Source organism: Ruegeria sp. CH8, from assembly GCF_056536985.1.
On record NZ_JBQFQR010000022.1, the window covers coordinates 1 to 57,516 of the forward strand.

General features: G+C 58.0%; 52 protein-coding genes (1 of these 52 only partly in view). 28 read left to right on the forward strand and 24 right to left on the reverse strand.

The features are described 5' to 3' along the window. Positions 1-385: 385 nt before the first annotated feature. The 16 genes from ACR0ER_RS20235 to ACR0ER_RS20310 form a co-directional block, all read right to left on the reverse strand. Positions 386-3,031: a calcium-binding protein gene (locus tag ACR0ER_RS20235; RefSeq protein ID WP_480770531.1), complete on the reverse strand. Its 2,646-nt coding sequence runs from the start codon at positions 3,029-3,031 to the stop codon at positions 386-388. 350 nt (positions 3,032-3,381) lie between these two features. Beyond that, positions 3,382-4,530 (reverse strand): hypothetical protein, encoded by a 1,149-nt coding sequence (locus ACR0ER_RS20240; protein ID WP_480770482.1) that lies wholly within the window; start codon positions 4,528-4,530, stop codon positions 3,382-3,384. 187 nt (positions 4,531-4,717) lie between these two features. After that, positions 4,718-4,936: a hypothetical protein gene (locus ACR0ER_RS20245; RefSeq protein WP_170601468.1), complete on the reverse strand. Its 219-nt coding sequence runs from the start codon at positions 4,934-4,936 to the stop codon at positions 4,718-4,720. A 232-nt stretch (positions 4,937-5,168) separates the two neighbouring features. After that, a complete protein-coding gene (locus ACR0ER_RS20250; RefSeq protein ID WP_480770483.1) occupies positions 5,169-5,300 on the reverse strand; it encodes a hypothetical protein in 132 nt (43 codons plus the stop codon). An 84-nt stretch (positions 5,301-5,384) separates the two neighbouring features. Next, positions 5,385-5,837, reverse strand: coding sequence for a hypothetical protein (locus ACR0ER_RS20255; RefSeq protein ID WP_480770484.1), 453 nt, complete (start codon positions 5,835-5,837; stop codon positions 5,385-5,387). An 82-nt stretch (positions 5,838-5,919) separates the two neighbouring features. After that, positions 5,920-6,321, reverse strand: coding sequence for a hypothetical protein (locus ACR0ER_RS20260; protein WP_480770485.1), 402 nt, complete (start codon positions 6,319-6,321; stop codon positions 5,920-5,922). 40 nt (positions 6,322-6,361) lie between these two features. Continuing rightward, the gene (locus tag ACR0ER_RS20265; protein ID WP_480770486.1) at positions 6,362-7,927 is read right to left on the reverse strand and encodes a YcbK family protein; all 1,566 of its coding nucleotides are present in this window, start codon (positions 7,925-7,927) and stop codon (positions 6,362-6,364) included. A 19-nt stretch (positions 7,928-7,946) separates the two neighbouring features. Beyond that, complete coding sequence (locus ACR0ER_RS20270; RefSeq protein WP_480770487.1) at positions 7,947-9,152, reverse strand: phage tail tip lysozyme; 1,206 nt, start codon at positions 9,150-9,152, stop codon at positions 7,947-7,949. A 1,432-nt stretch (positions 9,153-10,584) separates the two neighbouring features. Next, complete coding sequence (locus ACR0ER_RS20275) at positions 10,585-11,961, reverse strand: hypothetical protein (RefSeq protein WP_480770488.1); 1,377 nt, start codon at positions 11,959-11,961, stop codon at positions 10,585-10,587. 3 nt (positions 11,962-11,964) lie between these two features. Continuing rightward, a complete protein-coding gene (locus ACR0ER_RS20280) occupies positions 11,965-14,799 on the reverse strand; it encodes a peroxidase family protein (RefSeq protein ID WP_480770489.1) in 2,835 nt (944 codons plus the stop codon). Positions 14,800-14,812: 13 nt separating this feature from the next. Next, positions 14,813-16,543, reverse strand: coding sequence for a thiamine pyrophosphate-binding protein (locus ACR0ER_RS20285; protein ID WP_480770490.1), 1,731 nt, complete (start codon positions 16,541-16,543; stop codon positions 14,813-14,815). A 241-nt stretch (positions 16,544-16,784) separates the two neighbouring features. Then, complete coding sequence (locus ACR0ER_RS20290; RefSeq protein WP_480770491.1) at positions 16,785-17,168, reverse strand: carboxymuconolactone decarboxylase family protein; 384 nt, start codon at positions 17,166-17,168, stop codon at positions 16,785-16,787. Positions 17,169-17,185: 17 nt separating this feature from the next. Further along, positions 17,186-17,926, reverse strand: a complete 741-nt coding sequence (locus ACR0ER_RS20295) for a sulfotransferase-like domain-containing protein (protein ID WP_480770492.1) — start codon at positions 17,924-17,926, stop codon at positions 17,186-17,188. 18 nt (positions 17,927-17,944) lie between these two features. After that, positions 17,945-18,763, reverse strand: coding sequence for an aspartate racemase/maleate isomerase family protein (locus ACR0ER_RS20300; protein WP_480770493.1), 819 nt, complete (start codon positions 18,761-18,763; stop codon positions 17,945-17,947). 19 nt (positions 18,764-18,782) lie between these two features. Continuing rightward, positions 18,783-19,871, reverse strand: a complete 1,089-nt coding sequence (locus tag ACR0ER_RS20305) for an aromatic ring-hydroxylating oxygenase subunit alpha (RefSeq protein ID WP_480770494.1) — start codon at positions 19,869-19,871, stop codon at positions 18,783-18,785. After that, on the reverse strand, positions 19,868-20,755 hold the full coding sequence (locus tag ACR0ER_RS20310) for a MurR/RpiR family transcriptional regulator (protein WP_170333098.1): 888 nt from the start codon (positions 20,753-20,755) through the stop codon (positions 19,868-19,870). The genes ACR0ER_RS20305 and ACR0ER_RS20310 overlap by 4 nt, the downstream gene beginning before the upstream one ends. Before the next feature lie 68 nt (positions 20,756-20,823). On the opposite strand from ACR0ER_RS20310, the gene ACR0ER_RS20315 reads away from it, so the two are divergent. The 8 genes from ACR0ER_RS20315 (at position 20,824) to ACR0ER_RS20350 (ending at position 29,922) form a co-directional block, all read left to right on the forward strand. Continuing rightward, entirely contained in the window at positions 20,824-23,277 is a 2,454-nt protein-coding gene (locus ACR0ER_RS20315; protein WP_480770495.1) for an FAD-dependent oxidoreductase, read from the forward strand. Beyond that, positions 23,277-24,359, forward strand: coding sequence for an alcohol dehydrogenase family protein (locus ACR0ER_RS20320; protein ID WP_480770496.1), 1,083 nt, complete (start codon positions 23,277-23,279; stop codon positions 24,357-24,359). The genes ACR0ER_RS20315 and ACR0ER_RS20320 overlap by 1 nt, the downstream gene beginning before the upstream one ends. Next, positions 24,356-24,934 (forward strand): dimethylsulfonioproprionate lyase family protein, encoded by a 579-nt coding sequence (locus tag ACR0ER_RS20325; protein WP_480770497.1) that lies wholly within the window; start codon positions 24,356-24,358, stop codon positions 24,932-24,934. Before ACR0ER_RS20320 ends, ACR0ER_RS20325 begins: the two co-directional genes overlap by 4 nt. Further along, positions 24,931-26,037 (forward strand): mandelate racemase/muconate lactonizing enzyme family protein, encoded by a 1,107-nt coding sequence (locus ACR0ER_RS20330; RefSeq protein ID WP_480770498.1) that lies wholly within the window; start codon positions 24,931-24,933, stop codon positions 26,035-26,037. Before ACR0ER_RS20325 ends, ACR0ER_RS20330 begins: the two co-directional genes overlap by 4 nt. Further along, positions 26,034-26,318 (forward strand): cupin domain-containing protein, encoded by a 285-nt coding sequence (locus ACR0ER_RS20335; RefSeq protein WP_480770499.1) that lies wholly within the window; start codon positions 26,034-26,036, stop codon positions 26,316-26,318. Before ACR0ER_RS20330 ends, ACR0ER_RS20335 begins: the two co-directional genes overlap by 4 nt. Then, positions 26,315-27,427 carry a mandelate racemase/muconate lactonizing enzyme family protein gene (locus ACR0ER_RS20340; RefSeq protein WP_480770500.1) on the forward strand — a complete coding sequence of 371 codons (1,113 nt, stop codon included), beginning with the start codon at positions 26,315-26,317 and terminating at the stop codon, positions 27,425-27,427. Before ACR0ER_RS20335 ends, ACR0ER_RS20340 begins: the two co-directional genes overlap by 4 nt. A gap of 112 nt (positions 27,428-27,539) precedes the next feature. Then, the gene (locus tag ACR0ER_RS20345; RefSeq protein WP_480770501.1) at positions 27,540-28,643 is read left to right on the forward strand and encodes a mandelate racemase/muconate lactonizing enzyme family protein; all 1,104 of its coding nucleotides are present in this window, start codon (positions 27,540-27,542) and stop codon (positions 28,641-28,643) included. A gap of 1 nt (position 28,644) precedes the next feature. Further along, entirely contained in the window at positions 28,645-29,922 is a 1,278-nt protein-coding gene (locus ACR0ER_RS20350; protein WP_480770502.1) for an aspartate aminotransferase family protein, read from the forward strand. 222 nt (positions 29,923-30,144) lie between these two features. Here ACR0ER_RS20350 and hemC read toward each other — a convergent pair whose 3' ends face one another. Further along, positions 30,145-31,104 (reverse strand): hydroxymethylbilane synthase, encoded by a 960-nt coding sequence (hemC, locus tag ACR0ER_RS20355; RefSeq protein WP_480770503.1) that lies wholly within the window; start codon positions 31,102-31,104, stop codon positions 30,145-30,147. Between the two features lie 107 nt (positions 31,105-31,211). Between hemC and hemE the strand changes: the two genes are divergently transcribed. Then, the gene (gene hemE / locus ACR0ER_RS20360) at positions 31,212-32,246 is read left to right on the forward strand and encodes a uroporphyrinogen decarboxylase (protein ID WP_480770504.1); all 1,035 of its coding nucleotides are present in this window, start codon (positions 31,212-31,214) and stop codon (positions 32,244-32,246) included. A 42-nt stretch (positions 32,247-32,288) separates the two neighbouring features. On the opposite strand, the gene ACR0ER_RS20365 is transcribed toward hemE, so the two are convergent. Next, complete coding sequence (locus ACR0ER_RS20365) at positions 32,289-33,416, reverse strand: CaiB/BaiF CoA transferase family protein (RefSeq protein ID WP_480770505.1); 1,128 nt, start codon at positions 33,414-33,416, stop codon at positions 32,289-32,291. Between the two features lie 154 nt (positions 33,417-33,570). Here ACR0ER_RS20365 and ACR0ER_RS20370 point away from each other — a divergent pair, with 154 nt between their 5' ends. From ACR0ER_RS20370 to uvrC, 6 genes are all read left to right on the forward strand, one after another. Further along, positions 33,571-34,500 carry an ABC transporter ATP-binding protein gene (locus tag ACR0ER_RS20370; protein WP_480770506.1) on the forward strand — a complete coding sequence of 310 codons (930 nt, stop codon included), beginning with the start codon at positions 33,571-33,573 and terminating at the stop codon, positions 34,498-34,500. Further along, the gene (locus ACR0ER_RS20375) at positions 34,497-35,258 is read left to right on the forward strand and encodes an ABC transporter permease (protein ID WP_480770507.1); all 762 of its coding nucleotides are present in this window, start codon (positions 34,497-34,499) and stop codon (positions 35,256-35,258) included. Before ACR0ER_RS20370 ends, ACR0ER_RS20375 begins: the two co-directional genes overlap by 4 nt. 113 nt (positions 35,259-35,371) lie before the next feature. Then, positions 35,372-36,169 (forward strand): S49 family peptidase, encoded by a 798-nt coding sequence (locus ACR0ER_RS20380; RefSeq protein WP_480770508.1) that lies wholly within the window; start codon positions 35,372-35,374, stop codon positions 36,167-36,169. 168 nt (positions 36,170-36,337) lie between these two features. Next, positions 36,338-37,300, forward strand: a complete 963-nt coding sequence (locus ACR0ER_RS20385; RefSeq protein WP_480770509.1) for a calcium/sodium antiporter — start codon at positions 36,338-36,340, stop codon at positions 37,298-37,300. Positions 37,301-37,321: 21 nt separating this feature from the next. Next, positions 37,322-38,101, forward strand: coding sequence for an SDR family oxidoreductase (locus ACR0ER_RS20390; protein ID WP_480770510.1), 780 nt, complete (start codon positions 37,322-37,324; stop codon positions 38,099-38,101). A gap of 290 nt (positions 38,102-38,391) precedes the next feature. Then, positions 38,392-40,266 (forward strand): excinuclease ABC subunit UvrC, encoded by a 1,875-nt coding sequence (gene uvrC, locus ACR0ER_RS20395; protein ID WP_480770511.1) that lies wholly within the window; start codon positions 38,392-38,394, stop codon positions 40,264-40,266. On the opposite strand, the gene ACR0ER_RS20400 is transcribed toward uvrC, so the two are convergent. Then, complete coding sequence (locus tag ACR0ER_RS20400; protein ID WP_480770512.1) at positions 40,263-41,147, reverse strand: DMT family transporter; 885 nt, start codon at positions 41,145-41,147, stop codon at positions 40,263-40,265. The genes uvrC and ACR0ER_RS20400 overlap by 4 nt on opposite strands. A 183-nt stretch (positions 41,148-41,330) precedes the next feature. On the opposite strand from ACR0ER_RS20400, the gene pgsA reads away from it, so the two are divergent. From pgsA to ACR0ER_RS20415, 3 genes are read left to right on the forward strand one after another with little or no spacing between them, the layout of a single operon-like run. Beyond that, positions 41,331-41,999, forward strand: coding sequence for a CDP-diacylglycerol--glycerol-3-phosphate 3-phosphatidyltransferase (gene pgsA, locus ACR0ER_RS20405; RefSeq protein WP_480770513.1), 669 nt, complete (start codon positions 41,331-41,333; stop codon positions 41,997-41,999). A gap of 3 nt (positions 42,000-42,002) precedes the next feature. Continuing rightward, a complete protein-coding gene (moaD, locus tag ACR0ER_RS20410) occupies positions 42,003-42,248 on the forward strand; it encodes a molybdopterin converting factor subunit 1 (RefSeq protein ID WP_480770514.1) in 246 nt (81 codons plus the stop codon). Between the two features lies 1 nt (position 42,249). After that, entirely contained in the window at positions 42,250-42,693 is a 444-nt protein-coding gene (locus ACR0ER_RS20415) for a molybdenum cofactor biosynthesis protein MoaE (RefSeq protein ID WP_170333141.1), read from the forward strand. Between the two features lie 49 nt (positions 42,694-42,742). Here ACR0ER_RS20415 and ACR0ER_RS20420 read toward each other — a convergent pair whose 3' ends face one another. The 4 genes from ACR0ER_RS20420 to ubiA all read right to left on the reverse strand — a co-directional run bounded on the left by ACR0ER_RS20420 (position 42,743) and on the right by ubiA (position 46,711). Then, the gene (locus tag ACR0ER_RS20420) at positions 42,743-43,273 is read right to left on the reverse strand and encodes a hypothetical protein (RefSeq protein ID WP_170333143.1); all 531 of its coding nucleotides are present in this window, start codon (positions 43,271-43,273) and stop codon (positions 42,743-42,745) included. 172 nt (positions 43,274-43,445) lie between these two features. Further along, positions 43,446-43,766, reverse strand: a complete 321-nt coding sequence (locus ACR0ER_RS20425; RefSeq protein ID WP_170333146.1) for a hypothetical protein — start codon at positions 43,764-43,766, stop codon at positions 43,446-43,448. A 1-nt stretch (position 43,767) separates the two neighbouring features. Then, positions 43,768-45,684, reverse strand: a complete 1,917-nt coding sequence (locus ACR0ER_RS20430; RefSeq protein ID WP_480770515.1) for an OmpA family protein — start codon at positions 45,682-45,684, stop codon at positions 43,768-43,770. A gap of 64 nt (positions 45,685-45,748) precedes the next feature. Continuing rightward, the gene (gene ubiA / locus ACR0ER_RS20435; protein WP_480770516.1) at positions 45,749-46,711 is read right to left on the reverse strand and encodes a 4-hydroxybenzoate octaprenyltransferase; all 963 of its coding nucleotides are present in this window, start codon (positions 46,709-46,711) and stop codon (positions 45,749-45,751) included. Positions 46,712-46,723: 12 nt separating this feature from the next. On the opposite strand from ubiA, the gene ACR0ER_RS20440 reads away from it, so the two are divergent. The 9 genes from ACR0ER_RS20440 (at position 46,724) to ACR0ER_RS20480 (ending at position 55,872) form a co-directional block, all read left to right on the forward strand. After that, positions 46,724-47,449, forward strand: a complete 726-nt coding sequence (locus tag ACR0ER_RS20440) for a 16S rRNA (uracil(1498)-N(3))-methyltransferase (RefSeq protein WP_480770517.1) — start codon at positions 46,724-46,726, stop codon at positions 47,447-47,449. Beyond that, entirely contained in the window at positions 47,446-48,294 is an 849-nt protein-coding gene (locus ACR0ER_RS20445) for a GNAT family N-acetyltransferase (protein ID WP_480770518.1), read from the forward strand. The genes ACR0ER_RS20440 and ACR0ER_RS20445 overlap by 4 nt, the downstream gene beginning before the upstream one ends. Then, a complete protein-coding gene (locus tag ACR0ER_RS20450; RefSeq protein WP_480770519.1) occupies positions 48,291-48,818 on the forward strand; it encodes a hypothetical protein in 528 nt (175 codons plus the stop codon). Before ACR0ER_RS20445 ends, ACR0ER_RS20450 begins: the two co-directional genes overlap by 4 nt. A gap of 65 nt (positions 48,819-48,883) precedes the next feature. After that, positions 48,884-50,254, forward strand: coding sequence for a glutamate--cysteine ligase (locus ACR0ER_RS20455; RefSeq protein WP_480770520.1), 1,371 nt, complete (start codon positions 48,884-48,886; stop codon positions 50,252-50,254). 70 nt (positions 50,255-50,324) lie between these two features. Then, positions 50,325-51,398 carry a phenylalanine--tRNA ligase subunit alpha gene (gene pheS / locus ACR0ER_RS20460; RefSeq protein ID WP_480770521.1) on the forward strand — a complete coding sequence of 358 codons (1,074 nt, stop codon included), beginning with the start codon at positions 50,325-50,327 and terminating at the stop codon, positions 51,396-51,398. Next, the gene (locus tag ACR0ER_RS20465) at positions 51,395-51,964 is read left to right on the forward strand and encodes a hypothetical protein (protein WP_480770522.1); all 570 of its coding nucleotides are present in this window, start codon (positions 51,395-51,397) and stop codon (positions 51,962-51,964) included. Before pheS ends, ACR0ER_RS20465 begins: the two co-directional genes overlap by 4 nt. Positions 51,965-52,048: 84 nt before the next feature. Further along, complete coding sequence (locus ACR0ER_RS20470; RefSeq protein WP_480770523.1) at positions 52,049-52,843, forward strand: CE1 family esterase; 795 nt, start codon at positions 52,049-52,051, stop codon at positions 52,841-52,843. A gap of 78 nt (positions 52,844-52,921) precedes the next feature. Beyond that, positions 52,922-55,318 (forward strand): phenylalanine--tRNA ligase subunit beta, encoded by a 2,397-nt coding sequence (pheT, locus tag ACR0ER_RS20475; protein ID WP_480770524.1) that lies wholly within the window; start codon positions 52,922-52,924, stop codon positions 55,316-55,318. A 104-nt stretch (positions 55,319-55,422) separates the two neighbouring features. Next, a complete protein-coding gene (locus ACR0ER_RS20480; protein WP_480770525.1) occupies positions 55,423-55,872 on the forward strand; it encodes a YtoQ family protein in 450 nt (149 codons plus the stop codon). A gap of 63 nt (positions 55,873-55,935) precedes the next feature. Here the strand turns inward: ACR0ER_RS20480 and ACR0ER_RS20485 are convergent, their stop codons facing one another. Next, the gene (locus ACR0ER_RS20485) at positions 55,936-56,634 is read right to left on the reverse strand and encodes a glutathione S-transferase family protein (protein ID WP_480770526.1); all 699 of its coding nucleotides are present in this window, start codon (positions 56,632-56,634) and stop codon (positions 55,936-55,938) included. A 215-nt stretch (positions 56,635-56,849) separates the two neighbouring features. Here ACR0ER_RS20485 and ACR0ER_RS20490 point away from each other — a divergent pair, with 215 nt between their 5' ends. Next, positions 56,850-57,516, forward strand: partial view of a mechanosensitive ion channel family protein gene (locus ACR0ER_RS20490; RefSeq protein WP_480770527.1) — the 5' portion only. It continues 140 nt past the right edge of the window; only the first 667 of its 807 coding nucleotides appear in the window; its start codon is at positions 56,850-56,852; its stop codon lies beyond the right edge, outside the window.

Consider the following 57,516-nt stretch of genomic DNA (forward strand, 5'->3'; position numbering starts at 1 on the left):
TGAAGGTCGTAGGTTCAAATCCTACTCCCGCAACCAACCTAAAGCGTCAGATATCAAACACTTAGCGCCCCAAGGGGCGCTTTCTGCGTTTAGGGCCAATGCACAACTGGAAGCACTGTGGAAGCATCAGGGGTGAATTGGCCCTGTTGTGAAAGCGCAACAGCGGCTATTCGCACAAATCACCGAATAGTCGTGATGAGCCCTGAGCCGTCATTGCCGATCCAACAGGGCGCTATGTACGCATTCGACAGGTCGCAGCCCAAACCGGACATTCAAAACAAGACTTTGCAGTTTAAGCTTTGCAGACTCCGAAATGCGCAACCAGCTGGACACACCCAAACATTTACGTGTTTCCAGAAAATCACCACCATTTTGGCTGATTATTCTATGCAATCAATTCTGAGCCGTCTGTCAATCCTGTGACGAAGAAGAGTTGTATTTCATCACCCGAGGATAGTGTTACCAAAGTATCGTCCGCACCATCGCCATTTAGGTCAGTTTGTTGGAGCGAAGAAATCAACAACCCAGATTCCAGTGTTATGAAATCAGTCCCGACTTGGAAGTCGAAGATGGAGTCCGTTCCGTCACCCGAGAAAAACTGGAACTCATCGGCGCCAAAACCACCCCACAACTGATCGTCGCCGGTGCCGCCTGCTATCACATCATTGTCGTCATTGCCGAATAGCTGGTCGGAACCTTCACCTCCAATAAGTACATCGTTGCCCAGACCACCGGTAAGCGTATCGTCGCCGCCGCGGCCTTCTAGTTCATCTTCGCCTGCGCCACCACGGAAGTCATTATTGGCGTCGTCGCCTCGGACAATGTCGTCGCCACCACGCAGTAAGTCAACGCGTTCAATGCTGCGTGCATAGTCAGTGTTTCCATATCCGTCTGTATAAGCAAAAAAGTTATCTGCGTTACCATCCAGTCGATCTGTTGTCGTTGCGTTTAAGGTCACTGAAAACTGAGTTTCAAAATTGCCTAGGTATGCAGCTATTACAAACGGATCGACTGTGTTCTGCATGTCGATGATAACGTTTCCAGTGCCAGCAAGGTCGAGGCGGTCAAAGCCTTCGCCTCCATCAATTAAATCCGAACCACTATTGCCCCCGGTGTCACCGTCGAAGAAATTCTGGTCGTCAATTCCACCTAGTAGAATGTCATCCAAGCCGCTTCCGGTCAATTCTTCGATGCTGGCAAACTCGTCAACTGATCCGCCCACATCCACGACGAAACCCGAACGAGCAATTGTATTTGAAAATACGGCTTCGATACCACGATTCGTGTCTGCCACAAAGTCGTAGGAGATCGTATCGAACCCAACTTCGCTACCAGTAATGCTATCCGCACCGAGCCCGGGAGAAAAACGTGAGCCGCCTTCTGCGGAAATGAGCGTGTCATCAAATTCAGTGGCAATCAGGCTCTCAACGTTGAAGACAGTGTCTTGATCACCGTATTCATCAAAAACCGTATTGTTGCTGAGATCAGCGTTTATTGCCTGCCTGCCAGTGATAAAAATCCCATTCTCGAACTGCCGGGAGTAGTTCGCTGAATCAAACCCGTCCCCACCGTCGATTGTGTCTTCTCCACGTCCACCGTCCAGGTTGTCGCCACCTCCAAAACCATTGAGAATGTCGTCACCATCGAAGCCGAAGATTTGATCGTTACCTTCACTACCATTAAGCGTGTCCGCATCGGGTGTGCCGTTAATGACGCCCGCGCTAGGCAATTGAAAATCGAACAACACTTGATCATCGAACACCAGCACACTGATACTTGAAAACTCGTCAACGCCATCGCGATTGGGGACTGTATCGGTGATTTGGTAACGGCCACCACCAAGGCTCACAATGACATATTCGTTGCGGTTTCCGCTGAAGACCATTGTGTCTCGACCCGCGCCACCGTTCACGGTGTCATTTCCGGCACCACCTATTATACGGTCGGCACCTCCGTCGCCATTCAACTCGTCGTCGCCTTCTCCACCCTCAAGTCTGTCGTCACCGTCTCCGCCGGATGCTACGTCATTTCCGGCACCGCTTTGCAGAAGGTTGTCTTGTTCATTGCCAATGATTGTGTCGTTGCCACTACCAGTCTCGGCAAACACTACATCGTCGATACCGATTAGAATGTCTGTGTCGATTTCCGCACCTGATGCAAGACCGACAGGCAAGTTTGGGCTAAACGGAGCACCATTTCTGTCAGTGTTCTCCGAAAGAAATTCACCAATAGTTGTATCGCCAGAACCGTCTGCGCGTGTGAAAGAAGTAGTCGAACGATCCAGCTCTCTGAGGTCAACGGAGACGCCCATCGTTGCAGAGGTATATGCTACGGTATTCCTGCCTTCGCCCAAATCATAAATGTCATCGCCGGCACCGGACCCGCCAATAACCGTGTCGTCCCCTGAGCTTCCGAAAACGACATCGTCGCCGGCCCCAGGGAAGATCAGATTGTTGCCATCTCCAGCATCGATCCGGTCATCCCCGTCACCGGTTTGTACCTCGTCATCACCCGATCCAGTTGTGACCTCATAGCTAGCTCCGTTATTAACAGAAATGACCTCATCCTCTGATGAATCGCCAAGATCGATAACTACCGGTTCCCCCTCAGGAGCAAGCGGATCGACTACTTCACCATCGACTACAAGAGTAAGAGCCTCGATGTTGCGTATTTTAATCCCGAGAGAGGCCATTTTGAATGATCTGCCGCCTCCGTCGCTAAGAAAGCTCGCGAAAGCGATAACTTCAGAGCGAATTTTTTCGTCGTTCCATTCAGCACTGGTCAACTCTAGACGAAGCGTATCTGTGCCACGCCCTCCCTTGTAGACGTCCCAGGTATTTACATTTTCACTAGCAATGTGAGTGATTGTGTCATTGCCCGAACCCGCAAACACCACGTCAAATCCAGCACCTGCATTTATCGTGTCGTCGCCCCGCAAACCGAAAATGAGATCGTTTGACGAGCCAGTAAAAATCGTATCACTTCGCTTCGTACCGAGTCGGATTGCTATAACATTTCCCCAAACAAAAATTTTTAGAAAAGTAGTTAACTTGTAAAAATGTCACACATTCATATCGAGTGTCAAATTAAGAGTTTAGATTTGGCGGTGGCGGTTGAACCATAAAGTCCATTTTGTTTGCTTGTCAGAGTAAGGGCAACAAATATTGAAGAGTCATACACCCACCGCTATCCACGCTTAGTTGACAAGGGGTTGTTGCGCGTAAAACAACGGCACTATTTGCTCAAGGCATCGGCACAATAGTTTCATTCGCACGGGCACTATAGCCGCCAGCGAGGCTTTGCAAAGTCAGCTTTCTGCGCAATGCGGCTCTTAGTCAGACCGAGCATCGCAACCGCAGCGAAGGTCTGCTTGGTGGCCTCTCAAGACAACCGATACTTTCCGCGCGCCTTGGCAAGTCGTTCTTCAAGTGGTGTGGTATTCTCTGCAACGAGCCGAGCCAGTACTTCGGAGTGACCATCCAGAAATTCACTGAAACTGTCCGCAGAAACGTCTGAAATCGCCGCACGAGTGACAAACAGTCCAGCGAGCTGCGCATCCAGCTCCCGCATCTTCGCAGCCCGATCGGCTTCCATCACGTCGCAGGACAGAACGCCCGCACAGTTCTGCAACAGGTCGTTGCCAACCACAGCTTCAATTTGTCGCCAAAGCTCGTGAGTGGGCCAACGGGCGCGGTTTCCTTCTGCGGTGGGCATGCAGTAGCGAATGCGTCCTAGTGCGTCTGAAAATGCGTCTCCAATGACATCATGCACGTCTGACCAGTTGCGCATCTCAAACCGGTTGCGGAGTTGCGTAGAACCAAGCCGCATCTCAAAGCGCCAGACCTGACTCGCAGCCCGGTCGGCCAGATCAAGAGGCGGTTTATCAATCGCTTCAAGCGCCGAATTCCAGATAGTCAGCCAGCCCATCTTGTTCTGCTGGATCACTTCGGCCCGCTTGTCATAGATCGCCAATTGTCGATTGGCGACGGCACCGGCACGCAAGCCAACCACACGCGCGCCGCTGGATACAGTCGCGGTTTCATCAACACCAGTGTATTCCGTGACCTTGGTGCCGGGTGGAACAACCAAGGCTTCGCGGTCTGGTTCAAACCAAGGGGCCAGCAAGTCCACGGCGAAGTCAGCCCGCGCTACCCGCAATTGCGTTTCTACGTACCTGACCCCAAACGCCTCCATGCAATCGCGAAAATGACTCTCAGCTCCTTCAAGACCGCCTGTAGCTAGGCCGAAGGAACGAAAGTCGACGGTGATCCCGGGATTGTAGGGAATGCGGTCCTGCGGGTCTTGAAACAGCCACACGGCCCCATGGTCGCCGGTATGGGCTGAGAAGCCGCGTGCGCCCTTGCTAGTCACGTTGAGCGACAAAGAACCAAATTCGAGAACACAATCGCTATATGTCTCCTTTGCATGTTGCTTGGCGGACACCAGTTCTTCACGAAAACTATCTGGGATATCAGCTTGAATCGTGAATTTCAGCCCATCGAAGCCTGAATGCAGGATTGTTGCCTCCATTTACGCTGACCTTCGCTTTCGTATTCGTGGAGGGGGGTGTTACAAGACCCCCCCTTTATCGCGGCATGCCCTACCGCTGGGATATTTGGAGATGTGGTGAAAAGAGTGCGGGGGCTTACGCCCCTTCTGTGCCTCCGGCGGGGCAGCATTTGTTTGGGGCCGGAGCGAAGCCGCTCCGGCGATGCCATCACCGGGCATTGGTTTGACGGCCAATCCAGATTTCGGCGCGCTCTGCGCATTTGGCAATATTGAGCAGGTCGGAATGGTGAAAGCTGTTTGAGTTGCGCCATTCGCCGGTATCGGTCTTGTAGGCGCGGGACATATCGACCGAATAGAAGCCGTCATTGTCCCAGATGGTTGCAGTGATCAGGCCTATCTTGAATTTCTGTGCGGGCTGGTTTGCCATTGTTCAGTATCTTTCTGTTGATGTTTAGGAAAAGGGGCGCAGGACCGTTTCGCCCGCGCCCCTAGAGAGCCATTCCGGCCCCAAAATCCCGTACGGCGCTGCCAACCCCGCGCGGGCAAAACTCAGACTTTCGAGGTGTTACGGCGGCGGCGACCTTCAGCCCAAATGCGCAGATCGCGGCGGCGGTAGCGCACCGACCGGCCCGGTTTGTAAAAGGAAGGACCAAAGCCACTCACACGCGCCATTTCTGCATGGTGCGCACGCTTTGGCAGAGATAGTCTGCCGCTTCTGTCTCGGTAATAAAACCATCCCAATAATCTGATGTGGGGATGATCTGTTCGGTGGCGATTGCCTGCTGTTGCATGTTGTTCGTCCTTTCAGCGGAAGTTGCTATGGGGCGAACATAGGAGCGATCACCTTCGCTTTTCGAGCGAAACCACTGGCAAAGCTAGGGGGTGATTTCTTCCCCAGCTTTGCCAGTAGGCTTTCGTTTTTCTTTCTTTAGGTTTTTCATCCCGTTCATAATGCGAGAGACGGAATAATTTGGCTCAATCAACTTGAACGCGGCAACGCAGAAACGACCAGCATAAGTAATAGGTTTTCCGGTACTGTCGACGTCACGGGAAAACGGACGGTCGCTCAATTTAAACCAAAGCTGTTCGATGTTGAGTAGCCAAAGGCGCAGACCATAATCAGGGATTTTCTTTGAGGGACGCTTTCCAAGGTTTTGCTGGCCGTTGGATGCGGCAACCTCAAGACCGCCGATGATAGCCTTTAGAGCAGGAATATCTAACGTAACTCCCATGAGGTCATCGGAAAAACTTCTTAGCGACAGAAAATGCGACGGATGTTCTGGGGCAGCTTCGCCTTGCGTGATCATCCTCGCGTTGTCAGCATCCATGCCTTTTTCGAGTGCGAGTTGGGCGTCCCAATCTATATTTTCCAAACTGTTTAGGAGCCGCGCTGCCTGTTTTTGGATTTTGTTAAGATCGGCGGATACTACTTTGTAGGAGGGGAGATTCTGATAACGCGCGTTTTCGGGCTTCCTCCGCTGTGCCTGCTTCCGCGTTAGCGGCTTCACTGAAGGACTTGATAAAAGCGGCCACTGCGTCGGGCTGCATCAGACGCTGACGAAGCAAGTCCAGAACGGTGTCTTCCTGGACATTGCGGCGAATGGATTGCTTATTGGAACAAGTGCCGAGTTTGTGGGCGGCAGAGCAGGCGAGGTAACGTCCGTAGTTCACTCTAGGCCCGTCGCGTTTGACGAAGGCGAGCGTCGATTTGACGAGCTTTGGGCGGGTCATCCGGGTCTGAATTCCTTTGAACATTTCAGGTCTTGGTTGGACAGTAGCGCGTCCTTTCCAGTCATGCGGTTTGTGCAGCATGCATGATTGATCCGTCAAAGTACTCAGTTGCAGTATACACTTACCCAACCCAGTCCGCGCGGGTTCCACGAGTATCAATGTGGACAAAAGTCCGGTATGTTCCCACGCCCCCTTCGAACACACCTTCCTTTCGAAGTTGTTTGGCAATGGCGCTCCAGTCCTTCGGAGAGCCGACGTTGTTGCCGAGTACCTGAAAATCAGCAGCGTCGAACTGCATATGCCGGCTATTTTCTGCACCACCTACATGGGCGTTATAGGCCGGGTTTCGATAGACGCTGATAAGCTTGATCGGCGCGCCGACCTCCTTGCGTATTTTGTCGAGAGCGTTCAACAGCGGCACCACATTTCGGTAAAGTGTTTCCGGCGGGTCTGAATTTATTCCCGTTCCAGTGTTACTTGCCCCTTTTTCCAGAAGCTCGCGCCAGTTGAAATGCTCTATGTGGGAGAGGTGCTCCATCCAAAATTTCTCAAATGGGTGCATTATGGCGGTCGTTTTCTTGTCGGCGAAAACCCCCCCTAATTTTTGCGCCGGACTTTGATCAGGTACATCTACCGCTTCTCTCGTGAAGTCTTCGGTCACACGTCCGCGTACGTCCTCTTCCTTCGATAGAACGCCTTGTGTTCCGTAGAGCCGCTGGAGTTGTGTTTTCCTCTTGGAGCCGTACGAGGACCCGAAATGGAACCCTATAACAGTAACGAAGGCCGTCGCAAGCGCACCAAAGGCGACGTAAAAAACGTCACGCACCTGCTGTTGTTGTTCTTCTAGTGACGACAGCGCGTCATCGAATAGTGCGCGCTGTTCGACCGTGAGCAATTCACGTTGGTCTTCCGACAAAGTCAATCCGCCACCTGTCGCCAAAGTGGCATCGAACGTTTGTTGCAGGTCCGAGAGCGCTTGGTTGTAGGCATCACGCTTCTCCTCGGTCAGAACCTGCAGCTGTTCATCGGTGAGGATGGTGACCTCTTGGATGGCTGTGCCTTCGAATACCTGTTCTAATCGCTCGTACGCCCCGTCATATTCTTTGAGTTGATCTTGAGTGAGTTCTTGTCGCTCGTCTTCCGTTAGGAAAATACCGCGCTGTGCAGCCGTACCGCCAATGCTAAAACCCATCTCTTTAGTTGCGATCAGATGGACAAAGAAAAAGAATGCCAGCACAATCGCCACCGACATAACCGGGTTAATCCAGCGTATCCACCACCGCTCGGATTGAGCATTCGCAAGCGCTTGCGATCTTGCAAACTCAGTGTCTTTCAACTCTTCAGCGATTTTTTCAAGCTCTCTTTGGTGATCTGCAGTCTCCCGCGCCAAGTCAGCGGTTCGCTTTTCCAGAGCTTCGTTTTGGTCCTCGATGAACTCCCGATTTTTCAAGTCCTGGTAGCTAAGAGTTACGATTTCCAGCCGCCGCTTCAACTCGGCGACGAGCGCGTCGTTTTTGAGCATCTCCGCTTCAAACTCTTTGGCGTCCTTTACCTCCCCCACGACGCTGGAGACAACCTCAGCAACATCGTTGGCGAGTTTTTCGGTCTTGTCTTCCTTCGCGAGCGAAACAATGGGCGGCAGGACAAGGTCTGCTATATCAAGCAGTGTGCGAATTCTGGGGTTCATGGTTCTCTTCCCATATCACTCACCCGCTGACATTCCGGAAAGCGCGCTTGGCTTCACGCGCCCAGTCCAGCCGGCTATCGAAATGCTTCACGCCGGGCCTTTCAAATCTGTCCATAAACGATCTGGTTGCATCAGCGAGCGACCGAGTAGCGATCAAGTGTTCAAGCGCTCGACTTTCGCTGGTTTCCAGTTCGTGTTTGAGGAAGCCGTAGTTCGCGTTGTCATCAGAAAGGTTGGTAAAGCCGTTGTCTTTGCACCACTTTTCGAAGGCGCGACGGCGCGGGCCAGTCCACTGACACCAACCCCAACCACCACGGGACCCCGGGACGATGGGCTTAATTTCCTGCATGGCTTGGAAACCTGCGCATTCATGCCCAATATTTCCGAGGATGCCGCAAGCTTGATCCAACGTCATACCGAAATCGCTCATAAGATCATTTGCAATGCCCGGCGCCTTTCTCCGGAAGAGACCAAAAGTTCCACCTGGATCTGGTAGATCTTCGAGTGCGATTTTCTCGGTCTGTGCTACCCGGGCCACCGCGACTGGAGATAATGCAGCGTCCTTCTCTAGTGGGGGGGGAATGTTGTCCGCTGGTTCGAGAGACGGCACCAATTCATCTTTGAACTTCGAGCCCGCAGACGAGCCGAAATGAAAAGCGATGATTGTCGCAAATGCTGTTGCCAGCGTGCCTATGGCCGTGAAAAAGATCTCCGCGTTTTGGATTTCCGTTTTCGTTGTGACAATAAAATACAGAGTCCTCACGAAGCCGATAAGTATTAAAATCGAAAGGATAGGCGTCATAGAAGACACAAGCCAGTCGACCCCACCGGAGGCTTTCTTAGCGAAGTCACGCGCAGCCATTCGTGACTCTAATTCTGCCTTTAGATAGTCTTTCTTCTGTTGGTTTTGTAGCTCACGCTCTTGCTCCTCTAGCTCGAGGAATTTTTGCGCTATTTTTGCAATTTCCTGTTGCTGGTTTTCTTGCTCTTCTCTGGCCAGTCTCTCCAGCTCATTTAGCTCTTTTTGTAGTTTTTCTTGAAGTTCTTTGCTGGCTTCGAGCCTTGTTTCGGCCTCTGCGGGGTCTTCAGTGCCCGAAATCTTGCGAACTATATCCGCAACCCCAGTTTGTACGTCACCCTGCTCCCGGTCGGCAGCTAGTACGTCAAATATTTTTGGAACGAACCTTACGGCAAGCCCCAAGAAGCCGGATAACAATATGCTCATGAAGTCGACAAATCCCAACCTCAAATTGATCAATAATATTTCCAGTGGAACGAACCTTACGGCAAGCCCCAGAAAACTAGTTAGAAATATGGTCTCAAAGTCGATAAACCCGACCTCAGCTCCATTTAAAAAATAATGCCTATTTTCGGCCTTTCTTTCAAGGGTAGATATTTTTTAGCTCCTAAATGCCAACTTGCATCATCCTATTGGTGGGTTCTCTGGCACTTGTATCCAGTATGCGTTCATCCGTTTTGCGTTTCGTCAACGCCCGTCGTGCGGAATAAGTGACACTACCGTTGTCAAGCCCAATGCCGTCACTAGCTACGAATTGGCTCAACATTTAGATGAAAAGGATAATTGCGAGACAAGGCCTAATTCGCGATGAATCGATATTTGGGAGCAGTAGCCTCTTCCCGATAGCAGCTCAAAGAGAAGAAAATAAATCCTCTCATTCGAGAAAAAGTCCAATATCCAAATCGAAGTCTGGAAACTAGAATATTAAATGAATAAAATTTTGACACCTCTCTAGAGTCGAAGGTCTCCACATTTCGTGGAATTTTTCCGCATTTACATGCACCTCAGAAGACAAAGTTTTTGATTTTCTGCCATGCTTGATCCAGTTGAACTTCTTTGTATAGCCAAGCGCAAAAGGGAAATGCGCAAGCGAAAATCGTAATTGTGCGGCTAGAGGTGCCAGGCCAAAAACATTAGCAGTTGGTGCAATGTCGGCAGGGCTTGCTGGAAATGTGCTTTTGTCCGTTTTCCGCGGCACTCAGTTATGAGAAAATGAAAACATTGATCGTAGCTGACAATTTACAAGGCTATTCTTTCCGATTTATGAATGAGATTGTTCGGTAAAGGCCAAATCCTGCTCCCGCAACCAGCATCAGAAAATCTCAGCACAGCCCGTTCAGACTACAAATGATCCCCCGGATCAATTGCTTAACGTCTCACCTCGTCAGGCTCATAACCTGAGCCGATCTTCTCAAGAGAGGGCTGAGGGAGAAATCCTTGAAAGACTTTGTCTTAGGGATTGGACGGCTTCCACAGCCGCTGACCTTCACAGCGAGTGCAAGCGCAGCATTCAAAGCGGGGCGTATCGACGCTCATTATTTCAGGCTGCTGATTGCAGAGGTCCAAGACCGTATTCAAGCGACCGGTGCGGCAATCGAACTTGGAACGATCCTATCCACGAATTCTCGTGGTAGACAGCCCAAATACGCCGATAACGGATTGCCCGTAGTCAATTCAAAGCACGTGCGCACGAACCGGGTCATCATGCCAGGAAACCGACTGCACATTTCTTTGGACGCCGCTGCACCAGCCGGACGGTTTGGAACTTGCTGGGCAATCGAACCTTTGGTGTCTCCAGGGGAACTCAAACGCGATCGAACTTTGTTTCGATTGACGGACGGATCAACCAAAACACTCGTCATATTCCCCAGTTCTGATCATGTGCGCGCTGCGCTTCGGTTAACCCGTGGGTGAAGTACGTGTCGTAGTACTCGTTCTCGAGACGATGGGTCTGAAGCCAGATACCGGGAGCATGAATGGCTTCGCAATGAGCAGGAAACCGGCCATGGGTTTTGTGAATGTAGCTACAAATGTCACGGGCACAGTTGATGACATCTTGCTCGTACTCACCTGCCTCCTGCAGGTATTTGTCGCCGAATTCGCCTTTGTATATTCGCTCGAACAACGCCTGGTTCTTGTAGATACCATCCCGACCGAATTTCCCTGCTATCACCGCGTCAACCGCATCGGACATCGTGGGGTAGTAAGGTGGGCACTTACCCTTGATAAGGTGCTCGCCGTGATGCCGCAGGCCGACCGCATGTGCCCGCACGTGTTTCATTGCGGCTATCGGTAACGTGTGCCAACGCAACAGGTCCATAACACGCCATTTCGGCGTTACGTAATCAAAGCCCAGCATCTTACCGTATTGATCACTGAACTTGGGGTCGCCCATCAGCACCGGTGGAGAGATCGCCGCGTGAATCCAACCGCCCAGCCCCAATGCCTCGGTTACCAGAAACAAGTTCTGGATCAACAGGTCGGCCTCGATCTGCGTGCGCATCTGACCCAACATGCCCAGCGGTATTTTGATCTCAGGGTTCAGGAATCCTTTTTCGACCCACTTCTTAACACCGGCAGGTTGATAGAAATTCCGGTCATCTACTATCACGGGCCGCGCGTTTTCAGGCTGCGTCAGCAAATACATCAGCGCGTTGATGTATTGATGCGACAAGTCCACCACAGGGAAAAAGATCGTCGATCCCGGTGTGTTCGACAGGAACCGGTTCGAGTCCAAATAAGCCGGGAAATCGCGCATGTCGCCAGGTACGTCGATGCGGCGATCAAGGATCTGCACCTTGGCCTGTTCGGCCCGGCCGATCAGTATCTCGGGTGTCCAGTTCTCGGTTCCACCCTCCAGCGGATCGAGGCGGCGCAGAAAAAACGTACCGCTGTCGTTGATCATAAAGAAATGGGTGCCCTGGGCGTTGTCCGGGCTGCCGGCAGTCCGGCCCTCCATGACCAGATTGGGTTTCGACATGATCGGATCGCCGCTTTCATCGTCGAAAAACGGCCGGTCCGGCATCGTCATACCCGAAGCGCCGGTAGCGGCGATCAAGATCGCCTCTTGTAACGGCGACAGCGGCGCGCGGTTGTTTTTCGACTCCCAGCTGAGTGAACCGGCGGTCACGTTGGACCCCCGGCTTACCCGTTTGGTGCGGCGGTTCCACAAGGTGCGGGCCAATGGGGCATTCAGAAACGCCTCCAGCCCCTTGGAAATGGCATCCTTCGGCATGGCTCAGCCCTCCTGCACCACGGTCCACGGCGCAAAGGCCGTTGCGTTCTTGGGCAACACTGGCGCGAATTCCGGGAAATGCCGCAACAGAACTGATTTCATCCCGTTCTGCGCAATCCAGTCCATGCCCAGCGGTGTGTAAATCTCGGGTCGGAAATCGGTGGTCAGGAAGCGGTCGGACTGCAACCGGCGCGAGGCCATAAGGATAAACACGCGGAACGCGGTGTCCGAGAATCCGAACCCGTCAGGTGGCGTTTCCCCCAGCAGTCCGATCACAGTATCGACATTGTCGATATCGCCATAAAGTTCCTTGAGAATACGGTTGGTTTCAGGGTCGGCGGTCAGATCATCCCATTCGGTTACCGGTGGCATGTGCAGCCCCTTGCGGAACTCGTTGTATCGCGGCACGCGCCGGGCGCGGGTGCGCACGATATCCACCACCGACAGGTCGATCATCTCGCCCTCACGTTCGAGATTTTGCAGTGATTTCGGGAAATTGTGCAGCGTGATCGCACCGGGAAAGGCAATGCCCTGCGAATAGAGGCAATCGCGGAGGCCCAGCTTGCGCAACTGTTCGTCGGTCTGCTCGCCCTGAATCTCAAGGAAATTGCGCCGCGCCTTTTCTTTGCCGGTTGCGAAATCGTAGAAGATGTAGTCATCCGGAATCAGCGGGTGCATCCTGTAGACGGTAGCGAATTCTTCGGTCAGTGCATAACGCGCTGTGTGGTGATCCGGTTCGGTTTCCGGAATACCTTTCAGCGCATGGGTGTCGGTCAGCCAGATACCCAACCGGGTCAGCCATGACTTCGGAGGACCGTACCAGTTGGTCTTCATTCCGATATCCAGGGCCTCGGTGCCCAGAATGGCCGGGGTCCATTCTACTGTGTGTATCTTGGCGATCAGCGCCGAAACAATCAGTCGCGCGGTCTGATAAACCCGTTCATCATCCATCTGCGGATAAGCGTTTTTGAGTTCGTCGCACAGAACGTTGTGTTCGCGCGCAAACAAAGTGTGCAGGGTTGATATGCCCAGCCACCAGCTTTCGTTGAAGCCGGTCAGCTCGAAGCCGTGTACGTTTTCGGGCAGGTATTTCCCGTTTTCGAATTCCTCCAGCTTCAGCTTTGGTCCTTCGCGCAAAGCTTTCGCCGCCTCGGTGTTGACACCGTATACCTGCGATCCATCCCACCAATGCGAGTTTGCGTTGGCAAATAGATACGGATCGTCCGCGCCTTCCTTGGGAATATTGCCGCCAATGCGCATTTCGCGCGTGGGCTTGCCATCAGGGGTGTTCTTCCAGTCGGGGTAGCCGTCAGGGATCGGCACCACATCGTCATCTTCACCCAATTTGCGCCGTTCATGGGCGACCCAGTCATGCACTTGGAATTGAATCCACGACGCCGCCAGAATGTTCAGGATCTTGGCCGGGATGAACGCCTTGCGATCCATAAGCTTGCGCGCCACCTCAACCGGGTTGGGGCTGCGGTCGGGCTGCACCTGCGGTGGCATGTTGCGCCCGAACGTAGCCCCTGCCGCGCCCATCCGCGGATCAGACAAATCGTTGTAGCTGCCATCATGCGTGCGGTAGACCTGGTGCTCAGGTTTGGGTTCAGACGGCACTGCACGGGCCGATGGCACCTGTTCTTCAGGGTCAGTGTCGATCAGGCTTTTCTGCCGGAGGTCGTGACGCAGCGCGTCCAGATTAAGCATTTGCAACAGAACGCTTGGAATTCTGTGCCATGGCACCCGGCGGTTCACCGCCCGCAGGATCGCCCGCGCGCCGGTGCCAAAGATGCGGTTCTGCAAGGGCGGCGGTGGTGCCTTGAACCGTTTGCCCTGCCGATGCGCCGCAGACGCATCATAGACAGCCTTGCGCGCCCGGTTCAGGTTGCCGAGCGGGCGGAACTCATCAGTGGTGTTCCACGGGTTGAAAGCCAATCGTTCGATTTCCAGCGCCTCGGCCAATGCCTCTGGCGTTGACAGGTCACGTTGTGGCAGCACAAGTTCCGCCACTTTGATCGGAGGACTGACCAGCTCGCTCCATTCATGAGCGGCGTCCTCGATCGGTGTCTGTTCCTCCGAGTAGAACCGCTGTACCAGCAGATCAAAGGTGATATCGCCACCAGCCTGCCGCGCAGCGTAATCCGACGACAGCCGCCCCGCACCGGTAAATGCACTTTGAACATTCGGCATTCCTGGGACGGGCCTGAACGTGTAGCGCACCGCTTCGGACCCCCAGGCAATAGCACCCCGACTCCAATAGCTTTCCAGCGCGACGCTGTCGCATTCACGTAGTGCCGTGCGTACGTTGCTCAGCATCCGGCGCGTTTCCGACAGGCCAAGAACGAAACACAAGCGCACCAGCCCGATCAGTTTCGAGAGCCGCCCGCCCGCCAGCGCATGAGCAAAAACGACAAACTGGCGTGCATTGCGAGCATGGGGAACGGCGAAGTTGGTCGCCAGCAGATCGTGGTCCACACCCTCGGCTTCCGTCACCCGTACCGCCAGACCACGCAGGTCCTTGTCCTCATCGGACTGGGTTTGCGACGACGCGTTGGAGAAACGCACCATCGCCGGATATCCCGCGCCGGGTTTGGCGAACCCAACCTGCAGATCCTCTGGCAGGTCCTCGGCAAACCGCAGTTCGGCCCCTTTGAAGGCTGCGATGGGTTTCTTGTGAAAGGCCCGATCCACGCCCCGCGCCTTGGCCGCCGCCTTTGACTTGAGCTGCGCTGCCATCATCATCTGGGCAAGCTCTTTGGTTTCTTTCAGCTCAGCCTCGGGCGATCCGCCCACATAAACCTCGCGCCATTTTGGTAGCGTTTTCTGGCTGCCGTCCACGGAAACCTCCTGCTTAAAGTCCAAACCTTTCGCGTATTCCAGACCAGATCGCCGCCAAAACGCCTTCGGGATGGGGTGAGTAATTCGGTAATGCCAGGCGCGTAATCCGCGCGTCGATCAGAGCCGGTTTTCCACTGGCCAAAGCGGCGCGGAATGCCTCTTCAAATTCGTCCAAACGGTCGACCACATAACCTTCGGCCCCGCACGCGCGGGCATAGGCCGCATAGTCCGGGTTGTCGAATTCGACCAATCCGGTCTTGAAGAAAGCCGACAACTGATAAAGCTTGATCAGCTTGAACTCCCGATCATTGAAGATCACCCAAACCACCGGAATGTCGTATTGTACGGCAGTCATCAGTTCGAAGCCGGTCATCAGATAAGAGCCGTCCCCCACGGCGGCGACAACGGGTCGGTTCATCTCGGCATATTTGGCACCGATGGCCCCGCATACACCGATCCCCATCGGCCCGTAGGTTCCGGGTTTGCGGAAGTTTTGTCCTTGTTTCAGTTCCAGATAATACCCGGCCCAGGCCGCATGCGCTCCGGCATCAGCCAGCACGATCCCGCCCGGCGGCAGCATCTGAGAGATTTTTTGCACCATCTCTCCGGGGTGCAGCTGTTTTTGAGGCGAGATGACAAAGCGCTCGTCGTAGTCTTTCGGGCAGAAGTCGCGACTTGGGACCGGACCGATGACCTTGTCCATGCGGTCATACAAACCCTGCAACACCTGCTTCGCATCGCCCAGCACCACGTGATTGGGTTTGTAGAACTTGTCGAACTCTCCGGCATCGATATTCACATGGATCAAAGTCTTGCCGTCAAAAAGCCCGTCATGGAAATCAAAGGTTGCGTGCTGGGCAAAGGAGTTGCCCACAGCCAGCACCACATCAGCTTCGGAAAACAGTTCCCAGGCCGCTTTGTGACCAGAATCGCAGTAAAGGCCGATAGCCAGCGGGTTTTCCTCGTCCACGATCCCCTTGCCGTCCATAGTTGTCAGCAGTGGTATTTGGAACCGTTCGATGAATTTCTCGGTGATCTCGTTCGCTCTGGCTCGGATTGCTCCGAACCCGGCCAGCAGGACAACGGTCTTTTCTGTCTTGATTGCATGTTCAAGAACCTCAGCCGCTTTGTCCAAAGTGCCCGGATCGGGTGTCACGCCCATCTGCGGAAGGCGGAGAGGCCGGAAATTCGTCACCTCGATCTTCGGATCGGTGATATCTTCCGCAATCGCTACATGCACCGGGCCCGGTCGTCCCTCGAAGGCAATGTTGATTGCTTTCTGCAACGTGTCCATGAGGTCGTCTGGATCGGTTACCAGAAAGTCCGCGGGTTCTCCGGTTGCCGGGTCTTTCTTTGTGACAGCGCGAAACATCATCCGCGAATCTGGTGTGCGCGCTAGCCCCGACGTTTCATTCAGTCCACCGCGCCCTTCCCAGGCCACGGTCGAATAGCCGCTGATCGCCAGCAGTGGGTAGCTGTCGGTAAGCGCCACGCACATACCCGAGATCAGGTTGAACGCCCCCGGTCCGGCTGTTGCAAAGCAAACACCTAATTTGTCTGTGAACATTGCATGGCCACAGGCCATGAATGACGCGCCTTGTTCGTTCTTTGCAATGATGGGGCGGATTTTGTCAGAGGCGTCCAGCGCCAGCATCATACCAGCTGCGTTCTCGCCCGCACCTCCATACGCTGCATCTACGCCTATTGTTTCCAGAGCAGCCACAACTGCTTCGTAAACTCGCATGTAATATTCCAAAATAACTGAACAATAATTCACTATTGTAGCAAATTTTAGCCTTCATAGAAACAGTGCTTCGATAGGCTTGTTTCGGGATCAGAAAAAGACCCGCACGAATACTTCGTTCCGCGAGTCCCGGGATAGGTGAACAACAGAATTTCATCGAACTGGCCGTCGAAAGGCGGCTTTCATCGCACTGGGCTAGCCAGCCTATCTGTCAACGTTTCCGATTGGCCGTGTCGAGCTTCTAGGTTTCTGAAAGAACCTTACGGGCAACCCGAAAGCACTCCAGCGCCTGGGGTACGCCGCAATAGATGCCGATAACATGAATGATGGCGCGGATTTCCTCTTTCCTAACGCCGTTGTTGAGTGCGCCTTTGCAGTGGATCTCCCACTCATGCATCTTGCCCAAAGCCCCGATCATCGCCAGATTCATCATCGACCGGGTTTTCGCGTCGATCACGTCGTCGCCCCAGCCAAAGCCCCAGCACCAGGCGGTCATGGCCTCCTGAAACGGGCGGGTGAAATCATCTGCAGCTGCGAGGTTTTTTTCCACGTATTCGGCGCCCAGCGTGCCTTTGCGTTGTTCCAGGCCTTTGAGGAAAAGGTCTTCGTCGAAAATATCTGCCATGTGAGGTCTCCGGTGCTTCAGGGCGTCAGGCGGTGTTTGTAGAGGTGATCATAATGCGGTTTCATCCGGCGATGCACCTGTTTCACCCGGTCCGGCGCATCGTTGAGTTCGATATACTTGCGGGGCTGTGGCGCAAGACCGGTCGAGTTTGCAAGGTTGGCGTGGAAGGACCCGCCATCCCACCAGCTGTGGGCCGAAGGGTCGCCGCCCGCCTCCCAAGTCAAGGCGTCTTCGATGAAGGGGATGCCGACGGCGTCGCAGAACTTTTGCGTCATGGCGTGCGGGTCTTCCAGCAGGTCGTCGCTGTCGATCACCGGTGGCGGGGTACCGTTCAGCGCAGTCAGCAGGTCGAACAGGGCGCGTTGTTCGGGAAAGCCGACTTCACCCTCGGCGAAGTCCGGCCAGTGTTTGTACATCGAGGTGATGGTTTTCGCCGGGTCGCGTATCAGGAAGGCATGGTTGAAATTCGACAGGAAATCCGCATCCCACATGTGGTTGATGTAATGCGGGAAGTCCTTGAGGAAAACCGGCCCCTTTTGGGCGCGCGCCTGAATGTCTTGCCAAACGCTGTCCAACGTCAGGCCGGGCGTTGTCACGTCGCCCGGTTTGAACCGGTGCCACAGGGGGTCTTCGCCCTGATACCAGGCCTCGCCAAAAGGTTCGTGCAGGCAATCCAGATCACCACGTTGCCGCATCATCCATTCAAAGGCCGTCGAGGTGGACCGGGGCACTGCCCAGAGCGCAAGGATTTTGTGCATGGGTTTGGATCCTTCGGGCTAAAGCCGTTTCAAAAGCTGGCCATGCGGCGTTTCCGGTGACAGACCAAGCGATTTGAAGATACGCCAATAGAGCGCGATGTCGTGGCCGATCACCGGCTTACCAAGGGTAGTTTCCAGCATATCCGCCACATGCAGCGGGCGCTGTGGCAGACCATTCGGGCCGGTTCGGAAATTGCACATCCCGTTGATCAGGATCGCATCCGCTTGCGGCGCCTGTTCGGCCACGTATTCAAAGCTTTTCAGTGCCAGATCGCCGTCAAAGACCCAACGATAGTTGTTCACCTCTTCCTGACTGGCAAACCACCCCTGATCGTGGAAATTACCCGCATAGAGCACGTCGAACCCGGCCTCACGCAGGAACCCGACGGTGCCCTGCCACCATTCCGGCCAGTGATAGGCGGCGTTCAGCGCGACCTTTTCCACGTTCATCTCTCGCAGGGCCTCGACCATGGCGTAGCCGGCCATGTGAAAATGGATTCCGTACTTGTCGGACAGATCGGCGCAATGCTGACGGACGCCCTCGACCCCCAGCCCGCAGGCATGGACCCAGTTCGATCCGACCTGCCCGCAGACATCGACGCCGTTGCGGGACATGCAATGGACGAAGTCCTTAAGCATCCCGAAGTTCTGCTTTCGCTGGTCCAGCCCATGCACATAGTCCGGCACATGCAGCATCCAGCCATGCACTCCGACCGTTTCAGGACACATGCGCAGGAAATCCGAAGGTGCCGCGTCAAAGTCGAAGGGCGGGCAGGTGAAGCCCACTTGATGCGGGAACAGCTTGTGTTCCGGCCGCCACTCCTCGGGCATCAGCATGGGCGGAACACCGCGGTCATCAGTCCACCGCCTCACGCATCCATTGCTGCAGCCGAGCAATCGAGTGTTCCGACATCACGCCGCAGCCGGGGTCCAGCACCAGCGGCCCAGGCCGATAGCCGCGAGACTTCAGGCCCCGGTGGACGCTTTCGACCAGCCTAATATCCTCTTCGACCGTTGTTTCGCGATCCTGCACGGCCAGTTGCCGGATAACCGCGCTTTCCGAACCACCCTCGGTATACCAGCCGCGCCAGACGGTGCAGTGGTCGGCATCATTCGCGCGCCAGTGATAGGTGTTCAGCACATTGCCCGGATAGCACTGGAACGAGAACATCGGCCACAGGAACCACGACTGGTAATCGCCTGCATGGGGCACAGACAGGTCGATGGGATAGGTCATCTTGTCGAGGCTTTGGCACTCGGTCGTGTGGCGTAAGACATAACCGCCGCCCGCGTCGGGTTGAATGTCATAGGTCTCGGGCTTGACCACACCTTCGGCAAAGGTCGGGTGGTTGCTCGGACAGTGATAGCATTCCGAGTAGTTCTCGATGCTGACCTTCCAATTGCAATTCTCAGGAATTTCGACCCATTCCAGCGGTTCCAGATCGTCGATATGCGGAACAAAGGCGCGGATTTCCTCGCGCACGCCGGGGTACCATTCGTCCATCGGGGCGGCGTCATCGTCGAGGTTGACGAAAATGAAACCGTTGAACACCTCGGTCCGAACCGAGGTCAGGCAAATTGCGCTGCGGTCGAAACCGGGGACGGATTTGATGTTGGGGCCTGCGCGCAGTTGGCCGGACAACTCATAGGTCCAAGCGTGGTACGGGCAGACGACAACGCGGGTGTTGCCCGCGCCGCTTACCATCTCATGCGCGCGGTGCTGACAGACGTTATAGAAGGTGCGGATTTCTCCGTCGCGGCCGCGAATGCAGAACAGGTTTTGCCCGGCGATTTCAAAGGCGAAGTAATCGCCCGCTTCCCGGACCTGTGCCACGTGGCCTGCGAATTGCCACGTTCGGGCCAAAAGCCCCCGCATTTCCTGGGCGAAAATCTCCGGATCGGTGTAATAGCGCGCGTCCAGTGAATGGGTCAGGGGTGCGTTCATTCGGGCTCCTCCGCGTAGAGGCCAAGTTGGTGTCTGCGTTGGTGAAACCGTTCCACCCGCTCGACAATCTCGTCACTGGATACGGCAATCACGAAGGACAGCAGTGTTTCCAGCAGTGCGATGGTCGAGACGGATGACGGGAAGAATTGTGGGGTGTCGGCGGCCACGACAAAGCCATGCTGCGCGTTCAGAATGACCGGGCTGGCTGGGCTGTCAGAGATACCGATGACGGTCAGGCCTTGCAGCCGCGCCAGCTTGATCGCGTCGATCACTTCGGTCCTGTAGGGGTGGCAGGTGATGGCGATCAGCACGTCTTGTTCATCGGCCCAGGCGAGATCATCCACCGGGGTCGATCCGGGGCGGGGGATGGCGTGAAACTGCTTCATCCCCGTTGAGGCAAGGTAGGTGAAATTGCGCGCGTTCGAATTGTTGACGCCCACGCCCAGCGTGAAAATCTGGCGACAATTCCAAATGTCTTCGGCCGCCGCTTTTAGGTTTGCGGCGTCAATCCCGGCAAAGGTTTCTTCGATGTTTCGGATCGCAGCGCCGACCATATCGGCGTAGAGCCCGCCCAGCTCCCCCGATTTTCCGATATCCTGCAACCAGCGGGCACGATCAGGAAACGACACGCCGCCCTGACGAATCGCATCGCGGAACGGGGCGCGGAAATCTTCATAGCCTTCGAACCCCACCTGTCGTGCCATGCGGACAAAGGTGTTGGGTTTGACCTTAGCGGCCTCAGCAATCTCGCGTACGGTCGAAACCCCAACATCCGTTGGGTTTTCCAGCACATAACGCGCGGCTTTCTGGGCCTCGGGGGTGAGGGCGTCCCACTCCTCGGTGAGGCGGTCGAGAACAATTGATGATACATTTGTGTCATTCATGATTGACGATGGTACATTTGTGGAATTAGCCTGTCGAGCAGAAAAGCGACTCGGGAAGAGGAATTGTCATGTCCGAGAAGAATTTGCCCACCCACGCCCGCGTGGTCATTGTCGGAGGCGGCGTCATGGGGGTCGGTCTGGCCTATCATCTGGCGCATGAAGGCTGGGGCGATGATACCGTCCTGCTGGAAAAGGCGGAGCTGACCAGCGGCAGCACCTGGCACGCGGCGGGCCAGATCACGCATTCGACCTCAAGCTTTGGGCTGGGCAAATGCGTGGATTACAATATCGGTCTGTATTCCGGTCAGTTGGAGGCCGAGACCGGCCAGCCCGTCACTTGGCATGGCTGTGGCTCGTTCCGCCTGGCCTATACCGAGGATGAGATGGACTGGCTGCGCCACACACTGTCGGTGGGTCGGTCGCTGGGCTTCAACATCGAACTGGTTGGACCCGAGAAGGTGGCCGAACTGCATCCGTTCTATAACCTCGAAGGCGTTCTGGGTGCGCTGCATACGCCGGATGACGGGCATGTGGACCCGACCAACGTCACCATGGCGATGGCGACGGGCGCGCGCCAGAAGGGCGTGCAAATCTTCCGCAACTGCCGCGCCACCAACATCACGCAGGCCGACAATGGCGAGTGGGTGGTCGAGACCGAGATGGGCACCATCACTTGCGAGCATGTGGTGAACGCAGGCGGCACCTATGCCCGTCAGATGGGAGAGTGGTCGGGGCTGCAACTGCCAATGACCTCGATGACGCATCATTATTTCGTGACCGAGCCGGTGCCCGAGTTCCAGAACCTGGACAAAGAACTGCCTGTGATCCGCGATGACCGCAAAGTCTCGGGCTATATCCGGATGGAGCAGCAGCGGGGGTTGATCGGGATCTATGAGAAGGAAAACCCGAACTCGGTTTGGCATGATCACTGCCCTTGGGAATACGAGAATTGGCTGTTCGATGCGGATTACGACCGGGTGATGCCGTGGCTTGAGGAAAGCCTGCACCGTATGCCGATCTTTGCCGAGCTGGGCATTCAGCGTGACGTGCATGGGGCGATCTCGCATCCGCCGGATGGCAACCCGCTGATCGGGCCTGCACCGGGTGTGCGGAACTATTGGTGCTGCTGTGGAACCCAGATCGGTATTGGCTGGGGGCCGGGTCTGACCCGCGAACTGGCGCGCTGGATGGTGCACGGCGCCGCCGATATCTCGATGCGCGAATTCGATCCGCGCCGGTTCGGCAGCTATGCCACCAAGGACTGGCAGGTGATCAAGGCCGAGGAAGACTACTGCCTGCGCCACGAGATTCCGTTCCCGCATTTCAACCGTCTGGAAGGGCGTCCAATCAAACCGTCGCCTCTGTATGAATTGCTGAAATCCAAAGGCGCGGTGCATGAAGAGGTGTATGGCTTTGAACGCCCCCGCTGGTTCGCGCGGGACGGTGTCGAGCAGCGCGATCACTACTCCTTCCGTCGCACCCCTGCCGACGACATGGTCGCGGCTGAGGTCAAAGCGGTGCGCGAACGCGTCGGAATTATGGATGTCACCGCCTTTACCAAGGTCGAGGTCTCGGGACCGGACGCCTATGCTCTGCTGGACAGGTTGACCGCCAACCGGATGCCGCAAAAGGTCGGCTCGATCACGCTGACCCATATGCTGAACCGCCGCGGTCGGATCGAGTTGGAGACGACGATCGTGCGTATGGCTGAAGACCGCTTCTATCTGGTCTGTGCGGCCTTCTTCGAACAGCGCCTGCTGGATCATCTGACGCAACAGCGCGCTGATGAGGATGTGCAGATCACCGCTCTATCCTCTGACTGGTCTGCCCTGTCGCTGAACGGCCCCAGGTCGAGGGACGTACTGGCGCGCTGCACCGATGCTGATCTGACAAATGCCGGGTTCCGCTGGCTGTCAGCGCAGGAAATCACCATCGCAGGCCATAAGGTCTGGGCTTTCCGCATGTCCTATGCCGGCGAACTTGGGTGGGAGCTGCATATGCGCAACGCCGCCTGCCTCGACGTCTACAATGCGCTTTGGGCAGCGGGTGAGCCGCACGGCATCACCGACTACGGCAGCTTTGCCATGAACGTGATGCGGATGGAAAAGGGCTTCAAAGGCGCAGGCGAGTTGACAAACGAGGTCACTCTGGCCGAGGCCGACGTTCTGCGATTTGCCCGCACTGACAAGGACTACCTGGGCAAGGACAAGACCCTGAACACCGATCTGCCATGGGTCTGCGCCTATCTGGAGATTGAGCCGGACGGTGAGATTGACGGCCACGGTGGCGAAGCGGTCATGCTGGACGGTCGCGTCGTGGGATCCACCGCCTCGGTGGCCTACGGACACACTGTCGGCAAAATCCTTGCCTTTGCCTATATCAAGCCCGAGGCCGCAGCGCCCGGAACCGCTCTGCAAGTCGTAGTCCACGGCAAACCTCGGGCCGCGCGCGTCTTGGGTGAACCAGCTTACGACCCGCAAAGTCTATTACCCCGCACAGACGCCGCATTGGAGACCGCGTGATGACCCTGCCTGACAAAATGAAAGCCATGGTCACTATGGGCCATGGCGGTCTGGAACAGATGGTGCTGCACGAAGACTGGCCGCGCCCGGAACCTGCGGTCGGAGAGGTTCTGATCAAGGTTGCCGCCTGCGGCCTGAACAACACCGATGTCAACACACGCTCGGGTTGGTATTCAAAGACCGTCTCGGACGCGACCACCGGAGGCGCGTTCGAAGAGGTGGGTGAAGACGATCCCACATGGGGCGGCAACCCGATCACCTTCCCGCGCATTCAGGGCGCCGATATCTGCGGTGAAATCGTGGCCGTGGGTGAAGGCGTAGACAGCGCCCGCATCGGCGAGCGTGTAATTACAGACGGTTGGTTGCGTGACCCAGACGATCCCGAAAACATGGACAAGACCGGGTATTATGGCTCGGAACGGGATGGCGGTTTCGCGGAATATGCCACAACGCTGGCCGTAAACGCGGTGCCGATCTCGTCTGACCTGTCGGATGCGGAACTGGCGACCTTTTCCTGTTCCTACTCCACCGCCGAAGGGATGCTGACTCGTGCCAACGTGACCGACAGAGACACCGTTCTTGTGCCCGGAGCCTCCGGCGGCGTCGGCGGCGCTTTGGTGCAACTGGCAAAGCGTCGTGGTGCCCGCGTGATTGCGATGGCCTCCGAGGCGAAGCACGCCGATGTGGCGGAGCTGGGCCCGGACATGATCCTGCCGCGTGCGCCTGAAAACCTGCGCGCGGCATTGGGCGAGGAAAAGATCACCGTTGTCGCGGATGTGGTCGGAGGCCCCTATTGGCCGAACCTGATCGACATTCTGGAACGCGGCGGGCGATATACCTGTTCTGGCGCCATTGCTGGGCCGATGGTCGAATTCGACCTGCGAACCTTCTACCTGCGCGATCTGACCTTCACAGGTTCGACCGTGATCGACCCTCAGGTGATGCGCAATCTCGTAAAATATATCGAGGCCGGGGAAATCAAACCCGCTCTCGCCGCAACCTACCCACTGGAGGAGCTGCGCGAGGCGCAAGCCGCCTTTATCACCAAACAGCACACCGGGAATATTGTGGTGATCCCATGACCCTGGACGACGTATTAGAGGCTGCTCGGCAATTGCATCAGGCGCACCCTGATCTGTCGGATTTCGGCGCGTGGCCTACGGACCTGACCGCAACTCAACTACAGCCAAGCCCTATTCCTGCCGCTGATCTAGTGCGCAATTTCGATGCAGCCGGCAGCGAAACGACCAAAGCCTTGTCCGACGCGATCAAGGCCACCGCGCATCTGGCCCATTGGAAGGTGACCTATACCGAGGATGAAGTCGGCGCCGATTTCCTCAATCGCTATGGTTATTACGAGTTGTTCGGCCCGACCGGTCATTTCCACTCGACCCAGTTGCGGGGCTACGTGGCCTATTGGGGGGCGGGCCTACACTATGACTGGCACAGCCATCAGGCCGAAGAACTGTATCTGACGCTGGCCGGAGGGGCCGTGTTCCGGGTTGCGGGCGATGACAGCTTTGTCGGGCCGAACCAGACGCGTCACCATGACAGCTGGCAAAGCCACGCGATGACCACAACCGACCAACCGATCCTGACATTTGTCCTCTGGCGCGGCGAAGGCATGGGCGATCTGCCACGGATGGACGCCGCATGAAGATCACCCGCATCCGCATCTACCAGACCGGTCTGCCCTATGTGGGCGGGGCTTACGTCTGGGGTGCGGGCAATGCGATTGAAACGGCCATCGCTTCGGTCGTTGTCATCGATACCGATGCTGGTTTGCAGGGCTGTGGAGAGTTCACGCCCTGTGGCGAGAACTACATGATTGCCCATTCCGAAGGCGTGGTGGCACTGGCGCGTTTGGTAGCGCCAAAGCTGTTAGGGGAAGATCCCCGCCAGGTGGCGCGCATCGAACAATTGATGGATCATCTGGTTCAGGGGCACGGCTACGCCAAGGCTCCGTTCGACGCGGCGTGCTGGGATATTCTGGGGCAGGCCTGTGATCAGCCGGTCTGGATGCTGCTGGGGGGCAAGCTGACCGATGGTGCCCCAATGTACCGGGTGGCGCCGCAAAAGGCCGTGGATGAGACCGTGGCTGAGATGAATGCCTGTCGGGATCAGGGTTATCGCCAGTTTCAGATCAAGGTCGGCGGCGACTGGGTCACTGACATTGACCGCATCCGAACCACAGTGCCTTTGCTGCAACCGGGTGAAAAAGCGATGGCCGACGCCAATCAGGGCTGGCGTGTGGACAATGCGATCCGGGTGGCGCGGGCAACGCGCGATCTGGATTTCATTCTGGAACAGCCCTGCCGCACCTATGAGGAATGCCAGCAGGTGCGCCGCGTCGCCGAACAGCCAATGAAGCTGGATGAATGTGTCACCGGCATCCACATGGCGCAGCGCATCGTTGCGGATCGCGGGGCCGAGATCTGTTGCCTGAAAATCTCGAACCTCGGTGGCCTCAGCAAGGCGAGGCGGGTGCGGGATTATCTGGTGGAAAACCGCATTCCCGTTGTCAGCGAGGACACCTGGGGCGGAGAGATCGCCACCTCGGTCGTGGCGCATTTCGCAGCCTCGACCCCCGAGGAATTTCTGCAGAACACCACCGACCTGATGAACTATAACACCCGGTCCACCGGGATCGGTGGGCCAGTGTCCCGAGATGGCAATCTTTACTCCACTGATACACCCGGACTGGGTGTGTCCCCGGATTTCGAAAGCCTTGGCCGGCCGATTGAGGAGTTCAGCTTATGAGACAACAAGCCGTTGCCACTCAGATGATTGACGATGACCGGGTACGCGTAACGCGGTTCGACTTCGTGCCCGGTGCAGAAACGGGATGGCACCGCCATACGATGGATTACGTCATCACGGCCATCACCGACTGCCAAATGCGTCTGGAATTGCCCGATGGATCGGTCAGTGACGTAACGGTTCCCGCTGGAACAACGTATCGACGCGATGAAGGGGTCGAACACAACGTGATCAACGCGGCGGACACCCCAATGTCCTTTGTCGAAGTGGAGCTGAAATGAAGATCACCCGGATATCGGTTTTCCAAATCGACTTGCCGCTGGAGCATCCCTATTGGCTGTCCGGCGGGCGACTGAAGTTCGAAACGCTCGACGCGACGCTGGTGAAAATCGAAACTGATGCAGGACTGGTGGGATGGGGTGAGGGCACCCCTTGGGGTCACACTTACGTGCCCGCGCACGGACCGGGCATCCGCTCCGGGATTGAAACGATGGCTCCGTTCATCCTCGGCCTTGATCCGCGCAAAGTGCTCGAGGTGGAGCGGACCATGGATTTAGCACTGCCCGGGCACCTCTATGCCAAAGGCCCGATCGACATGGCCTGCTGGGATATCGCCGGTCAGGCGGCGGGCCTGCCAATCGCTGATTTGATGGGGGGCGGGTCACGCTCGCCGCGCCCAATTGCTTCTTCGGTCGGAGCCAAGACCATCGAAGAAACCCGTGAGGTGATGGAGCGTTATCGCAGCCGCGGCTACATCGCCCATTCGGTGAAGATCGGCGGCGATGTGGAACGTGACATCGCCCGCGTCCGCGACGTGGAAAGCATCCGGCGTCCGGGTGAGATCATCCTCTACGACGTCAATCGCGGCTGGACCCGGCAACAGGCCCTGCGGGTGATGAGCGCCTGCGAGGACCTGAACGTTATGTTCGAACAACCCGGCGAGACGCTGGATGATATCGCCGCTATCGCAGGCCGTCATGCCTCACCCGTGTCGGTGGATGAAAGTCTTGTCACACTGCAGGATGCTGCCCGCATTGCCCGCGACGGTCTGGCCGAGATATTCGGGATCAAGTTGAACCGAGTCGGCGGCCTGACCAAAGCCGCACGGATGCGGGATATCGCGCTGGCGCATGGGATCGACATGTTCGTGATGGCGACCGGTGGCACAGTTCTGGCCGATACCGAAGCGCTGCATTTGGCCGCCACCATCCCGGATGACAATTGCCATGCAGTTTGGGCCTGTCAGGACATGATCACCGTCGATATCGCCGGCGGTCGCGGGCCGCGAAACATCGACGGCCACCTGCGCCTGCCGGAAAAGCCCGGCCTCGGCGTACACCCCGACGAAGACACCTTGGGCAACCCAGTCGCAACCTACGAGGCCCCGTGATGATCCGCCTCTTCATCTGGCCAAAAATGCCCCGGGGCGTGAATTGGCCGCAGGCCAAGAGAGGGGCTGGCCGCTCTGACAAAATCGCGCCCAAACGCAAAGGATGGGTTGAATGAAAATCAACAAGATAACCCTCTGGTCCGTCGACCTGACCAGCCATGAAACCTATCATATGGCCGAGGGCAAAACCTGCGCGACCGTGACCTCGCATATCCTGTGTCTTGAAACGGATAGCGGTCTGAAAGGCTGGGGCGAGGTCTGCCCGATTCCGCATTACCTGCCCGCCTATGCGGGCGGTGTACCGGCGTCTATCACGGAAATGGGGCCGGAAATTCTGGGCATCTCCCCGTTCGGGGCCGACGCACCGATGCGCAAGCTTGACGGCTTCCTGCAGGGTCACGCTTACGCCAAATCCATGGTCGATATCGCCCTGTGGGATCTGTTCGGGCAGGCCACCGGCCAACCGGTTTATGCCTTGCTTGGCGGTCGGACGCGCAAGGACATGCCGCTCTACCATTCGATCACCTGCATCGCCCCGGACGAGATGGCCCGCATCGCCCAGACCGCCTATCAGACCGGAATCCGCCAGTTTCAGGTCAAGCTGGGCGTGGAAGGCGATTGGCAGGCCGATGCTGAACGTCTGATCAAGGTGCGTGAGGCCGTGGGGCCGGGGCCGCTGGTCTATGGAGACTGGAACTGCGGCGCGTCGCGCTTGCAGGCAACTCGAACAGGGCGTGCTGTGGCGCATCTGGACGTGATGCTGGAACAGCCCTGCAAAACGCTGGAAGATTGCGCCGCCGTAAGGCAGGCCACCGGTCTGCCGATGAAGATTGATGAAAACGCCCACGATCTGGCCTCGCTGCTGCGCGCGCATGAGCTGGGCAGCATGGATGCCGTCGCGCTGAAACTGTCGAAATTCGGCGGGCTGTCGGCCATGCGTCGGGCGCGGGACCTGACCGTGCATCTGGGGGCTGAGATTTGCGCCGAATGCACGTGGGGCTCGGATATTGTAACCGCCGCATCACTGCATTTTGCTGCTTCGACTCCGCATGGATCGCTGCTGAACACCTGTGATTTGTCCTCGTATGTGGCCCCGCGCATTTGCCCGGACGCACCAAACCGTGAAGATGGCCGGATTGCCCCACCCGAAGGTCAGGGGCTAGGTGTGACCCCGGCCCCTGAAATCCTTGGTTCCCCGATATTGGAGATCGTGTGAGATGCTGAAGATCAACACTCAATCCGAATGGATCACCCGCGCGAGTAAGGTTCTACCCGCCGGGGGATTTGGCAATTTCGACCCCGGCATCATCATCGCTCGCGGTGACGGCAGTCGCGTCTGGGATGAGGATGGGAATGAATACGTCGATTATCTGATAGGTTCCGGTCCGATGCTGCTGGGCCATGGCCACCCTGAGGTGATGGAGGCCGTGCTGGAACAACTGCCCAAGGGCATGACTTTCTTTGCCAACAACTCCAAGGGCATCGAACTGGCCGAGGCCATCGTCGAGGCCGTGCCTTGCTGCGAACAGGTGCGCTTTGTCGCCTCGGGCGGTGAGGCGGACATGTATGCGATCCGTCTGGCCCGCGCCTATACCGGGCGCAACAAGATCCTGAAATTCGAAGGCGGCTATCACGGGATGAGCGCCGAGGCGCAGATGAGCCTCGCCCCCAGCCGTCGGGTCAATTTCCCGCAGGCGGTGCCGGACAGCGCCGGTATTCCCGACAGCGTGGCCGAACAGATGCTGATTGCGCCCTACAATGACCTTGAGGCCGTCGCGGCGCTGTTGGATGAACATGACGACATCGCCGCGATCATGGTCGAACCGCTGCAGCGGATCATTCCGCCACTGCCCGGATACCTGCAGGGTCTGCGTGATCTGTGTGACAAGCACAGCGTTCTGCTGATTTTTGATGAGATCGTCACAGGATTCCGTCTGGCCTATGGCGGCGCGCAGGAAAGATACGGGGTAACGCCCGATATCTGCACGTTGGGCAAGATCATCGGTGGTGGCTTCCCTCTGGCCGCGCTGGGCGCCAGCGCCGAGATCATGAAGCATTTCGACAAGGCGCAAGTGGGCGAGGAGGGCTGGCTGATGCAGCTGGGCACCCTGTCGGGCAACCCCGTGGCCTCGGTCGCGGGTCTGAAAACCATGGAGGTTCTGAGGCGGGACGGCGTCTATGATCAGCTCCGTGCGACCGGGGCGACACTGCAGCATATGCAGGTGGACGCGCTGACCAAAGCAGGTGTTCCGCACCAGATCGTCGGAGATGAAACGCTGTTCGACATCTATTTTACCGATGGCGTTTGCCGCGACTATCGCAGCGCCAGACATGACGACACTGCCCGCAACACGCTCTACAACGATACGTTGCGTGCCCATGGGATTTTCAAATCCCCCGGCAAGCTATATCCGTCGTTGGCTGTGACCGACGCCGATCTGGAACAAACTCGGACGGCTGTTGAAAAGGCCGTGCAGGCGCTCTGCGCTGTCTGATACCCTGATCTGAAAAGAAGTGGGCCGCTGTCGAAATATGACAGCGGCCCTAACCGATCAGTGATTTGGTTCAGTCTCGCCCCCTCGAATACCACTTAAGCGAATATACTGAAAAAACTTTCGACTTTATCGAGACTGTTCCTTCATCTCATCGGTATGTCACCTTAATGCCAGACCGGGATGCAACCTACAGTGAAGTAATTCACATTACGCGAATTTTCTTTAATTTCTCCATTCGAAGAAGCCTGGACCAGCCTTTTGCAACAGCGAATGCGCCATTGCACGGCCCATTTCGGCACCGTCAGTAATTGCGCTGGTGAGATCTTCGGAAATCGCCTCAGAACCATCGGGGCGCAGCACTTCGCCGCGCAGGCGCAGCTGATCACCCTGCACTTCAGCCAGCCCGGCGATAGGTGTTTCGCACGAGCCATCCAGCGCGGCCAGCAGGGCGCGTTCGGCGGTAAGGCGCTGGCCGGTTTCAGTGTGGTGGATCGCCTCAAGCATACCCGCAGCGCGGGAATCGACACTGCGCCTCTCGATGCCGATTGTGCCCTGAGCAATGGCGGGCAGCATGTCCTCGGGCGCGATGGCGGTGGCGGGGACGTCGTCCATGTTCAGACGGCGGATGCCAGCCATGGCCAGAAACGTGCAGTCCGCCACGCCATCGGCCAGTTTCTTCAGCCGGGTCTGAACGTTGCCGCGGAACTCGACCACATTCAGATCGGGCCGCCGGTTCAGCAGTTGCGCCCGGCGGCGCAGAGATGAGGTGCCGACCACCGCGCCCTGTGGCAGGTCGTGGATCGAGCTCAGGCTGGGTGAAATGAACGCGTCGCGCACATCCTCACGCGGCAGGAAGGTGTCCAGCACCAGCCCCTCGGGCTGTTCCACCGGCATGTCCTTGGTGGAATGCACCGCGATGTCGATATCGCCGCGCAGCATCGCCTCTTCGATCTCCTTGGTGAACAGGCCCTTGTTGCCGATCTCTTTCAGCGGGCGGTCTGCGTCGATCATGGCGCGGTTGTCGCCGGTGGTTTTGATCACCACGATCTCGAACGCCTCTTCGGGCAGGTCGAAGGCCGTACCCAGCCGTTGCCGGGTTTCATAGGCTTGCGCCAGCGCCAGGGGCGAGCCACGGGTGCCGATCTTGAGCGGTGAGGCGGGTGTGGGCAGGTTCAGTGTCATGCGCACAGCTTTAGTCGCGTCACATTGCCCTGACAATGGGGGCATGGCTTGACAAATTGCCGCCGAAGGATGACCCGTTGCGGCAAACCGGATGATTGGGGGCAAAGATGGCCGAGACAAAGAAACTGCTGCGAGCGCTGGCGGGCGAGGTACAGGACGTGCCGCCGATCTGGATGATGCGTCAGGCCGGGCGGTATCTGCCGGAATATCGGGCGACTCGGGCGCAGGCCGGAGATTTCCTGTCGCTGTGCTACAATCCGGAACTGGCCGCCGAGGTGACCCTGCAGCCGATCCGCCGCTATGGCTTCGACGCGGCGATTCTGTTTGCTGATATCCTGCTGGTGCCACAGGCGCTGGGCGCAGACCTGTGGTTTGTCACCGGCGAAGGCCCGCGCCTGTCGACGATCACACAGCAATCCGAATTCGATGCGCTGAAACCGGTTGATGCCATTCACGAGACCCTGTCGCCGGTCTATGAGACGGTGCGCATTCTGTCACGGGAATTGCCGTCCGAGACGACTCTGATCGGGTTTGCGGGTGCGCCGTGGACGGTTGCGACTTACATGATCGCCGGGCGCGGCACGCCAGACCAAGGACCGGCCCATGCGCTGCGCGAAGAAAACACCGCCCTGTTCGAGGCGCTGTTGGAGCGGATCACGCTGGCGACGATCGAATACCTGTCGGCGCAGATTGAGGCCGGGGCTGAAGTGGTCAAGATTTTTGACAGCTGGGCCGGGTCGCTGAAAGGCGACGCCTTTCAGAAATATGCGGTCGAGCCCTGCCGCGTGATTACGCAGGCCATCAAGGAACGCCATCCCGGCATCCCGGTGATCGGCTTCCCGCGTGAGGCGGGCGATGGGTATATCGGGTTCGCCAAGGCAACCGGTGTGGATTGTGTGGCGCTGGACAACTCGGTGTCGCCGGAATGGGCTGCCGAGCATGTGCAGGCGGATGGCTGCGTTCAGGGCAACCTGGCCTCGTCCCATATGGTGACCGGCGGGCAGGTTTTGGTCGATGAGACGCGGCGGATTGTCGAGGCGTTCTCGAAGGGGCCGCATATCTTCAACCTCGGTCACGGGATCACACCGGATGCGGATCCGGAAAACGTACAGTTGATGATCGACACGGTGCGCGGGCGGTAAGCAAGGGAAGGGGGCCAGCCCCCTTCTTGACCTACGGCCAATTCATCCCCCGGGATATTTTTGGCCAGATGAAGACGCGGATTTTTGCTGCGCCTTGAGTTCGTTCAGGATGTCCTGGCGATGCTCTCCGCGGGTTGGGCTGGATTTGGGGTGCCATTCGGAGGTTGAGAATCTCGGTGCAGCGGCGGCTTGCAGGGTGTCCTCTGTTTTGCGCCACGTCTGGCGGGCGGCATTCATCGGGTGGGTTTTTGCTTCGGTCGGGCTGAGGACCGGCGCGACGCAGGCATCGGTGCCTTGGAAAAGATCCGCCCAGTGATCCCGGGTGTTGCCGGCGAAGATGTCAGACAGGCGTTGAGTGAGGGCAGTCCAGGTCGCGCGATCAAATTGCGATTGGAAGTCAAGGTCGTCCGACAACCCCATCTTTTGCAAAAACAGCGCATAGAATTTGGGTTCTAGGCATTGAACCGTTACGAAACCGCCATCGGAACAAATGTAGGTGCGACTCCAATGGGGGCCGTCCAGCAGGCTTTGGCCGCGCTTGTCCGACAGGTTGCCGGATTGGTTCAGGCTCATGAGAAGGTTCATCATATGCGCCGAGCCATCGTAGATCGCGGCATCGACCACCGTGCCCTGGCCTGTTCTCTGCGCGTTCAGCAGCCCGGCCAAAATGCCTGCGACCAGATACAGGGCGCCGCCGCCAATGTCACCGACCAGCGTTGCAGGCGTTTGCGGTGCTTGGCCGGGCGGAGAAGCGTACCAGAGCGCGCCGGACAGGGAGATATAATTCAGGTCATGCCCGGCTGTGTCAGACAAGGGACTGTCCTGACCCCAACCCGTCATCCGTCCATAGACCAGCCCGGGGTTCATCTCATGGCAGGGTTCCGGGCCGAGGCCAAGTTTCTCCATCACACCGGGGCGGAACCCTTCGATCAGCGCATCGGCCGAGGCGATCAGGCGTTTGGCGATTTCCAGATCACTTGCGTCCTTCAGGTCCAGATCAATCGACCTCTTGCCGCGATCCAAAACCGAGCGTTCCGGCATCCCCGGTGTTGCGGCCTGACCTTTGCGGTGGATGGTGATCACATCGGCGCCCATATCCGCCAGCAGCATGGCGGCAAAGGGGGCAGGGCCCAGCCCCTCAACCTCAATGATCCGAATACCTTTCAGCATGGTCCCCCCTTCGATTAACCGCAGGGTCCCGGGATCGCCGGTAAATTGCAAGGCCAGAGGTTAAACCCGCAAAAAAGCGCAGGGCCTTATGCGAAATTGGCCTGTTCTGCGCCGATGGGCCGGGGTAGGGTCGCCGCCAGAACAGGGAACTTGCATGACGACCATTCTTTCGATCAAGGATCTGCGCAAATCCTATGCTGACGGGTTTGAGGCGCTGAAAGGCGTGTCTCTGGACATTGAGCAGGGGGAGATTCTGGCGCTGTTGGGGCCGAACGGGGCGGGCAAGACGACGCTGATTTCGACCATCTGCGGGATCACCACGCCGACCTCGGGCTCGGTGACGGTGGGTGGCCATGACATCCAGACAGACTTCCGCGCCGCGCGTCGGATGATTGGTTTGGTTCCGCAGGAAATCGCGCTGGAGCCTTTCGAAAAGGTCTGGAACACGGTGCGCCTGTCGCGCGGGTTGTTCGGGCTGGGCCGTGACAATGCTATGATTGAGGATGTTCTGCGCAAGCTGTCTCTGTGGGACAAACGCAAGAACGCCATCAAGGAACTGTCGGGCGGTATGAAGCGCCGGGTGCTGATCGCCAAGGCGCTGGCACACGAACCGCGTGTTCTGTTTCTGGATGAACCTACCGCCGGTGTTGATGTCGAGTTGCGCAAGGACATGTGGGAGATCGTGGCCGAACTGAAGCGGGCCGGCGTCACCATCATCCTGACCACGCATTACATCGAAGAGGCCGAGGCCATCGCCGACCGTGTCGGTGTCATCGATAAGGGTGAGCTGCTTCTGGTTCAGGACAAACACACGCTGATGGCGCAGATGGGTAAAAAGCAACTCGAGGTGATGCTGACCGAGCCGATCCAAGCCATCCCTGACAGTCTGGCAGCGCATAATCTGGCGCTGAACGGCAATGGGGATGCGCTGGTCTATACCTATGACACCCATGCCGACCGCACCGGCATCACCACGTTGCTGAATGACGTGGCTCAGGCTGGGCTGGTGTTGCGCGACGTGCAAACCCGCCAGTCGAGCCTGGAAGAGATATTCGTCAATCTGGTGTCCGGAGAGCCCGCATGAACTGGTCCGCCATTGCCGCCATCTACCGCTTCGAAATGGCCCGGTTCTTTCGGACATTGGCGCAGAGCTTTCTGTCTCCGGTCCTGTCGACATCGTTGTATTTCGTGGTGTTCGGCACTGCCATCGGCAGCCGTATCCAAGAGGTTGAGGGCGTGTCCTATGGCGCTTTCATCGTGCCGGGGCTGATCATGTTGTCGGTGGTGATGCTGGCGATTTCCAATGCGTCCTTCGGCATCTATTTCCCCAAGTTTCTGGGCACGATTTACGAACTGCTTTCGGCCCCGGTGAACTTTATCGAGATCGTGATCGGCTATGTCGGGGCGGCTGCCACGAAATCGCTGTTTGTCGGGCTTGTGATTCTTATTACGGCTACGTTTTTTGTAGACATACGCATTCAACACCCGCTTGCGATGGCAGCATTTCTGATCCTGTCCTGCCTCAGCTTTTCGCTGTTGGGGTTCATCATCGGCATCTGGGCCAGCAACTTTGAGCAAATGTCGCTGGTGCCGCAACTTGTAGTGACGCCGTTGATCTTTCTGGGCGGGACGTTCTACTCGATCTCGATGCTGCCGCCGGTGTGGCAGACCATCACCCTGTTCAACCCGGTGGTCTATCTGATTTCGGGGTTTCGGTGGTCGTTCTACGGATTGGCGGATGTGCCGATCGGTTTCAGCTTGTTGGCCATTGTGGCGTTTACCGGCCTGTGTCTGGGCATTATCTGGTGGATATTCAAAACCGGCTGGCGCATTCGCAGCTAGGTTGTATCAGGCGTTGCATTTTTGCCCACTGACCTTGGGAAATGTGTTCACGTCACAACTATCGGCCAAACGGTCCCTTGTTTACCGGTTGGGTGCACTCTACATCGGCATCCATGAAACTCAGCCTGCCGTTTCTTAAAAAGCAACCCTGCGTGGCCGTTGTGCGCCTGTCCGGTACCATCGGAATGGCCGGTCGTGGGTCGATGTCCGACACTGCACTGGCCCCTGTGCTTGAGAAAGCCTTTCGCAAGGGCAAACCCGCTGCCGTCGCGCTTGAGGTCAACTCGCCCGGTGGCTCACCCGTTCAAAGCTCGATGATCGGCGCACGTATCCGGCGGTTGTCCGAGGAACTGAAAGTGCCGGTCATCGCCTTCGTCGAAGACGTGGCGGCCTCGGGAGGCTATTGGCTGGCGGCTGCGGCGGATGAAATCTACGCCGATGACAGTTCGGTTTTGGGGTCGATCGGGGTGATCTCGTCCGGCTTTGGTGCCCATGTCCTGTTGAAACGGCAGGGGATCGAGCGGCGGGTTCACACGGCGGGTCAGTCGAAATCCATGCTCGACCCGTTTGCACCCGAAAAGAAAGAGGATGTCGCGCGGCTGGAAACCCTGCTGGCTGATATCCACGAAAATTTCATCACCCATGTCAAAACCCGGCGCGGCGGAAAGCTGGACGAAGGTCAGGACCTGTTCACCGGGGAAATCTGGCTGGCGCGGCGCGCGCAGGAACTGGGTCTGATCGACGGCATCGCGCATTTGAAACCGAAGATGCAGGAACGTTTTGGCGACAAGGTCAAATTCCGCCGCTACGGGCTGCGCAAGCCGATCTGGTCGCGTTTTGGTGCGTCTCTGGCGCAGGATGCCATCGCCGGGCTTGAGGAGCGCGCCGCCTACGCGCGTTTCGGTTTGTGACGTGATTATCAAGATTGTCACCCTGTTTCTGATCGCCATGGGCGTGCTGGCGATGTTCGGTAAGCTGCGCTTTCCGGGGCAGAAACGGCTGCAATCTTCAAGATGTCCGCGCTGCGGTCGGTTCAGGATCGGTAAAGGCCCCTGCGCCTGCGAAAAAGGAGGCCGTTCATGACGGCATGGCTGTTATCCGGCCTTGGGCTGCTGATCCTGCTGCTGGCGGGTGACGCACTGGTGCGCGGTGCGGTGAACCTGAGCCTGCGCATGGGCGTACCTGCGCTGATCGTCAGCCTGACCATTGTGGCCTTTGGCACCTCGGCGCCCGAGCTTCTGATTGCCATCAGCGCGATCAAGGAAAACGCACCGGGCATTGCGCTGGGTAACGTGGTCGGGTCGAATACAGCAAATATCCTGCTGGTTCTGGGCGTTCCGGCCCTGCTGTCGACGCTGCACACCAGCGAATGCAACAGCCGCAGGAACTATGTCTTTATGCTGCTGGCATCGGTGCTGTTCATTGGTTTGGCCTTCTGCGGCGTGTTTACTGTGTTCAGCGGGGCGATCCTGCTGGCAGCCTTGGGCTTGGTCCTCTGGAATGCCTTCCGCGAAGCACATGCGCATCGCAAAGCCTGTGGTCAGGCCTGCGCCGACGACGAAGAACTGGACGGTCTGGAAGAGGCCGATCCCAACATGCCCTACTGGAAGATTTCGATCTATCTGGTGCTGGGCCTGATCGGCCTGCCGATGGGGGCGCACTTGCTGGTGGAATACGCCACGGTCATAGCCCTCACCTACGGCGTCAGCGAAACGGTGATCGGTCTGACTTTGGTGGCAGTCGGAACCTCTCTGCCGGAGTTGGCGACTACGGTGATGGCCGCAATGCGGCGGCAGGCTGACGTGGCGCTGGGTAATGTGATCGGGTCGAACATATTTAACCTGTTGGCCATCGTGGGCATAGCCACATTGGTTGGCCCTATTCCCGTTGACCCGGAATTCCTGCGGTTCGACTTGTGGGTCATGCTGGGCGCGTCACTGCTGTTGATCCCATTCGTGTTTTTCAAACAGGATATTACACGTGCCTGGGGCATTGTGTTGACTCTGTTATATGCGGTCTACGTCTTCGTATTGCTGGCGTGATTTGACTGAGAGGAAGCATCAATGACCCGAGCGTTAGTGACCGGTGCCGGAATTCGCCTTGGCCGGGCAATGGCGCTGTATCTGGCGCGCCGCGGCTATGACGTCGCCATACATTATGCAACCTCGGAGCAACCCGCGCAGGAGACCGTGGCCGAGGTTCAGGCCTTGGGGCGCAAGGCAGTGGCTTTGCAGGTGGACTTGTTGGACGAAACACAGGTTAGCGCGCTGCTGCCCCGTGCCGCCGAGGCGCTGGGCGGACCAATCACCTGTCTGGTTAACAACGCCTCGATCTTTGAATACGACAACATCCGCACGGCCACCCGGCAAAGCTGGGACCGGCATATGGACAGCAACCTTCGTGCGCCCTTCGTGCTGACGCAGGCTATGGCCGAACAGGGGCTGATGCCCGAAACGGATGAGGCGGGCGAACCTGTCGCCATCGGTTTGATCGTCAATATGGTCGATATGCGGGTGCGCAAGCTGACACCTGAATTCATGTCCTACACCATCGCAAAGATGGGCTTGTGGGCGCTGACTCGTACCGCTGCGCAGGCGCTGACGCCCGCGATCCGCGTCAATGCCATCGGCCCCGGCCCAACGATACAGGGGCACCGGCAATCCGAAGATCACTTCAAAGCACAGCGCGCCAACACGGTATTGGAGCGCGGCTCGAACCCCTCGGATATCACTGCTGCTTTGGGGTATTTTCTGGACGCACATGCCGTCACCGGACAGCTTTTATGTGTGGATGGAGGTCAGCATCTGGGATGGCAAACGCCGGATGTTTTGGGCATAGAATAGACATATTCGCTGCAAGTTTTGCACTGCTCGCATTTCCGTTACCTGTCCGTTACAAAAATGTCTTTTTTTTCATATACTTGCATTGCGTATAAAATAAAAATGTTTAAAATCAAAAACTTAAGTATGTGCCTATTTTTTGTGCAACTCATTGAATCCATAAGTATACAAGGGGATTTCGTCTTCTCTGAAAACTTATCTGCATAGTTATCCACAGAAACGGTGGATTTGTTTTCTCTTGATCTGAGGCTCGCGAGATTGCAGCCATAGACAGGGAATCATATCTCAGGCCCATGACCACCCAGAACGAATCGAACCCCGAGACTCAGCCCACTGGCTACGCTTGCATCCAGCGCCATGCGAAAACGCTGGACAACTCGCCCGGTGTGTACCGGATGCTGGATGCGGACAGCCGGGTTTTGTACGTGGGCAAGGCGCGGAACCTGAAGGCGCGGGTGTCGAACTACACCCGTCCGGGGCATTCGGGGCGGATCGAAAAGATGATCGCCTCCACCGCTTCGATGATGTTTCTGACCACCCGGACCGAGACCGAGGCGCTGCTGCTGGAGCAGAACCTGATCAAGCAGCTCAAGCCCAAATACAACGTACTGCTGCGCGACGATAAGAGCTTTCCGAACATTCTGGTCGCCAAGGATCATGCCTATCCGCAGATCAAAAAGCACCGCGGCGCAAAGAAGGAAAAGGGCGCCTATTTCGGTCCTTTCGCCAGTGCCGGTGCGGTGAATCGGACCCTGAACCAGTTGCAAAAGGCATTCCTGCTGCGCAATTGCTCGGATTCGATGTTTGAAAGCCGCACGCGGCCTTGTTTGCTCTATCAAATCAAACGCTGTTCCGGACCCTGTGTCGGGCTGATTTCTGAGGGCGATTATCGCGAAAGCGTCAAGGATGCGGAACGCTTCCTTTCGGGGCGGTCGACCAAGGTGCAAGAGGAGTTGGCCGAGCAGATGATGGCCGCCTCCGAGGCGATGGAGTTCGAACGCGCCGCCGGTCTTCGCGACCGTATCCGGGCGCTAACGCAGGTGCAGACCAGCCAGGGTATCAACCCGCGCGGCGTGGCCGAGGCGGACGTGATCGGCCTTTATATGGATAGCGGGCAGGCTTGCGTTCAGGTGTTCTTTATCCGCGCCAACCAGAACTGGGGGAACAAGGATTTCTATCCTCGGGTTGGTGCCGATGTGTCTCCGGCTGAGGCGATGGAGGCGTTCCTTGGCCAGTTCTACGACAACAAGGAGCCGCCCCGGCAGTTGATCCTGTCTGACGGGATCGAAAACGCAGATCTCATGGAACAGGCTTTGTCTGAGAAGGCAGGGCGCAAGGTTGAAATCCTCGTGCCTCAGCGTGGCGAGAAACAGGAATTAGTCGCCGGTGCCCTGCGCAACGCGCGCGAGTCTTTGGCGCGTCGCATGTCTGAAAGTGCGACGCAGGCCAAGCTGCTGCGTGGTGTGGCCGAGGCGTTTGATCTGGATAACCCGCCGGGCCGGATCGAGGTTTACGACAACTCGCACATTCAGGGTACCAATGCTGTCGGTGGCATGATCGTGGCTGGCCCCGAAGGGTTCATGAAAAACGCCTATCGCAAGTTCAACATTCGCGGTGACGACCTGACCCCCGGCGATGACTTCGGGATGATGAAAGAGGTTCTGACTCGCCGCTTCACCCGCCTGCAAAAGGAAGACCCGGATCGGGAAAAGGGTATGTGGCCCGACCTTCTACTGATCGACGGCGGCGCCGGGCAGGTCAGCGCGGTGCATGAGATCATGGTCGAACTTGGCGTCGAAGACATCCCGATGGTGGGTGTTGCCAAAGGTGTCGACCGCGACCACGGCAAGGAAGAGTTTCACCGCATCGGCCAGCGCGCTTTTGCCCTGAAACGCAACGATCCCGTGTTGTACTTCATCCAGCGTCTACGGGATGAGGCGCACCGGTTCGCCATCGGCACCCACCGCGCCAAACGCGCCAAGGCCGTAGGGGCAACACCGCTGGACGAAATCCCCGGTGTGGGCGCCGCGCGCAAACGTGCCTTGCTGACTCATTTCGGCAGTGCCAAGGCGGTCAGTCGCGCCAATCTGGCGGACTTGAAAGCCGTTGACGGGATCTCAGCCGGGCTGGCGCAAAAGGTCTATGATTTCTTCCACGACAAGGGCTAGGCCTGTCGTCCACGCCAAAGGATATACAACCCCGAGGCCACGATCAGCGCGCTGCCGATCCACATGGTCTGATCCAATTGCTCTCCAAACATGACCACACCCAAACCGACGCCAAACAACAACCGTGAATAGCGGAACGGTGTAACCGCCGAGACTTCACCGGTGCGCATGGCTTTCATCAGCGCCGAGTACGCTGCGGTGCCCATCAGGATCGCGCCGCCCACATGCAGGCTGGTGTGCAGGTCTAGCGGTGCCATCGGTACGCCTTCCCAGAACCGATAGGCTAGGCCCGCGATAATGATGCAGAGGAAGCCGTAGAACCCCAGCACTTCGGTCCCGAGTGTTGCGGGTGCGGCGCGGCTGGCCAGATCGCGCCCGGCAAAGCCCAGCATCCCCAACACCGCAAGGATGGACAGGGCGGAGAAACTGTCTCCGGTCGGTTGGATGATGATCACAACGCCTATCAGACCGATCAAAATGGCGCTCCAACGGCGCCAGCCGACCGCCTCGCCAAAGAACAGCGCCGCACCTGCGACCACGACCAGAGGTGTGGCCTGCAGGATAACGGTCGCAGCTGACAGGGGTGTCAGCGTGATCGCCAGCACATAGAACAGCCGCCCTAGGATCTCGAATAGCACCCGCACCTTCATCGGGCGCGACAGTACGTCCCTGTGAAACAGGTTGGTGCCCTGCAGAAGCGCCACCGCCGCAAAGATCACGGTTCCCCCGGCGCCGAACAAGACCAGAATTTGCCAGATCGGCAACGCGGCGGACGCGCCTTTTAACAGCGCATCTTCCAGCGCGAATAGCGCCATTCCGGCGATCATCCACGCGCTGCCGATCAGGTTGGATCGGGGGTCGGTTTGAATATGTGCGGTCATGCTGTGCGGTCGCTCCTAAGCCGTCCGCCAATCTGACCGCAAAGCCACCGCGCGCCAAGCAGTATCTGACTGAGAGTTCCCGGTTGCGACCCTTTGCCCTTTGGCCCTGCAACTGCCTGTGATCGGGCCAGTTTTTTGCCGGCCCGTCTTTTCTGCACCGAACCGGCGATGTAGTGTCGGTCCATGAAGTGGAACCTGCCCAATATTCTGACCGTGCTGCGCCTGCTTGCGGCCCCCGGTCTGGCCGTAATGTTTCTGTATTTCACCCGTCCCTATGCCGACTGGTTCGCGCTGATCTTGTTCATGACAGCAGCGATCACCGACTGGTTCGATGGCTATCTGGCCCGTGCGTGGAAACAGGAAACCAAGATGGGCGCGATGATGGACCCGATTGCCGACAAGGCGATGGTGGTGATCGCGCTGATGATCCTTGTGGGTTATTCGACCGAACATTGGACGCCGTGGCTGGTGCTGCCCGCCACCGTGATCCTGTTCCGCGAGGTGTTCGTTTCAGGCCTGCGCGAATATCTGGGGGATACGGCCGGCACGCTGAAGGTGACCAAGCTGGCCAAGTGGAAGACAACCGCGCAGATGGTTGCCATCGCGGTTCTGTTCTCACAGGGGATATTTGAACACTATTTTGTCATGGCCACCTTTGGGATGGACGCCGCCACGATGGATCAAGTTCTGACCGGACAGGTTGAGGACCTGAACCACATCCGCTGGCATCTGGAAGGGATGTTCTGGTCCGGCCGCATCGGTTTGTGGCTGCTGTGGATTGCCGCCACGCTGACATTGATCACCGGTTATGACTACCTACGTAAAGCCATGCCCCATCTGAAGGAGAGCTAACCGATGGACGTGCTGTATTTCGCTTGGGTGCGCGAACGCATTGGCCTGCCGAAAGAGAAGGTCGACACACAGGCCGCTACGGTCTCTGATCTGGTGGCCGAACTCAGCGCACGCGAGGACCGCTACGCGGCGGCCTTCGCCGATCTGTCCGCGCTGCGCGTCGCGCTGGATCAGGAGCTTTCGGATTTTGACGCTTCGCTGGCTGGCGTACGCGAGGTTGCATTCTTCCCGCCGATGACCGGTGGCTAAGATGCGTATCGCAGTTCAGGAAGAGGCGTTTGATCTGGGAGCCGAGGCCAACGCATTCGCGTCGGGCAACGCAGCCAACGGCGCGATCGTGACCTTCACAGGCGTCGTGCGCGATCTGGCCTCGGGCGATCTGGATGTGATGGAGATCGAGCATTACCCCGGCATGACCGAACGCGCACTGACCAAGATCGCTCAAGAGGCGCAATCACGCTGGTCGCTGGGCGATGTGCTGGTGATCCACCGTCACGGACGGTTGGCACCGGGGGACCGGATCATGATGGTGGCCACAGCCGCACCGCATCGCAAGGACGCGTTCGAAGCAGCGGAATACCTGATGGACTACCTGAAATCCCGCGCACCGTTCTGGAAAAAGGAAATCACCAAATCCGGTGAGGAATGGGTGGCCGCCAAGGACGAAGACGAAGACGCCTTGAGCCGTTGGTAGAGACAAGTTCCGGCACCCGCTTGTCGGATGCCGGAGTTGGCAGATCGGCTTAGCTGCTCTGTTCAGAATTGCAGGTGCGTGCTGCTTCAATAGCTTTAAGGGTACCGTCGAGGCTTACCGTAAAGCCGGTTTCTTTTTCCGGGAAGACGGTCATCTCGTATTTCTTCATGACGTCTTCAACGAATTGTGGATTGTTCGCCAGAATGTAGCCCCCCGTGTACCCGTCAGCGAGGTGCTTTGTTTTCTTGCGGGCTTCGGCCGAGTACACGTTGCCATCCAGTGACAATATAATCTCTTCCTTTTTGCCTTTTAAGCCGATGTCGTTTTGGGTGAAGACCCCGAGGTATCCCATTTCCTGATCTTTGGTCAGCCCCATCTGAACAACGTTGCTATTTTCGTCGACGCGTTCGATCAGGCAGGATCCACGGGTTTCGTCTACATAGATCGTCCAGCCGGACTCTTCGCCCCATTTTGTAAAGGTGTCATTCTCTGATGGGATAACATCGCTTGAGGCATATGCAGCGGTTGTGAAGAACATCCCAAGTATTGCGGCGGTCTTAGTTGTGTTATTGAGAATCATAGTACACTCCAGTTGCTTGGATCGTGAACAATTCAGTGTGCAGGCAAAAACACACCAATTCATATTATTGAATTTATTACTAAAATGAAGACGGCAGAATCTGACCGGCTAAAACCTGCCGATTAACCTAGCCTTTGCAATATCGGTAAGCGCGCAATTCGAAATGGTTGCATCAATCCGCGTTGTTGACGCGGCCGCGCAGTTCTTCGGCCTCTTGCCGGGCAGCGCGCAGGCCGTCCATGGCGGCGGCCAGTTCGGCTTCGGCCTGGGTCAACTGGTTGGTCAGTTCAGCTTCGCGCTGTTGCAGGTAAGTGATCGCCTGATCGCGGGTTTCCTCGGCCTCGTGCAATTCCTGGCTCATGCGGTCCAGATCGGCTACGTCGCTTTGGCGCACGCGGGACAGGCGGTGGGCCAGCCAGTTGGCGAACCAACCCATGCAGAAAGCCGCGAACAGGATGATGGCGGTGGCGATGATGAATTCGATTCTGTTCACTTTACTGGTCCCCTGCATCCGCGTCTGAGGCGGGTGTGTCCGTCTGTTCGGCCTCGATGGATTCTGCCTCGATCGCGTCCAGCCCGGTTTCGGTGTTTTCCACCGGCTCGGGGCGGATCAGCCGGAACTCGATCCGGCGGTTTTCCTCACGGCCTTCTTCGGTACCGTTGTCGGCAATCGGTTGCGTTTCCCCATAACCCACGGCGGTAAAGCTGGCGGTGGGCACGCGGCGGCCGCGCAATTCGTTCAGGATGGACTGAGCGCGCGACTGGCTGAGCTGCTGGTTCATCTCTTCGCGGCCCTGACTGTCGGTATGGCCCTGAATCTCCAGCCGGATCGGTCCGCATTCGCGCAGGATGTCTGCAATCTGGTTCACTGTATCGCGTGAGTCGGCGGCGACGGTAGCCGAGCCGGGCTCGAACGCGATTTTGGTGCCGGCCTGAACTTCGGCGATGCGTTCTTCGCACACTTCGGGATCTGGCAGTTTGTCCGCAGGTTCGGGCGGTTCCTGATAGGTGATCGACAGGGTGAATTCCTGCGCGTCGCCCAGTTTTTCAGACAGCAGGCCGGCGATCTGCGCTTTCGTCTCGGGGTCATGGCTGATGCCGTTCAGGACCAGATCGTCCGGAGTGACCGTCAGCGCGCCGTTATGCAACTGCGCTAGCGCCTCAAGCCCGGTCAGAACGCGCACCGGCCAGCCCATAGGCAACCCATCGGGCGCGATGCGGGTCGCGGTGTGGACCAATTCGGACCCAAAAGCGGCGCGGGCATAGCTGTCGACCATGTCGCGCTGGGTCTCGTCACCCAAACGTCCGCGCATCTGAACCAGCCCTTCGGGGCTGCGCGTGGCAGTGAATTCAGGGGGACCTTCTTCGCCCTCGGTTTCGGGGGGCGGCAGAATGGCGTGAAGGGCAAAGACCGGGGGCAGGGCGTTTTCAAGCTCACCCACCACGCGGTCGAATGCTCCGGCGGCAGTGCCTTCTGCAGCGGCCAGAGTGATATCCGCATCCGACATGGTCACCGAACCGCCGCCCAACTCGGCCAGAGCATTGATGCTCAGAACGGCAGCCTCGGACCAGCGGGGCGAGGGCACGCCCAAACCGATTGTGCAGCTATAGGGGCCGCTCATGCCCGCCTCTTGCGCGGCAGCAATGATCGCCTCGCGCGCATTTTCGTCCTGCGCCGAGCAGGCATCGAACTGGCCGCCATTCGCGTCGATCAGAAAGCGCAGGGTAAAGGGCGTGATCACCGGGCGCGGGGCCGAGATCGATAGCCCGATCCGCAGGCTTGGCGGCGCGGCGCGGGTCAGGTCCTGCTCCAGCCTTTCTTTTTCCTGCTGGCTGTCGGCAATTGCAGTGATCTTGACTAGCCCGGGACTGGCCGAGATTTTGGCGCGCGGCAGGCGCGTCAAAGCGTCAACGGCATAGGTGATCGCGGCGTCCCACCCGTTAGGCTTTGGATAGTCGGCGGTTTCCATGAGGTCCGCCACCGGGGCACCGCTGGCCAGATCGCTCAGCCGCTCCATCAGCGCCTCGCGGTCTTCGTTGGCAGGGATCAGGCCGATCACCGAGATGCCGCTGTCATTGCGCAGAATCTCGGCCGAGAACCGGGGCGCGGCCAGTTCGGTTGTCGGGGCCACCTGCATTTCGTCGATCACGCGTGAAGTGTCGACCTCGGTACCTGCTGCGGTCAGCGCGTTAAAACGAGTGGCCTCATCGGTGGCCGTTCCCGTCAGAACGACGCGCAAACCGTCCGAATGCACCTCGGCCCAGTCATGCCCCTTCAGGTCCAGCGCACGGCGCACGGCAAATTCGGACGTTTCTTCGACCTTGGTCACCGCAAAGCTGGCGGCCAGTAGACACAGGCCCGCAGACACAAGGAAGATTAGGCCAACAGCAAAGAAATAGGGCAAACGCATGTGCGGGTTATCGACTCCTCAAGCGATAAGGCGAACTCTTACAGAGCCGCGCGGTCAGGTGCAATCAGAGCAGCAGTGCGACGCAGAGGAAGATCAGCGGAATAAGGCCAGTGTCCCTGTTGGCGCGGAACAGTTGCAGCAGTTTCGCATTGTCCTCGATATCCAGCCCGCGCAATTGCCACGCCATATGCCAGCCCATCGTCCATGGTCCGCCTAGGGCAACGACCAGTGCAAGGATCGATGCCTGTGACAAAGCTCCGTCTATGATCGCCAGTCCCATCAGAAATACCGTGGCCACAAGGAAGTACTTCAGCCACCGCGCCGTATCGGTGCCAAACAGCCGGGCGGTGGATTTGATGCCGATCAGTTCGTCATCCTCGGCGTCCTGATGGGCATAAATCGTGTCATAGAACAGCGTCCAGGCGATCCCGGCCAGATAGAGGGTGATTGCAGGCACGCCGACCGTGCCGGTATGCGCCGCCCAGGCCAGCAGGATGCCCCAGTTGAAGGCCAGCCCCAGAAACACCTGTGGCCACCAAGTGAACCGCTTGGCAAAGGGATACACCGCCACCGGCAACAGCGACAGCACGCCCATGGCGATGGCGGCCTGATTGAAGCTCAGCAGAATTCCCAGCGCCAGCAGGCATTGCAGACCCATCCAGATCACTGCCTGTTTCACGCTGACTTGGCCCGAGGGGATCGGGCGCGACCGGGTGCGTTCGACCTGTCCGTCGAACTTGCGGTCAGTGATGTCATTCCATGTGCAGCCCGCGCCGCGCATCAGGAAGGCGCCTATGGCGCAGCCGATCGCGATCCACAGGTCCTCCCACCTTGGGTTGCCATCGCTCAGGATGGCCAGTGCCAGACCCCACCAGCAGGGAATCAGCAGCAGCCACGTGCCAATAGGCCGGTCCGCGCGGGAAAGGCGCAGATAAGGGCGGGCGAATGCGGGCGCATGTGTGTCGACCCAGTTGCCACTGACCGCATCTGCGACCTGACCGTCTGGTGTTGGGGCGTTGCCTTGCATATGTAACGTCTCATGAGTGCAAAGATCAGACTGTATGTAGAGCACCCTCTGGGTCAGGGGCAATCGGTAGATTTGACGCGCGAGCAGGCCCACTACCTGTTCGGCGTGATGCGTCTGGCCGTGGGCGGGCAGGTGGCCCTGTTCAACGGCAAGGACGGAGAATGGCTGGCCGAAGTCGCCGAGGCCGGCAAGCGCGGCGGTGTTCTGAGTTGTGTGGAACGGACCAAACCGCTGCAATTGCCGCCCGATCTGTGGTTCCTGTTTGCGCCGATCAAAAAGGCGCGCACCGATTTCATCGTTGAAAAAGCGGCGGAAATGGGTGTGGCGCGGATACTTCCGGTACAGACCGAGTTCACCAATTCAGAGCGCATCCGGCAGGACCGATTGCAGGCCCATGCCGTTGAGGCCGCCGAGCAATGCGGCGGCACTTTCGTGCCCGAGGTCACCGATCTGCAACGTCTGGATCGTGTGTTGGATAGCTGGCCCGAAGACCGCCAGCTGATGTTCTGTAACGAGGCCGAGGTTGGCTCGGCCCTGCGTTTGGCGGCGAATGAAAAGGGTCTGCCCTGGGCGATTCTGATCGGCCCCGAGGGCGGATTCTCGGACCGGGAGCGCGCGCGGCTGACGGCGCTGCCCTATGCGCATGTGGTTAGTCTGGGCCCGCGCATCCTGCGCGCGGATACGGCGGCGGTGGCGTCGCTGACCATGTGGCAACAGGCGCTGGGGGATTGGTCTTGAATTGGAGGCTGGCGACGGATGCGGACGTGCCAAAGATCGACGCGTTCCTGTCGCAACATATCCAGACTTCGATGTTCCCCTTGGCCAATCTGCGCGACTTCGGCCTGCGCGGTGATGACCCGCGCTCGGTGACTATCTGGGTGCTGGGCGATGGCCCGCGCGCCGTTTTCTCTGTCACCAACGAAGGTATGGTGATGGCGCAATGCCCCGATTGCTCGGATGCCGAGCTTGCCGCGGCAGTCGCCCTGATCCGGGGCCACAAACTGTTCGGAGTTGCATCCGAGGCCACGCAGGCGCGCCGGATCATGCGGCTGGCCGGGTGGGACGACCGTCCCGCCACCCTGAACAGCGATGAGCCCGGCTTTACACTGCAATTGGATGATCTCGTCTTACCGGACACCATCGGCGCGACGTTGGTTCCGTTGAGAGATATCGAACCTTCGATTCCCGAAGCCTGGCGCGAAAGCTATCTGGTCGAGGCCATGGATTTCGCCCCGGAACGCGCGCAGGTGCAGTCGAAAAAAGACATCGCGACCTATGCGCAGCGCGACTCGCACCGGGTTCTGATGGTCGATGATCAGCCCGTCGCGATGACCGGGTTCAACGCCCGCCTGCCCGAGGTCGTGCAGATCGGAGGGGTCTATACCCCGCCCAACCTGCGCGGCCGAGGCTATGCCCGGTTGGCGGTCGCGTTGCATCTGATCCAGGCGCGTAACGCCGGGGCGTCTCGTGCCGTACTTTTTGCGGCTTCTGATTCTGCTGCGCGTGCCTATATGGGTATTGGATTCAAATCCGCGGGGCAGTTTTCACTGATCCTGTTCACCAACCCCGAGGACCCGGCATGAGTTTCATCCGACCCGAAGCCAAACTGACCCTTTGGCGCTGGCGCGAAGTGTTGGTGGCTATACTTGTGCTGTTGGTTGGCCTCAGCTGGATCAGCGGCCCCGGCGGATTGCTGGGTTGGCTGGGCTGGGTGTTGGTAGCCGTGTCCGTGGCGCTTGCTGTGATCGGCGTTCAGCGCGCCCGATTCCGCACTGGTGTCGGGGGTCCCGGAGTGGTGACCGTCGACGAAGGCCAGATCACCTATCTCGGCCCGCTGGACGGTGGCATGGTTGCCACGCGGGAAATCGAGCGTCTGGCACTGGACCCGACTGCGTCCCCTGCGCATTGGGTGTTGGAGCAGCCGGGCCAGCCAGTGCTTCACATTCCTGTGAATGCCGAAGGGGCCGAAGCTCTGTTCGATGTCTTCTCGGCTCTGCCGGGGCTTAAAACCGAACAGATGCTAACCGAATTGAACGGCGGCGCGGCCCATCCGGTGGTGATCTGGGAACGGACGCCATCCCGCCCTGCCCACCTTAGGCTGCATTGACACTGGCGCGGTTTGCCCCCACGACTGACCAACTAGACAGACACATCAGGATCGGAGCGCGATTCATGTCCATCCCCCAATCCGGCGGCGGGCCGATCGAACGCCATGAACAACTGGCCGAATACCTGGAATCGGGCTGCAAGCCCAAGCAGGATTGGCGCATCGGGACCGAGCATGAGAAGTTCGGCTATTGCAAGGACACCCTGAAACCGCTGCCGTTTGAAGGAACGCGATCCATTGTGGCCGTTCTTGAAGGCCTGCGCGACCGTCACGGTTGGGCCGAAGTACGCGAAGGCGGAAAGCTGATCGGTCTGGAAAAGGACGGCGCCAATGTCAGCCTCGAACCGGGTGGCGCGCTGGAACTGTCGGGTGCCCCGCTTGAGACGATTCACGAGACCTGCGATGAGGTGAACACCCACCTGCGTGAGGTGAAGGATATAGCCGATGAGATTGGCGTGGGCTTCATCGGTCTGGGCGCGGCCCCGATCTGGACCCATGACGAGATGCCGCTGATGCCCAAGGGCCGCTATCGGCTGATGAACGACTATATGGAGGAGGTCGGCACCATGGGCCGCGCCATGATGCGGCGGACATGTACGGTGCAGGTCAATATCGACTTCGGCTCCGAGGCCGACATGGTGCAGAAACTGCGCGTAGCGCTGGCTTTGCAGCCGGTGGCGACGGCGCTGTTTGCCAACTCTCCGTTCTTCGAGGGCAAGGTGAACGGCCAGAAAAGCTGGCGCAGCTATATCTGGCGTCATCTGGACGACGCGCGCACAGGCATGCTGCCTTTTGTGTTCGAAGAAGGCTTTGGCTTCGAGCGTTACGTGCAATACGCGCTCGATGTGCCGATGTATTTTGTCTATCGCAACGGCGAATACATCAACGCGCTGGGCATGTCCTTCCGCGATTTCCTGCAGGGCAAACTGCCCGCACTACCGGGTGAGACGCCGACGCTGAGCGACTGGGCCGATCACCTGACCACCGCCTTCCCCGAAGCGCGGATCAAGAAGTTCATGGAAATGCGCGGTGCCGATGGCGGCCCTTGGCGGCGCCTGTGTGCGCTGCCCGCGTTCTGGGTTGGCCTGACTTACGATCAGGGCGCACTGGATGCAGCCTGGGACCTGGTCAAAGGCTGGGATGCCGAAACCCGTGAATCACTGCGGATCGAGGCGGCCAAAGACGGCCTGCAAGCACAGGTCGGTAACATCAACATGCACGATCTGGCGCGTGAGGTTGTTGCAATCTCTGAGGCTGGTCTGAAATCCCGCGCGTTCCCCGGTGCTGGTGGTCTGGTCCCCGATGAAACGCATTTCCTGAACGCGTTAAAAGACAGCCTTGAAACCGGCAAGGTTCCGGCTGATGAGTTGCTGGAACACTACAATGGCGACTGGAATGGCGACCTAACACGGGTGTTCCCGGAATACAGCTACTGATCCGCTTTGTCCGGGTTGCATTCGCGGGGCTGGCCCGCTAGCAGGTTGGCGACCAAATTCAGAGGGCGTCATGGACGATCTTAAGGCAAAATATCTGGGCCAAATCGCCGAGGCTGGCGACGAAAACGCGCTTGAGGCGATCCGCGTCGCCGCCGTGGGTAAAAAAGGTGAGGTCGCGCTGAAGATGCGCGAGCTGGGCAAAATGACCCCCGAAGAGCGTCAGGTCGCAGGCCCCGCGCTGAACGCCCTGAAGGATGAGATCAACTCGGCCCTGTCCGCCAAGAAATCCGCGCTGGCCGATGCCGCGCTGGATGAGCGTCTGCGCACCGAATGGCTGGACGTCACCCTGCCGACCCGTGCGCGCCGTCAGGGCTCGATCCACCCGATCAGTCAGGCGACCGAGGAACTGACCGCGATCTTTGCTGAACTGGGCTTCTCGGTGGCCGAAGGGCCACGCATTGAAGACGACTGGTACAATTTCGACGCGCTCAATATACCTGGCCACCACCCTGCGCGGGCCGAGATGGACACGTTCTACATGCACCGCGCCGAGGGCGACAATCGCCCGCCGCACGTGCTGCGGACCCATACGTCGCCGGTGCAGATCCGGTCGATGGAGAAACAGGGCGCGCCGATCCGCGTGATCTGTCCGGGCGGCGTCTACCGCGCCGACTATGACCAGACTCACACGCCGATGTTCCATCAGGTCGAGGGGCTGGCCATCGACAAGGACATCTCGATGGCGAACCTGAAATGGGTTCTGGAAGAGTTTGTGAAAGCGTTCTTCGAGGTCGACGATGTCGAACTGCGCTTCCGCGCCTCGCACTTCCCCTTCACCGAGCCGTCGGCCGAGGTCGATATCCGCTGTTCCTGGGATAACGGTCAGCTGAAGATCGGCGAGGGCGACGACTGGATGGAGATTCTGGGCTCGGGCATGGTCCACCCGAAGGTGATTGCTGCCGGTGGGATCGACCCCGACGTCTATCAGGGCTTTGCCTTCGGCATCGGCATCGACCGTCTGGCGATGCTGAAATACGGCATTCCGGATTTGCGGGCGTTCTTTGATAGCGATCTGCGCTGGCTGCGGCACTACGGCTTCGCGGCGCTAGATATGCCGAACCTGCATGGTGGTTTGTCGCGTTGACGGAACTGTTTTTTGGTGCGTGGGAATTGTTAGGTCCTGCCCAAGACTTTGTCGTCGCTATCGCAATATCTGTTGTTACGTCAATTATATTAAGGTTGATGCAAGAGCGTGTTAGTTTGACTTGGGGGTCGACCAGTTCAAACTTTCACCAATTTCAGCTAGGAGAGGATGGTGGCAACGCTTCAATCTGGACAGAAAAATTTTACGTCCAGAACCAAGGTAAAAAACCAGCGCGAGAAATCGAGATAGTTTTCAGAGCTCCTCCGACTAGTTACAATCTTTGGCCCCCTCGCGACCACAACAGAAAGGTTTTGGAGAATGGTAACTTTGTACTCCACATTCCTTCCATTGCACCTAAAGAACTGCTCATTGTGGACACGATCGATATTTCCTTGAATGATACTGAACTGTTAGCGGTTAATTGCCCGGATGTGATTTCCAAGCCGGTTGAATTTTTGCCCAATCGACAATTTGGAAGGCTTTTTAATTCAGTGATTCTATATTTGTTGTTCGCAGGATTGGTCGGCACAATTTATCTTATGTTACGGTTATTTGTCGGGAACTAACGATAGTGACGCGTGGCGCGGCTTATTGCTGACTTGCACGAGGTTGTGACGTGACAGCAGACGTGGAGTGAGTAGGCTCCGCCCATGAACTATCGACTGCTTTGCCTCCTGTTACTAACCGCCACCCAGGCGGCCGCCGTGGATACCTGCCACGGGGATTCTGCTTGCGACCTTGGCGACCGCTCGTATCATGTTCTGGAGCCCGATGGCTGGGACGGGCAAAGCCCTCTGCCCGTGTTGCTGCATTTCCATGGCTGGTCGCGGCAGGGGACGGTGGTGGTGAACCATGAACGCATCGCTGGGGCGACGAAACTGCGCGGCGTGCTGCTGGTGGCTCCGAACGGGTTGGGTAAAAGCTGGGATTTCTGGTCGGCGGATACCGGGGATGTGCCTTTTGCCGACCGGGTGCTGGAGGATGTCGCCAAGCGCTATCCGATTAACCCAGACCGTATCTATGTCTCGGGCTATTCCTTTGGCGGCGCGATGGCGTGGCGCTATGTCTGCCAGTCGGGCAATGATACGGCGGCGCTTCTGGCCGTTGCGGGCAGTATCCGTCAAACGGAAGCCTGCCCTGAGGCCCCGCGCGAGGTGCGCCATGTGCATGGGCTGGATGATACGGTGATGGATTTTCCCTTTGGGCCGGATGGCGACACGACATATCCCGTGGCGTTGTGGCGCGAGAAATACAACTGCAACGGAGCCACCCCGCGCGGGGATTGGAGCGTGAAGCCGTTCCTGACGCTCAGCCGTGTGGAATGGACCGATTGCGCGCAGGGGCAGGTGGTGCTGGACACCCATCCGGGCGGGCATTTCATCCCCCATGGCTGGATCGGCTGGCAATTGGACGAGCTTTTGGGCCGCACCCCCACCTATCCGTGACGCGCAGCGCTTGCACCCCGGCGCAATCTTTGCCATTGCCTGTGCCGACTGGATATCTGCCAAAAAAGGCCCCGTGCAATGAAATTCACTCTGTCCTGGCTGAAAGACCACCTCGACACTGACGCTTCGGTTGATGAAATCGCCGAGGCGCTGACCGATCTCGGGCTTGAGGTCGAAGAGATCGTGAACCCGGCGGACCGGCTGGCGGGCTTTACGCTGGGCTATGTGAAACATGCCGAGAAACACCCCGACGCCGACAAGCTGCGCGTCTGCAAGGTGGACACGGATGAGGGCGAGCTGCAGATCATCTGCGGTGCCCCCAATGCGCGCGAAGGCATCACCGTCGTGGTCTGTAAGCCGGGCATGTATATTCCCGGTTTGGATCTGACAATCAGCGTCGGCAAGATCCGTGGTGTCGAGAGCTTTGGCATGATGGCGTCCGAGCGCGAGCTGGAGCTGTCTGACGAGCATGACGGCATCATCGAACTGCCCTCGGGCGAGGTGGGCGACAAGTTCATCGATTGGCTGGCCGAGAATGACCCGTCCAAAGTTGACCCGATGATCGAGATCGCGATCACGCCGAACCGCCCCGATGCGCTGGGAGTGGCTGGTATCGCACGCGATCTGGCGGCACGTGGCGTTGGCACGCTGAAACAGCGCGACTACACGCCGGTGCCGGGGGATTTCGAAAGCCCGATCAAGGTGACCATTGATGAGGACACGCTGGACGGCTGCCCGCACTTCACCGGTCGTCTGATCAAGGGTGTCAAGAACGGCCCCAGCCCGCAATGGCTGCAGGACCAGCTGAAGGCGATCGGTCTGCGCCCGATCTCGGCCCTGGTCGATATCACCAACTACATGACCTACGACCACAACCGCCCGCTGCACGTGTTCGATGCGGACAAGGTGCAGGGCAACTTGCGCGTCCATCGCGCCAAAGGTGGTGAGAGACTGGTCGCTCTGGACGAGAAAGAATACACAATTCAGCCCGGCATGATGGTGATCTCGGACGACAAGGGTCCGGAATCCATTGCCGGTATCATGGGCGGCGATGAGACTGGCTGCACCGAGGAGACGGTGAACGTTTTCCTGGAAAGCGCGTTCTGGGATCATGTGCAGATCGCGCTGACCGGCCGCGCGCTGAAGATCAACTCGGACGCGCGGTATCGGTTCGAGCGCGGTGTCGACCCGGAATACACTTTGGAAGGGTTGGAGCAGGCGACGCAGATGATACTGGATATCTGCGGCGGTGAGGTCTCCAAGGTGGTTGAGGCGGGCAAAGCGCCGAACCACGCGCGCGCCTATAAGCTGGATGCCGAGCGTGTGCAGTCGTTGGTCGGGATGGATATTCCCGAAAGCGAACAGCGGCAGACCCTGACCCGTCTGGGTTTCCGTCTGGAAGGTGAGATGGCTCACGTGCCCAGCTGGCGCCCTGATGTGATGGGCGAAGCTGATCTGGTGGAAGAGGTCGCGCGGATCGCGTCCTTGACCAAGCTGCAAGGCAAGCCGCTGCCGCGCATTTCCGAGGGTATCCCGAAACCGGTGATGACCCCGACGCAGCGCCGTCAATCCATGGCGCGTCGCACCTGTGCAGCGTTGGGCTACAACGAATGTGTGTCCTATACGTTCATCGATCAGGCCTCGGCGGCGCTGTTTGGTGGCGGGGATGCGATGACACAGCTGGAAAACCCGATCTCGTCCGAGATGAGCCATATGCGCCCCGATCTGCTGCCCGGTCTGCTGCAGGCCGCCGCCCGCAATCAGGCGCGTGGCTTTGCAGATGTGGCGCTGTTCGAGGTCGGACCGGTCTTCCATGACGGAGAGCCCGGTGACCAGAAAACCCAGATCACCGGCCTGCTGGTTGGCCGCAACGGTCCCAAGGATGTGCACGGCGCCTCTCGCCCGGTTGATGTGTTCGACGCCAAGGCCGATGCCGAAGCTGTGCTGGCCGCCATCGGCGCGCCCGCCAAGGTTCAGGTCCTGCGCGACGGGGATGCCTGGTGGCACCCGGGTCGTCACGGCAAGATTTGTCTGGGCCCCAAAAAGGTGCTGGGCGTGTTTGGTGAACTGCACCCGCGTATCCTGCAGGCGATGGATATCAAAGGCCCGGCAATGGCGTTCACTATCTGGCCGGACGAGGTGCCTCTGCCCCGTAAATCCGGTGCCACCCGCGCCGCGTTGGAACTGCGTGACCTGCAAGCGGTCGAGCGTGACTTTGCCTTTGTCGTCGATGAAGGCGTCGAGGCGCTGACGTTGGTGAATGCTGCGGCGGGGGCCGACAAGGCGCTGATCGAGGATGTGCGCGTCTTTGACGAATTCATCGGTGGCAGCTTGGGTGAGGGCAAGAAATCTCTGGCCATCACTGTACGTCTGCAACCGACGGACAAGACGCTGAAGGAAAAAGACATCGAAGCGGTGGCCGAGAAGATCATCGCCAAAGTCACCAAGGCGACCGGCGGCGTTCTGCGCGGCTAAATCCTGATGTCCGGAAACAGATCAACGCGCCTACGGGCGCGTTTTCCGTTGGGCTTTCACTGATTGCATCATAAGTAAGCGTGGGAACAAAAGCGGAGTTTTTCATGGGCCTGAACGTTTACCTCTCTGGTGAAATTCACACTGACTGGCGCGAACAGATCATCGACGGTGCGCAGGGGCTGGATATCACCTTCAACAGCCCGGTCACCGACCACGCGGCCAGCGATGATTGCGGTGTGGCCATTCTGGGATCCGAGCCGAACAAGTATTGGCACGACCACAAGGGCGCGATGGTCAATGCGATCCGCACCCGCAAAGGCATCGCGGATGCCGATGTGGTCGTGGTCCGCTTTGGTGAGAAGTACAAACAGTGGAACGCGGCCTTCGACGCAGGCTATGCGGCTGCGCTGGGCAAATCGCTGATCGTGTTGCACGGCCCCGATCACCAGCACGCGCTGAAAGAGGTCGACGCCGCAGCGCTGGCGGTTGCCGAGCAGCCGAGCCAGGTGGTTGAGGTGCTACGCTATGTGCTGACAGGAAAGCTGCCGGGGTAAGACAACGCAACGGGCTTGCGGCCCGATACGGGTGCAAGCCCTGATTAAAAGGGTTTTGGGTGATCAGTCCCGGGCGGGTGTCACCAAGCCTTTTTGCACGGCTGGTCGCTGCAAAAATCGCTCAAGATAGGCCGCTACGTTGGGGTATTCTTCCCAGCCAACCAGATCTTTGGCGTCATAGAAATCCAGCCCGCGCAGCCAGGGCGCGATGGCGATGTCTGCAATCGAGTAGTCTCCGGCGATCCAGTCCTGCCCTTCAAGTTGCTGGTTCAGTACGTTCAACAGCCGCCTGGCTTCGTTGACATAGCGCTCTCGCGGGCGGGGGTCTTCGATCTCGCTGCCGGCGAACTTGTGGAAAAAACCAAGCTGCCCGAACATCGGGCCGACGCCGCCCATCTGGAACATCAGCCATTGGGTGATGCGATGCTTGTCACTTACATTTTGGCCTATGAACTTGCCGGTCTTCTCGGCCAGATACAGCAGGATCGCCCCACTTTCGAACAGGCCGAGGGGCTCGCCATCCGGACCAACAGGGTCGATAATAGCCGGTATCTTGTTGTTGGGGTTCAGCGACAGGAACTCGGCGCTTTTGACATCCGCATCCGATAAGGTGACCTTGTGTGCCTCATACGGCAGGCCGGTTTCCTCAAGCATGATCGAGGCCTTGACCCCATTGGGCGTGGGAAAGGAATAGAGCTGAATCCGGTCAGGGAACTGAGCGGGCCAGCGGGTCATGATGGGATGAGCGTTGACGTCCAGCATTGGGGAGGCTCCTGTTTCCATGGTCTTTGAAAGGTAAGTGGGCGGGGGTTAACTTTTAAGTCCTGCCACTGTGCATCTCTGGTCAACGGGTGTTTATCGGTGAACAACGGGGAAAACCGGGAAAACTGGCACCTAGACCAAAACGTAAATTTCGCTAAGAATTTAGCAAATCCCGCGCAACGACGCGGGTTTCTTACTGTAGAAAGGAGAGTCGCGTGGAAGAGGTCGTAACACAGGTGGGTGCGTTTGCCCCGCTGATCATAAGCGCGGTCAAAGCGCTGGTTGTTCTGATTCTGGGTTGGATCGTGGCCGGAGCCATAGGTGGCATGGTGCGTCGCCGGATCAACGCGACACCTCAGATCGACCCGACGCTGGGCAATTTCATGGCCAGCCTCGTCAAATGGGCGATTTTGGCCATGGTACTTGTGGCTGTTCTGGGTATTTTCGGAATCCAGGCTACAAGTATTGTTGCAATTTTGGGTGCTGCATCGCTGGCCATTGGTCTGGCGCTGCAGGGGACACTCAGCGATTTGGCTGCCGGTGTGATGCTGGTTGTGTTCCGCCCGTACAAGCTGGGCCAATATGTGGATATTGGCGGGACTTCGGGGACCGTCAAGGACTTGAACCTGTTCACCACCGAACTGGTCACGCCGGATAACGTACAGATCATCGTGCCCAACGGGCAATCCTGGGGTACGATCATCACCAACTACTCGGCGCATGACACGCGACGCGTCGATCTGGTGTTTGGCATCGACTATGGCGACAGCGCGGATGAGGCGATGCAGATCATTCTGGACGTTGCCAAGGCGGATGAGCGTATTCACAGCGATCCCGAGCCTTGGGTGCGGGTGACCAATCTGGGCGACAGTTCAGTCGATC

Coding starts and splice junctions, on each gene's coding strand:
- ACR0ER_RS20240 (WP_480770482.1), bottom strand. CDS start 4,530: ATGGAGGCAACAATCCTGCATTCAGGCTTCGATGGGCTGAAATTCACG.
- ACR0ER_RS20245 (WP_170601468.1), bottom strand. CDS start 4,936: ATGGCAAACCAGCCCGCACAGAAATTCAAGATAGGCCTGATCACTGCA.
- ACR0ER_RS20250 (WP_480770483.1), bottom strand. CDS start 5,300: ATGCAACAGCAGGCAATCGCCACCGAACAGATCATCCCCACATCAGAT.
- ACR0ER_RS20255 (WP_480770484.1), bottom strand. CDS start 5,837: ATGGATGCTGACAACGCGAGGATGATCACGCAAGGCGAAGCTGCCCCA.
- ACR0ER_RS20260 (WP_480770485.1), bottom strand. CDS start 6,321: ATGCTGCACAAACCGCATGACTGGAAAGGACGCGCTACTGTCCAACCA.
- ACR0ER_RS20265 (WP_480770486.1), bottom strand. CDS start 7,927: ATGAACCCCAGAATTCGCACACTGCTTGATATAGCAGACCTTGTCCTG.
- ACR0ER_RS20270 (WP_480770487.1), bottom strand. CDS start 9,152: ATGAGCATATTGTTATCCGGCTTCTTGGGGCTTGCCGTAAGGTTCGTT.
- ACR0ER_RS20275 (WP_480770488.1), bottom strand. CDS start 11,961: ATGCCGAAGGATGCCATTTCCAAGGGGCTGGAGGCGTTTCTGAATGCC.
- ACR0ER_RS20285 (WP_480770490.1), bottom strand. CDS start 16,543: ATGCGAGTTTACGAAGCAGTTGTGGCTGCTCTGGAAACAATAGGCGTA.
- ACR0ER_RS20290 (WP_480770491.1), bottom strand. CDS start 17,168: ATGGCAGATATTTTCGACGAAGACCTTTTCCTCAAAGGCCTGGAACAA.
- ACR0ER_RS20295 (WP_480770492.1), bottom strand. CDS start 17,926: ATGCACAAAATCCTTGCGCTCTGGGCAGTGCCCCGGTCCACCTCGACG.
- ACR0ER_RS20300 (WP_480770493.1), bottom strand. CDS start 18,763: ATGCTGATGCCCGAGGAGTGGCGGCCGGAACACAAGCTGTTCCCGCAT.
- ACR0ER_RS20305 (WP_480770494.1), bottom strand. CDS start 19,871: ATGAACGCACCCCTGACCCATTCACTGGACGCGCGCTATTACACCGAT.
- ACR0ER_RS20310 (WP_170333098.1), bottom strand. CDS start 20,755: ATGAATGACACAAATGTATCATCAATTGTTCTCGACCGCCTCACCGAG.
- ACR0ER_RS20315 (WP_480770495.1), top strand. CDS start 20,824: ATGTCCGAGAAGAATTTGCCCACCCACGCCCGCGTGGTCATTGTCGGA.
- ACR0ER_RS20320 (WP_480770496.1), top strand. CDS start 23,277: ATGACCCTGCCTGACAAAATGAAAGCCATGGTCACTATGGGCCATGGC.
- ACR0ER_RS20325 (WP_480770497.1), top strand. CDS start 24,356: ATGACCCTGGACGACGTATTAGAGGCTGCTCGGCAATTGCATCAGGCG.
- ACR0ER_RS20330 (WP_480770498.1), top strand. CDS start 24,931: ATGAAGATCACCCGCATCCGCATCTACCAGACCGGTCTGCCCTATGTG.
- ACR0ER_RS20335 (WP_480770499.1), top strand. CDS start 26,034: ATGAGACAACAAGCCGTTGCCACTCAGATGATTGACGATGACCGGGTA.
- ACR0ER_RS20340 (WP_480770500.1), top strand. CDS start 26,315: ATGAAGATCACCCGGATATCGGTTTTCCAAATCGACTTGCCGCTGGAG.
- ACR0ER_RS20345 (WP_480770501.1), top strand. CDS start 27,540: ATGAAAATCAACAAGATAACCCTCTGGTCCGTCGACCTGACCAGCCAT.
- ACR0ER_RS20350 (WP_480770502.1), top strand. CDS start 28,645: ATGCTGAAGATCAACACTCAATCCGAATGGATCACCCGCGCGAGTAAG.
- hemC (WP_480770503.1), bottom strand. CDS start 31,104: ATGACACTGAACCTGCCCACACCCGCCTCACCGCTCAAGATCGGCACC.
- hemE (WP_480770504.1), top strand. CDS start 31,212: ATGGCCGAGACAAAGAAACTGCTGCGAGCGCTGGCGGGCGAGGTACAG.
- ACR0ER_RS20365 (WP_480770505.1), bottom strand. CDS start 33,416: ATGCTGAAAGGTATTCGGATCATTGAGGTTGAGGGGCTGGGCCCTGCC.
- ACR0ER_RS20370 (WP_480770506.1), top strand. CDS start 33,571: ATGACGACCATTCTTTCGATCAAGGATCTGCGCAAATCCTATGCTGAC.
- ACR0ER_RS20375 (WP_480770507.1), top strand. CDS start 34,497: ATGAACTGGTCCGCCATTGCCGCCATCTACCGCTTCGAAATGGCCCGG.
- ACR0ER_RS20380 (WP_480770508.1), top strand. CDS start 35,372: ATGAAACTCAGCCTGCCGTTTCTTAAAAAGCAACCCTGCGTGGCCGTT.
- ACR0ER_RS20385 (WP_480770509.1), top strand. CDS start 36,338: ATGACGGCATGGCTGTTATCCGGCCTTGGGCTGCTGATCCTGCTGCTG.
- ACR0ER_RS20390 (WP_480770510.1), top strand. CDS start 37,322: ATGACCCGAGCGTTAGTGACCGGTGCCGGAATTCGCCTTGGCCGGGCA.
- uvrC (WP_480770511.1), top strand. CDS start 38,392: ATGACCACCCAGAACGAATCGAACCCCGAGACTCAGCCCACTGGCTAC.
- ACR0ER_RS20400 (WP_480770512.1), bottom strand. CDS start 41,147: ATGACCGCACATATTCAAACCGACCCCCGATCCAACCTGATCGGCAGC.
- pgsA (WP_480770513.1), top strand. CDS start 41,331: ATGAAGTGGAACCTGCCCAATATTCTGACCGTGCTGCGCCTGCTTGCG.
- moaD (WP_480770514.1), top strand. CDS start 42,003: ATGGACGTGCTGTATTTCGCTTGGGTGCGCGAACGCATTGGCCTGCCG.
- ACR0ER_RS20415 (WP_170333141.1), top strand. CDS start 42,250: ATGCGTATCGCAGTTCAGGAAGAGGCGTTTGATCTGGGAGCCGAGGCC.
- ACR0ER_RS20420 (WP_170333143.1), bottom strand. CDS start 43,273: ATGATTCTCAATAACACAACTAAGACCGCCGCAATACTTGGGATGTTC.
- ACR0ER_RS20430 (WP_480770515.1), bottom strand. CDS start 45,684: ATGCGTTTGCCCTATTTCTTTGCTGTTGGCCTAATCTTCCTTGTGTCT.
- ubiA (WP_480770516.1), bottom strand. CDS start 46,711: ATGCAAGGCAACGCCCCAACACCAGACGGTCAGGTCGCAGATGCGGTC.
- ACR0ER_RS20440 (WP_480770517.1), top strand. CDS start 46,724: ATGAGTGCAAAGATCAGACTGTATGTAGAGCACCCTCTGGGTCAGGGG.
- ACR0ER_RS20450 (WP_480770519.1), top strand. CDS start 48,291: ATGAGTTTCATCCGACCCGAAGCCAAACTGACCCTTTGGCGCTGGCGC.
- ACR0ER_RS20455 (WP_480770520.1), top strand. CDS start 48,884: ATGTCCATCCCCCAATCCGGCGGCGGGCCGATCGAACGCCATGAACAA.
- pheS (WP_480770521.1), top strand. CDS start 50,325: ATGGACGATCTTAAGGCAAAATATCTGGGCCAAATCGCCGAGGCTGGC.
- ACR0ER_RS20470 (WP_480770523.1), top strand. CDS start 52,049: ATGAACTATCGACTGCTTTGCCTCCTGTTACTAACCGCCACCCAGGCG.
- pheT (WP_480770524.1), top strand. CDS start 52,922: ATGAAATTCACTCTGTCCTGGCTGAAAGACCACCTCGACACTGACGCT.
- ACR0ER_RS20480 (WP_480770525.1), top strand. CDS start 55,423: ATGGGCCTGAACGTTTACCTCTCTGGTGAAATTCACACTGACTGGCGC.
- ACR0ER_RS20485 (WP_480770526.1), bottom strand. CDS start 56,634: ATGCTGGACGTCAACGCTCATCCCATCATGACCCGCTGGCCCGCTCAG.